The following is a 55,993-nucleotide window of genomic DNA, read 5'->3' as shown; positions in this document are numbered from 1 at the left end:
TTACGCCGCCGAGCGCGAGCGCATCGAGGCGGCGATCCAGTCCGGCGCAGGCAAACATCCTCGCATCGTCGTGCTCGACGAGCGGGGGACCCCACTGACGACCGTGGCACTCGCCGGCAAGCTCAAGGACTGGCAGCTCGGCGGGGACGATGTCGCCCTGGTCATCGGCGGTCCCGACGGGCTCGACCCGGCCTTCAAGGCGGCTGCCCACGAGCGCATCCGGCTCTCCGACCTGACGCTGCCCCATGCCATGGTGCGTGTGCTGCTGGTCGAGCAGCTCTACCGCGCCTGGTCGGTCAATGCCGGCCATCCCTACCACCGCGAGTGAGCGCGGCCCGGCGCAGCGCCGGCCGCCGCGCGAGGCGCGCACCAGCACCCTGAACACCATCGTGCACCACAACTACTGCGCCTACATCATCAACATGGACCGGTCGCCCGAGCGGCTGCAGGCCATGTCCACATGGCTGGAAGGCTACGGCATGCCCTGGGTGCGTGTGCCCGCCGTCGACGGCCGCGCGCTCGATCTCGACCGTCATCCCGACGTCTCGGTGCAGGGCTATCGCCGCCTGCACGGCAAGGACATCAACCCGGCCGAAGTCGGCTGTTATCTCTCGCACATCCGGGCTTTCGACCAGTTCCTGGCCTCCAGCCACGACTACGCGCTGATCCTGGAGGACGACGCCATGTTTTCCAGCGATCCCGGCGCCGTGCTGAAGGGGCTGATGGATGCGCCTACACGCTGGGACCTCGCCAAGCTCTCGGGTTATCACTCGGGGCGTCCGGTCGCCTTGTCCAGCCTGCCCGACGGCCATGCCCTGTGCGTGCCGCTGACCAAGTACTCGGGCTCCAACGCCTATCTCATCAACCGCCGGGCCGCCGCCATCTATCGCGAGCAACTGCTGCCGATGGACTTGCCCTACGACCATGCGTTCGACCGGGCCTGGCGCTACGGCATCAAGTACCGCATGGTCACGCCGGCGCTGTGTCTGCCGGACGAGTCGGGCACGCTGCCGTCCACCATCTCGGTCTCGGCCCAGCGCCGGCTGCCCTGGTACCGCCGCTTCAGCGTGGTGGCTTACCGCGCGGGCAACGAGCTCTCGCGTGTGCTGTGGGGCACCTGCACCGTGATTCGCCACAAGTTCGGCCTCGAGGCCTGAGCGCCGCCTGCCGACCCGTAGCGGGTCTCACCCAACGACTCCCGACCCCATGCCAGCCGAATTCATCTACCTTGCCTCCCAGAGCCCGCGCCGCCGCCAACTGCTCGAGCAGATGGGCATCGCACACCGCTTGCTGCTGCCCGACGAGAGCGAAGATGCCGAGGCGCTGGAAACCGTTCTGCCGGGAGAACCCCCCGAAGCCTATGTGCGCCGGGTGACCGGGCTCAAGCTCGAGGCCGCCGTGGCGCGGCTGGCGCGGCGCGGACTGCCCGTCGCACCGGTTCTTTGCTCGGACACCACCGTGGCGCTGGACGGCACGATCCATGGCAAACCTGCCGACGTCGACGACGCGGTCCGCATGCTTTCCGCGATGGCGGGGCAGCGCCATCAGGTGCTCACCGCCGTGTCGGTGGCGCCGGGCGGCGCGGCGCCTGCGCTCCAGGCGTTGTCGGTTTCAGACGTGACCTTTGCCGCGATGAGCCCCGCGCAGATCCAGGCCTATGTGGCCAGCGGCGAGCCCATGGGCAAGGCAGGCGCCTACGCCATCCAGGGCCGGGCCGCTGCCCACATCGCCCACATCAGCGGCAGCTACACCGGCATCATGGGCCTGCCTGTCTTCGAGACCGCGGGCCTCTTGCGGCAGATCGGGTTCGTCCTCTGATCCTGCCGCGTCGCGGGGCCGACGCCATCCGGGCCGATCGCCGGGACCGACTCGTGGCATGATCGCCCGACCTTCCCCGATCCCATACCCAGCATGCAGCAGGACATCCTCATCAACTGGTCTCCCCAGGAAACCCGCGTGGCCATCGTCGAAAACGGCGCGGTCCAGGAAATCCATGTCGAGCGCACGCTCGAGCGGGGACTGGTCGGCAACATCTACCTCGGCAAAGTGGTGCGTGTGCTGCCCGGCATGCAGTCGGCCTTCATCGACATCGGCCTCGAGCGTGCGGCATTCCTGCATGTGGGCGATGTCTGGCAACGCCAGCCCGACGGCGTGCACATGGGACTGGTTCGCCATCACCAGAACACCGGCCAGGCCTCGCCCTCGCTGCCGATCGAGAAGCAAGTGTTCGAAGGCCAGTCGCTGCTGGTCCAGGTCATCAAGGAACCCATCGGTACCAAGGGCGCCCGTCTTTCCACCCAGATCAGCCTGGCCGGCCGCCTGCTGGTCTTTCTGCCGCAGGACGACCACATCGGCGTGTCGCAGAAGATCCCGCAGGCGCAGCGCGACGAGTTGCGCCGCCGCCTGCAGGCGCTGGCGGCCGAGCATGTCGCACCGGGCCAGTCCGCAGGGCAGGGCAGCACCGGCGGCTTCATCCTGCGCACCAACGCCGAAGATTCCAGCGACGAAGAGCTCGGCGAGGACATGCGCTATCTGCGCAAGGCCTGGCAGCGCATCCGTGCGGCCGCGCTCAGCCGGCCTGCGGGCTCGCTGGTGCACCAGGACCTGAGCCTGCTGCAGCGGGTGCTGCGCGACCTGTCGGGCGAGGAAACGCAGACCATCCGCATCGACTCGCGCGAACAGTACGAGCTGCTCAAGGTGTTCGGCGAGGAGTTCACGCCCAAGGCCGTTTCCAGGCTTCAGCACTACAAGGGCGAGAGGCCCATCTTCGATCTGTATCGTGTGGACGAGGAGATCGCGCGTGCGCTGGGACGGCGCGTGGATCTCAAATCCGGCGGCTACCTCATCATCGACCAGACCGAGGCCCTCACCACTGTCGACGTCAACACCGGCGGCTACGTCGGTGCACGCAATTTCGACGACACCGTCTTCAAGACCAATCTCGAAGCCGCGCATGCCATCGCGCGCCAGCTGCGCATGCGCAACCTGGGCGGCATCATCATCATCGACTTCATCGACATGGTGCGCGACGACCATCGCACGGCGGTGCTGGCCGAACTGGGCAAGGAGCTCGCGCACGACCGGGTGAAGACCATGGCCGGCGGATTCTCGGCTTTGGGGTTGGTCGAGATGACCCGCAAACGGACACGCGATTCGCTGGCTCACATGCTGACCGAGACCTGCCCGGTCTGCGAAGGGCGCGGGCATGTCAAGACACCGCGCAGCGTGACCTACGACATCCTGCGCGAGATCCTGCGCGAGGCACGCCAGTTCAATCCACGCGAGTTCCGTGTCATCGGTGCACCCAAGGTCATCGAACTTTTCCTCGACGAGGAAAGCCAACATCTCGCAAGCCTGTCGGACTTCATCGGTAAGCCTATTTCTCTACAGAGCGAGACAGCCATGAGCCAGGAGCAGTACGATATCGTGCTGATGTAAATCGCTGCAGACAGGCACTTTTTGGACAAGTGCTTGATCGATAAGGAAGAAGAGACATTCTTTCGCGTGCGGCGACGGGTTGATCAGGAACCAAACTCAAAAATTCGGAACAGAAAATGGCTCACGCCATGATCAAAAGACCGCACAGGATGCGGGGTGTTGGATGTTGCGATGCGATGTGGATGTCTCCACGTTGCCGCCAAACAACAATTTGACCGTGGTAGTCTTTGCATCCTAGAACTGAACTCTGCGATTGCGTGCGCGCTTTGTGGACCACAGGCGATGCTGCGCGAGCATAGGACGGACCAGCCCGAGTTTGAGTTGTTAACGACTGACCCCCAAATATGCATCAGAACAAATTTCTCCAAGCCGGTGTGACGTCGCGCCGCACCGTCGTTTCCGGCCTGTTGGCTGCACCCGCTTTGCCGGCATTGGCGCAGTTCCGTGTCGAGGTCACCGGCGTCGGCATGACCCAGATGCCCATCGCGGTCGCCCCCTTCCGCGGCGAAGACACCAGCACCCAGAAAATCGCCGCCATCATCCAGGCCGACCTCGAACGCAGCGGCCTGTTCCGGGGCGTGAACGCCGCCGGCCAGCAGCTCGACGAGAACTCGCGTCCCGACCTGGCCCCGTGGCGCCAGCGCGGTGCCGACAACCTCGTCACCGGCAGCGTCACGGCTTTGCCCGGTGGCCGTTTCGACGTGCGATTCCGGCTTTGGGACGTGATCCGCGCGCAAGACATGGGTGGCCAGAGCTACTCCATCAGCGCCGCCGATCTGCGCCTGGCCGCTCACCGGGCCGCCGACTACATCTACGAAAAGATCACCGGTGAAAAAGGCGTGTTCGCCACGCGCCTGGCCTATGTCACGCGTGCCGGCCAGCGCTACAGCCTGTGGGTCGCCGACTCCGATGGCGAAAACGCCAAGGTCGCCCTGGCCAGCCCCGAACCCATCATTTCTCCCGACTGGTCGCCGGATGGCCGGCAACTGGCGTACGTGTCGTTCGAATCGCGCAAGCCCGTGGTCTACGTGCACAACGTGGCGACCGGCCAGCGCCGGCTGCTGGCCAACTTCCGTGGCTCCAACAGCGCGCCGGCCTGGTCGCCCGACGGCAACAGCATCGCCGTCACGCTCAGCCGCGACGGCGGCTCGCAACTGTACGTGCTTGCCGCGCAGGGTGGAGAGCCCCGCCGCCTGACCCAGTCGTCGAGCATCGACACCGAGCCCGTCTACTCGCCCGATGGCCAGGGCATCTACTTCGTGAGCGATCGCGGCGGCTCGCCGCAGATCTACCGCATGGGTGCCGGCGGCGGTGCGGCCCAGCGCATCACCTTCAACGGAAGCTACAACATTTCGCCGACGATCAGCGCCGATGGCCGGTCGATGGCGTTCATCTCCCGGGTAGGTGGCGGTTTTCGCCTACATGTGCAGGATTTGCAGAGTGGTACCGTCACGCCCATCACCGAAAGCAACGGCGATGAGAGCCCGAGTTTTGCCCCGAACGGCAAACTGCTGGTCTACGCGACCCGCCAGGGTCGCGAGTCGCTGATGACGACGACGCTCGACGGTCGCATCAAGACCCGCCTGGCGGGCCAGAGTGGCGAGATCCGCGAACCCGCCTGGGGGCCTTACATGAATTGGGGGGCATGACCGGGGGATTCGTCTGCGCCCTGTGCGCAAATGAACAGCGGGGGAGACCGACCACGGGATCATGACCAAAGTTTTTTTGACAAGTGATTGATTTGATTTTTTCAACAGGAGTATTCGCAAAATGATTAAACGTCTGTCCGTGATCAGTCTGGCCCTCGTTCTGGCCGCCTGCGGTTCGAGCACCAAGCTCGACGAAAACGCTGCCGGTGCAGGTATGGGAGCCGGTAGCGGCGCCGGTGCCGGCCAACAAGGTGCCAGCAATGTGCAGTCCGTCGACCTGGGTGCCTCGCAAGGCCGCGGTCGCGGTCCCGCCAATGTGGCCACCACCATCTTCTTCGACTTCGACAGCTTCACCATCCGCGCCGAAGCCCAGCCCATCCTCGAAGCCCATGCCCGTTTCCTGAACGCCAACCGTGGCCGCCAGGTTTCGCTCGAAGGCCACACCGATGACCGCGGTGGCCGCGAATACAACCTGGCCCTCGGCCAGAAGCGTGCAGAAGCCGTCCGCCGTGCGCTGACCCAACTGGGCGTGTCCGACGGCCAGCTCGAAGCCGTGAGCTTCGGCAAGGAAAAGCCCGCCGTGCAAGGTGCCGACGAGTCGGCCTACGCGCAGAATCGTCGCGTCGAACTGAACTACAAGTAATCCATCTATGAGCATCGTGACTGCAGGACGTTACATCCGCACCGCCGTGTTGACTGCAGGCTGTTTCACAGTCCTGCAGGCACATGCCCTTTTTGGCGACGACGAGGCCCGCAAGGCCATTCTCGAGCTGCGCGACCAGGTCACGCAGCTGCGCCAGGACAACACCAACCTGCGCCGCAGCCTGCTCGATCTGCAAAGCCAGATCGATCAGGTTCGGGGCGATGTGGCCAACGTCCGCGGCCAGAACGAGCAGGCCCAGCGCGGCGTGACCGATCTGCAGCGTGCTCAGAAGGAATGGAACGACCGCATCAAGCAGTTCGAGCCTGCGCCCATCAACCTCGATGGCCAGCAGTTCTCGGCCACCCCGGCCGAGCAGCGTGACTACGAATCGGCTTTTGCGACTTTCCGCTCGGGTGATTTCAATGCGGCGCAATCCGCCTTGACGGACTTCGTGCAGCAGAACCCGCGCAGCGGCTACCTGCCTTCGGCGCTGTTCTGGCTGGGCAACGCGCAGTACGCCACCAAGAACTACCAGGAAGCCATCAGCAACTTCCGCAAGCAGCTGACGCTGGCTCCCCAGCACGGCCGCGCTGCGGATGCGCTGCTGTCGATCGCCAACTGCCAGATCGAACTCAAGGACACCAAGGGTGCCCGGGCTTCGCTGGAAGAGCTTTCGCGCACCTACCCTGGAACCGAGGCTGAAAAGGCCGGCCGGGAACGCCTGGCACGCTTGAAGTAAACTCGCCTGCACCCGGCGTCGTTGGCATCCAGCGGCGCTCTGGGAACGGAGCCCGGTTGATCCGCTCAATCGGGCTTTGTCTTTTCTGCCCCGACATTCTGCCCCCGGGCCTTTATTCCTTTCTGCATGACATCCGAGCCGACTCCCGATCTGTCCCGCCGCTTTGGCGGGCTCGAGCGCCTGTATGGCGTTGAAGGCGCGGCGCGTCTGCGTGCCGCATCGGTGGCCGTGATCGGCATCGGCGGCGTGGGCTCGTGGACCGCCGAGGCCCTGGCCCGCAGCGGCGTGGGTGCCATCACGCTGGTCGACATGGACCATGTGGCCGAGTCCAACATCAACCGGCAGCTCCACGCGCTCGACACGACGGTGGGCCAGGCCAAGATCGAGGCCATGGCCGATCGCATACGCCACATCAACCCCGAGTGCCGGCTGACCCTGGTCGACGACTTCGCGAGTCCCGACAACTGGCCGCAGTTGTTGCCCGTGCCGGTCGATGCCGTCGTCGACGCATGCGATCAGGTGCGCACCAAAGTCGCCATGGCCGCCTGGGCACGGCGCCACAAACGACTCTTCATCTCCATCGGTGCAGCCGGCGGCAAACGGCTGGCGCATGCCGTCGATATCCTGGATCTTTCTGAAACCACTCACGATCCGCTGCTCGCCCAGTTGCGCTATCGCTTGCGGCGCGAGCATGCGGCTCCGCGCCAAGGGCGCATCGGCGTGACTTGTGTCTTCAGCCGCGAAGCCGTCGCACCGCCCGACGCCTCGTGCGCCGTGGACGGGGAGGGCGACGGCAGCCTCAACTGCAGCGGCTATGGCTCGTCGGTCGCCGTCACCGCCACCTTCGGGATGACCGCCGCCGGTTGGATTTTGGATGCCTTGAGCCGAAAGGCTCAAAAAATGACGCTATAATCTAAGTCTTCGCTGTATGCAGTGTCTGCACTGTATTCAGAGGTTGGGACGTTAGCTCAGTTGGTAGAGCAGCGGACTTTTAATCCGTAGGTCGCGCGTTCGAGTCGCGCACGTCCCACCACGAAAATTCAATAAGATCAAAGGCCTTTCGCGTGAGCGACGGGCCTTTTTTCTTTGCTCGCTCGCTTTTTGCGGAACAGTGTTCCGCAAATCTATCAGAGAGGCAGCACTTTTTTGCCCAACTTGTGACGGATGGAGTTTGCTGTCATGACCTGCCCCCTGACAGCCATACCATTTGAATGGAAGTGAGGTCCGTCAGAGCTGGAGTGACGGATATGAGGAAGAGTCGATTCACGGAACAGCAGATCATCGAATTCTTGAAGCAGGCCGAGTCAGGCCTGGCAGTCAAGGAGGTCTGCCGCCAAGGCGGGTTCAGCGAACCCACGTTTTACAAGTGGCGCTCGAAGTACGGTGGGATGGAGGCCGATGAAGCCCGCCGTCTGAAGAATTTGGAAGTCGAGAACGCCCGGCTCAAGAAGTTGTTGGCCGAGGCTCATCTTGACCTGGAAGCGCTCAAAGTCGTCTTCGGCGTAAAGCGCTAGCCCCGCAGGACAAGCGCAAGGCCATTGCCATGATGCTGGAGGACACCCAGATATCGGAGCGAAGGGCTTGGTCGTCTTGTGGAACTGTCCCGAGATGCCCGGCGCCAGTGGGTCACTTTTACTTCGGCGCTGTGGGTCAGTTTTACATCGGCGCTAACACCATAAGCCCGACCCACTAACTACCGACGCAGGATCAGTTAACCTGCAGACCCCTGGATCTCATCTTCAATGATTGGTATGCCTACACGGGGCAGGTCAAGCGCCGCCCGCTCAATGGTTAGACTATGCTTCACACGGCGTACATCGAGCGGCCGCGATACGCGCTTCATGTCGGCGTCCAACGGCTACGATGGGGTCAAAGGCGGTCGCGGATACACAAGAGATAATCCGAGGCCGTACTCGCCGCCTCCTTCGAGCGCTGTCTTAGGGGACAACCATTGGAATTACCATTTTTATTGGACAAGCATCTATTTTCATCAGCCCGATTGGATTGGAGCCCAGCTAATCATGTACAGATATATGCCTCCTAAGTCGTCAGTGTGGGGCCATCGACTCAGCCGAATGAATCTACAAACGGCACAAAAGCGTTGGCAGGACTTCCTCGTGCGCGCGGGTCAGGAAAATTCTGAGCCATTGATCTGGCTATCTAGCTGGACTGATGATGAAGGAAAACTCTCTGTCTATGAGAAGCTGATTGGAAGTGAGATCGACAGACGACGAAGCAATGGCATCACGAAGAATCAAGCGGAAGCATGCCTTTCTCAGTTGATAAGAGAAGAAATTTTTCCGCACCCCATGTCCAGTTCGACGATTCAAATTTCCTATGATTATGAGATCACCGAGTGGAAAGTTGAGGGAGTACAGCCTCATATACCTTCAAAGTTCCGCCTGCGATTGGGCTGGCATCCCAGCCTGGGCACCGAACTATACTTCAACTCCATTCAGCAATTCGAACAAATTAAGCGCTATCTTTTGGATGCCGGATTGTGCAAGCTAAATGAAAAGCATCTCTTGCTGATGAAGCGCATACCAAAATAATCCGCGCGGTCATTAACATGTTGACAACAGCATATTGTCTGCAGTCGGCGACCGCTGTGAGCGCTTCCCAAGACATGACCGAGGGGCCAAAAGCAGACACCCGAATGAGTAAAGATAGCCCACCAAAACTTGTACTATACCGTGCCGTAGGCGAAGTTTTGTACCAGCTGTGGGATCCCATCGGTCTTGCTCACGTCCCTGAAGCCCGCAGTGGGTGGCCGTAATTAAACAAGCGGCCGTAGAAGCTGCAAGCATTCACGGGATGCAGAAAGATAGTTTTCTGTCAAAAATAAGTGGTCGAGATGTTTATGAATCCGCCGTGGATGGGGAGCTATACGCTCTCGATACACAAAACGGACGATTTGAGCGGGTCAATCCAAAGACAGGTAGGCGTGAGGGAGAGTTTTGGATGTACGATCTTCGCGCTATTGAGGATTGTATTGATAAATCAGGTGGTCACGACCTGAGGATAAAATGATGTGGGTTAAATTGATAGATTTTGAGAGAAGATCCCTTCGCAGAGGATCTTTGATTAAATTCCACGCGGGCTATCCGTTTGAGGATGAGGTTGTCATGATGGTGTGCAGTTCTCCGGAGGGTTCGTTGAATCCGGCGCTAATTACCATAACAGGGCATAAGGCCGGTATAAATTGCTATGTTGCATTTCCTTCGGAAGCGCAGTGTGAAGGGGTTTTTCTGGATGTTAAATGGCTAATTGATAACTGGGCGAAATGGGTATGGCCAGAAGGGAGTGCTGAGGATGTATGGGCTTCCGGCCCCATGTCTGTAGACAGCATAGTTTTGGGCCCATCCAGTCAAGCGCCAACTAATTGATCGCAACTGCGAGCCGATGCTGAGGCAAGCGCTGACCGAGTAGGCGATGATGCGGCGTTGAGCTATGTGGACTACAGAGCGGGCAAGGTGGTCAGCAGGCTGCTGAACAATCTGAACAGAATATTCAAAATCTATATAGTAATTTGATCGAGGCAGAGTTGACGGTGGGAGCGCTGAACAAGATCAGGGAGCTCGACAGCATCAAGAATCTGCAGGGCAGCGAAAGCTGTGAGCGACAAGCTCACGCTCAACCTGAGCAATGCCGGAGGCCGGTCTCTGATAAACACGGCAATAACAGGCGGCAGCCTCGAAGGCGCGATCCAGGATGCGCTAATGGGGGCGTTGGTGGATACGGCTCATGGAGAAGTGGCCAGCCAGATCAAGGTGCTGGAGTCGGAGTACTTGGCGCACAAACTCGCCCATGCGCTGCACGGGCCGTGCGCCAGGCGCGGCTGCCCTGCTTGAAGGATGTGTAGGCAACATCGCACAGCTGCGGGCAAGGGGGACGAGGTGTCCCGACTGTCAATTGCCGAAGTGCGGAGGCGGCAGGGCGATGCCGATCAAGCGATGATCAGTTCGCAGCTCTGAGTGCGAATTGGCTGGCGCGGGACTGTCGTGCGCGCAACTGCGACTCATGGATGGCGCCTGGGCGCACCAAGTGCAGTTGGCCCGTGGAAAGGCTCTTGTACATACGCCTGCGGCTGAAAAGCAGCTTGGCCCAAAGAGGGCGGGCGACGCGTGCGTACTCTTCACCATCCATTTGCTGCAGTTTGAACGACACCATGTCAATCTCCTGAAGGCGAATAGTGTCGGATCAGTCCTACAGATGGTCAACGGCCCAAAAAATGATACTTAGGAATTAATAGGGCCTGTTCAGACCGCGAGTCGGCCGGAAAACAAAGTCGCATCCTGCCACCATGGAAGCGGGCTGTGGTTGTCGCTCTCCGCAATCGGTGAAGCACTTTTTGCCCGTGGCGGATCGCACTCGATCCAGTAGAACGTCATCGAGGCCTTGTTCTCGCGGTGGAACGCCTCGATCGACGCCGCGAGAATTCGTCTGTTCCTGTCCGTGTCAGGGATCCACTTCCCCTGTCTTTGGAGGGTCTCGGCTCCGTAGCCCGTGCCCCATGCAAGTCTGATCCTCGGCATTTTCGATTTTCACCCTCGTTAGGTCTGGCAATGGCAAGCAGCATTCATAAATGAAGCATGAGCCCTGCTCGAAGCCTTGCAAAGCGGTGTATCCCGTACCTATTTTTTCACTTCGGCACGCCACAGACGCACCCCCGTGCATGCCCGGCCTGAACGAGCCAAGTCCGTCGCGTAGGCCAATCTCCCTATCTTGAAAACTGCGGTACATGGACCTCATCATTGACCGCGCAACGGCTTACGCTATGGGCAGTGCTCGTCGCCCGCGACTCCGTGAGCCATGTTCAAGGGAAACAAAAAATGATGGAAATTCGAATGGCGTGGTCCGTCTTGCTGCGCAAGGACGCTGCTGGGAACACGATCTCGGCCAGCGCCTGGGAACCGGACGACGCCATCGCCCGTGCAGAGCTCGCGCGCATCATCGAAGTCGCCAACCAGAACTATGGCGCCCGCTCGCATTGGCTCGAGGAGCGTTCAAGCCGCCGCGGATTGTTTGTCTGACTTCCGCTCGTACGGCCGATGAGCCGTCTGAGTACCCTGATCAAGGTACGAACCATTTGCAAAGGTTGTGACAGTTCTCATTCCGAGCGTGAATTCTTGAGTCGTCCTCCTAAGATGAATTTTTTGGAGGCGTCATGTCACAGATCCGAATTCACTGGTCCACACCGGGACGCAAGAACGAGTACGGCGTTCCCGTGTATTCGGGAAGGTGGATGGATCGAACCAAGCGGTCGCAAGAGAATCTGGAGTTCATGGTCGAGGTCGCCTGCGAGATCCACGGTGCGGGCAGCCATTGGATCGAGAGGCGCAAGTCGCCGGGTACCGCGTCCCCGAACCCGAGCGTCACGGATATCGCCTTGACCACCCGCCATCTATTCAGGCGCTAGGGGCCTTCGAGCGCTGCTCGCGTCCTCCAGGCCGCATATACAGGTCCAGACAATCGGCATACCATCCGATCTTTGAGGTGGCCGCCATGAAGCAAATCCGCATTCGTTGGTCTATCGAAGGCCGTTCAGATGTTCGAGGTCACTCCCTGCATGTCACGCGTTGGATGGAGAGTACGGCATCCGCACGTGCCAATCTGGATGCGATGGCCCATGCGGCATGCGAAATCCATGGGCAGGGCACGCATTGGGTCGAAGTCAGGGATTCGTGTGAGTCGATCTTCCGCCCACCGATCCTCCATGCACGGGATCTGCACGCCAAAGTCGGCTTCGACAAGCCATCCTGAGCTTGGGCCATGCGACTCGGCATCGCGCCGGCGTTCACCGGCGAGGGTGGGGCGCCGACATCTCCTGCCTGCTGACGTTTTGTGCTGTACCGCCGGTCGACCGATGGATGAGCCGCATCGTCGGGACTGGATTTGATGCTGCCCGCGTTTTCAGCCATGGTCTGCGCAGCATGACCGATGGCATCACGGCGTGGACATGACGCTGGACGAGTCCGCACTCGGCCTGCAAGGAGAGACGGATGGCCTGCGGCCCATGCGTGCATTCGGTGTTTATTTGCTTCTAAAAATTAATCATTTTTCATCATTCGATGATATGTTGCATTGCAGCATAGAATGGGCGCTCTGCAGTCGTAGGAGAGATCGATGCACCCATTGCTGGTCGCTGGTGCCGACGCGCTGTTGTTTGTCCTGCTTCCCTGGATACTTTGGCGTATGGTCAGCCGTTCGATTCCGCTTGCCGTTCTACCGATCCTCATCGGGCTCGGGCTGGCCTGGGCAGACATACTGCCCGCTTCGTTGGGCGTTCCCTCCGAGATCGGAAGCACGGTCGGTTTTGTCGGTGTCCTCATCCTTGCTTTCTCTGCAGGCCTGGAAATGAGGCACAGCCCCGAGGATGCTTCAGGCAAGGTCGCCGAAGATCTGAATCCTTCGGTCGGGCGACTGCTGCTCAGCGCAGGCGTGGCACTGGCATTGCCCTTTGCGGTGGGCACGATGGCGGCGCAGTACTTCCTGCAAGAGATGCCCGAGTGGCTATCGCCCAAGGGCCATGGATGGTTGGGGGCGATGGCCATCGGGCTGTGCGTGGCGGTGAGTGCTCTTCCGGTTCTTGTCGGCGTGGTCAGAGAGCTCGGCCCCGCTCACCGATCGCTGGGCAAGGTCGCGCTGAGTGTTGCCGTGATCGACGACGCCGTTCTCTGGATCGGGCTGGCCGCTTTGATCTTTGTCGCCAACGGCGGCGTGGCGGCGGGTTCACTCGATGGCACGGCCGCACTGGCGCTCGTTGCGCTGGCGGCATTGCTGGGTCTTGGGTTTGCGGCGAAGCGTCTGCCGACCCCACCTGCGCGCGTGATCTGGCTGCTGTTGCCGGCGTATCTGGCTGTCGGCGCATGGTCCAGTGCGCAACTGGGCCTGCATGCATTGCTGGGTGCTTATTTCGCCGGTGCTGTCATACCCCCGGCGTGGGTACGCCGCATTCCCGTCGAACGGCTCGGCATGTTTGCGCTGCTCGGCCTTGCGCCTCTGTTCTTTGGCCACAGCGGGTTGCGGATCGATGGCAATGCGTTGAGCAGCACGGCTCTGGTGGCGTCCATCGGCCTGCTTGGTCTGTCTTTCGCCTCCAAGCTGGTCGCCGTACTTCTGTACCCGCCTGCCAAGTTCGAATCCTTGCGAGACACGCTGGCGGTCGGGTCGCTGCTTCAGTGCAAGGGCTTGATGGAGATCGTGGCCGCAACCATCCTTCTCGATCAGCAACTGATCTCGACGCATGCGTATGCCGCTCTGGTGACCCTGGCCGTGATGTCGACAGCCCTGACGGGGCCGGTTTTCCACTTGTTCCGGTCCAAGACTCGCCGTGCCGACAGCGCGTACGAGAGCCCTTAGGCCGCCGCTGACACCGAACGCGCCTGAACCTGCCGAGACCTTCCTGCGATCGGTACGGGCGGCCGATGGAAGGAGGCGCTAATGAGCAGCCGCCCACAGCGTTGCCGCAATACCGATCGAGGCTGCGGCGACCAGGACGAGCGCAGCCCGCCGACGGCGGCGTTTCTTGCCGTCTGATTCGATAGAGATGAGGAAGGTCAAGTGCTTCCCCGTGTAAGCCGGAAGTGTGGGGTCATCGCTCATGGCGCAGATGGTACCCGACCGGCTGCCGGCACCGACAGTCAGGGGGATTACCGGTGCGCCTCGGCGACAGGCCCGGGCACTGCCGAGATCCAGCTCGCGCTTGCGTGAGGCCCCGATGGCGTACAGCGGTCGAGCCCCTGCGCGGCCTGGGGCAAGGGTCAAGACCGGGCCGTGGGCGCAGGCAGGCGAGGTCCCTCAGGCCACTTCAGCGTGCTCCGCAAAAAGCCATCATCGATCGATGAAAAAATGAGTGGCCGGTTTTGTGAAAAATGGCATCATGCGAACGCAGCGCATGACTGCGTAGAGGAGGGGGGGGGGGAATGCCAATAGACAGCGCCATCAGATATTCGTTTGACGCGGGAGGCCAAGGTGCCTTTCTCGCAAACCTGGACCCATCGGTTCTTTTCAGCGTCAAACGACGCAAGGAATACATCCTTGGGCATTTGCAGGAGAAGCTGCTCGATCCCATGCTGACACTCGCGACCGAAGTGACCGCCACCAGCGACGACGAGTTGCATGTGAGGACCGCGATCGGCGAGTCCTACCTGCGATTTCGTTGGGGGTCCGACGACCACCGGCTCATCGGCTTGCTGGTTCTGGAGGCTCGGCATACCGGTCTGCGCGGTCAGCATCACTGCAAAAGGACTGGGAAGTTCGCATCTTTCCCGACAGGATTCCGACCTATGTCTTCGATGGGAATGAATTCGGTCTGCAAGGCGACTGGGCCGAGGACGCCTACGTCCTGGCGGCCAAGGTCATCGCCCATCACACCAATCTGGCTGCGCTCGCTTAGCCGGCTTTCCCGGCAGGTGCGGGTCTTGGCTGGCTCTTGGCCGGGGCCGATGGGGAGAGCGCGCGGCCGAGTACTTTGAACACGCGTTCATCGGCCGACTGCGCGACGTTGAAGCGCATGAAGTCGCCAGCGCTCAGGGATAGGCTGAATGCATTGCCCGGCGCAACGACGACACCGTCTTTCAGACAGGCCCTCGCAACCCCTGCGGCATCGATGCCTTTCGGCAGCCTGCACCACAGAAACATCCCGGCATTGGGCACGAGCCACGGCGTGATGTCCAATTTCTCGAGCCGTGCGGCCGTCCTGTCCATCTGTTCCGACAATCGAAGACGAACCGATTCCATGTGTTTGCGGTAACCGCTGTCGGTCAGCGTTCTCAAGACGATTTCGGCTGCCAGCCGGCCTCCGCCAAAGGTGGTTGCGATTTTCAGATCGGACAGGCCTTCGATCCATTCCGGTTTGGCCGCGATGTAGCCGCATCTCACCGATGCGGAGACCGACTTGGAGAAACTGCCGATGTGAATCACCCGCGTCAGTCCGTCGAAAGCGGCAAGTCGTGGGGCAGGGCTGTTTTCGAAATCGGCAAAGATGTCGTCCTCGACAATGACGAGCTCCGACGGGTCCACCAGTTTCAGCAGCCGATGGGCCACCAGCGAGGAAAGGGTTGCGCCGGTCGGGTTGTGGATGCCGGAGTTCGTGATGTACAGCCGCGGTGCATGTTCGCGCAGGGCCGATTCGAATTTCTGAAGGTCGGGTCCGTTCGGCGTGTACGGCACGCCGATCGCATGAACCTGATGTGCCTTCAACAAGGCGTGAAAGTTGAAGTAACAGGGATCGTCGACCAGGACCTTGTCGCCTGGTTTCAGCAGGAACCGGCAAATCAGGTCGATGGCGTGCGTACCGGATTCGGTGAGCACGATTTGTTCGGGTGACGCGTCGATTCCGGTCACGGCCATCCGTCGTGTCAGCAGCTGACGTAACCCGGGGTGCCCGAGTGGCGTGGCGTAATCGGTCAGCTCCAGCGATTCGGCGCGGGCCTGCGCACGCAATGCACGGCGTATGCCATCCTCGTACAGCCAAGAGGTGGGCAGCCAGCCGCAGCCGGGTTTGAGTACCGACCGATGGCTTTCCAACGACTGGCGAGATACCCAGAGTGGATCGACTTCTCGATCCAGCCTGGGGCCGATTTCCGTCAAGGCCAGCGGGGCCACAGAGCCCGCGACGTAGAAACCGGCGCCGGGGCGCGAAGTGATGACGCCCTCGGCTGCAAGCCGCTCGTAGGCCTCCACGATCGTGGACACGGATAGCTTCAGAGCCTGTGCTTGAGCCCTTACCGATGGCAGGCGTGCGCCAGGCAGGTCGGTTCGCGATGCGATCCTGGCCCGTATCTTGGCCATGACCTGCTCGATGAGCGTCCCGGTTCGTGTCATGCTTCTGCCCACTGTATTGGTTTTGTATGCATAACAGTATCGTAAAGGTGTACTGGATTGTGTCTGGACGCGCCGGCGCTGCCGCGCTGTACTCGAGTCTCGTATCAAGGAGACTCCCGTGCAAGACAAGACGAACGGCTGGTTGAACGGCTTCATCGGCGTCGCCATCTTTGCCGGCTCGCTGCCGGCCACCCGTGTCGCAGTCGCCGATCTGAACCCGATGTTCCTCACTTCGGCCCGGGCAACCCTTGCGGCCTTGCTGGGTCTGGCGTTTCTGCTCCTGTTGCGTCAGCCGCGCCCTTCGCTCGCCGATTCGCCGTCGCTTGCGCTCACCGCCGTGGGCGTGGTGGTCGGCTTTCCTCTGTTGACCGCACTGGCCTTGCAGCATGTTTCATCGGCGCATTCCATCGTCTTCCTGGGCCTGCTTCCCCTGAGCACCGCCGTATTTGCCGTCCTGCGCGGAGGCGAACGTCCTCGCCTGCCTTTCTGGGTGTTCTCGGTCGCCGGCGCGGCGTTCGTCGCCGGTTACGCTGCCCTGGGTGGGCTCGAGGCATCGCTGCAGGGCGACCTCTTGATGTTGGGCGCGATCGTCGTGTGTGGTCTGGGCTATGCCGAAGGCGCGCGGCTATCGCGCAAGCTGGGCGGATGGCAAGTGATCAGCTGGGCTCTGGTGCTTTCCTTGCCCGCCATGCTGCCCATCGCTTGGCTCTCGATGCCTGCATCGTTCGAGTCCGTGGGCACTCGGGCCTGGATCGGGTTCGGTTATGTGTCGATCTTCAGCATGCTGATCGGCTTTGTCTTCTGGTATCGCGGCCTGGCGCAAGGCGGAATTGCCGCCGTGGGGCAACTGCAGTTGCTTCAACCTTTCATGGGCCTGGGCTGGGCTGCCGTCCTGCTGCACGAAACAGTGAGTTGGACGATGCTCTGGGTCACGCTGGCCGCGGTCGCGTGCGTCGCTGGGGCCAAGAAATACGCCAGATGACTCTCGCGTCCGAGCAAGTGATCACCCCTGTCGTCAACGACAGCCTGTTCCGGGGGTGAGCGCGTCACGAGGGACGCGGCTCAGCTCCGTTCCTTGATCTCGAACTGGCTGGCCCGGGCCTGCCGATCGTTGGCCTCGGCCTGTTCGATCTCGAGCGACGGCACCAGGATCAGAGCGCCTGTCAGCAGGGACTTGAAAAGCCGGCGATTGCCGAAGAACAGCTTGGCCCATAGCGGGCGGGCGACACGCGTGTACTCGTCGCCGCGAGTGTGGCGAAGTTTGAAAGACACCATTCCCATCTCCTTGGAGTGCGGAATTGTGAGATTTGTCCTACACGCAGTCAAGTATTACTCGGGTCGATGCCAGGCTCCTGCCCATCGCCTCGGCACCGATCCTCGAACCGGGGTTCATCTCGCCCACGCCGGCCTCGCCGTTGCGCGACGGGCTGCGCCGCCTGCGATGCACCGGCGGATTTCCGTCGTCAATGACCGGAAGGCTTCAGGAGATCCCTTCGCTGAAGCAAGACTTCACAATTTGTAGGTAAAAATAGTTACTTTTGGGCTTAGATTTATGACTCGTATCTCATAGATTCTCAAATCCAGACAACAAGGCGAGTCATGAAACAAATCCCGATCGGGTGGCCGGTTGCCGTGAGGCAAGGCCGCTACGGCGACACCGTGTTCGGTTGCGGCCGGGAACCCGTGAGCCGAGCGCGTGCCACGCGTTTCGGCGGCGGGCGGGCACCCCTTCAACGATAGCCACTGGCTGGAAGAGTGTCCTGTCGGGCAGGGGACTGTCCGTCGGTGGGTCGGGTGCTCGGTGACGCCTTGGCGCCTTTGAAGCCCATAGGCCGTTGGCATTGAGCGTCGTCTGCTGCAGCGCCTGTTTCAAAATTTATGCAAAACAATGAAATCCGTTTTCCCATCACCGTTGCAGGTCTCGAAAACGAAATGGAACTCAAGGCGCTGCTTCAGCGGTCTTTCAAGAATCAGAAGGGCGAACTGCGAGGCCCGCTGCGCGCACTGCTGAACGTATCCACCGGCTACAACAAGGCCGTGCTGCAGCATCTGCAGATCCAGTGGGTCAAAGTCATCGGCAGGAAGGTCAGGGTGCGGTACTTTGCCGAGTTCATGTTCACGGCCGAAAAGGAAAACGAGGTCTACTTCGTCGAGTCCTCACACGAGGTCACGGGCCGCATCGAGGGCTTGTTTCTCGTCTTCGACCTGGCTGGCGAGACCGATCCGGAACCTGCGAGCAGCCCGCCTCGAGAGCCGGAATGACCCGCACGGCAGGAGCCGGAACACCCGAGCCTATGCCCAGTCAGAGAAACAATCAAACCCCGCGGCACGCGGTGCCCGCGTTTTTCCGGCGCCGATCGGATGGGATGACGTGGGAAACTCGTCGATGAGATGACGTGCGCGCCGCTCGGTTTTTTTGACGGCGTCGGACCAATCCAGCCATTCCGCCGTATGTTCTTCGAGGAAGGTCATCGCGCCGCTGTCGGTATCGGGTGCCAGGTAGATCCGTACACCCTGCGGAGCAGGTATGCCATTGAGCCAGCGTCCGATGAGGACCATGGTCGCATTTTTGTATTTGAGGTATTGCGGGCTGGAGCGATCATATGAATCGAACATCTAACTCCTGTCTTTGTTGTTGGAATACCTCATTTGTAACATTTGAAGTCGATGGGCCGCGTAGTCGTCTGCCGCATGGAAATGTGCGGCGGTGTCTGAAATCGCTGACGCGGGGGATGGCGGTTGCCGGTGGGCCTGGAGCGAGCAAGACGAGCACGGCAGGCGCTGCACGATACCCGTTTCCTACTGTATGGATACCCCTGAGTTTTCGTTCAAACTCGGCTGGGGGCGAGAGGCCTGTCGGGATGCCTCTGCAGTCGTTCGGCATGCGACGAGCATGGGCTGCTTCGTCGATGTTCACAAGCGCGGGCGAGAGAAAGCGGCGGCGAGCTCAGGGCTGCGAACCGCCGTGTCGTCGAAGTCGGCATGGTGGCGAAGCAGAGATCTCCGCGACGGCGCCAAGTGGCGTGGGCTTCAATCCAACCAGTTGACCTGAACGTTTGTATATCCCGCCTCGGCCAATTGGTCTTCTGCATTCTTCTCGGGAGCATGCGCTTCGATCTCTTTGATCGCATCGTGATGCGGCTTGTGTTCCAGCCTGAACAGCATGATCTCGGCTGCCGAATCCGTGCGGTTGGGATGCTCGCCGACGGCGTTGCGTGCACTGCCGTTGAAGTCGTAGAAGATTTCGTATTTGTGCATGGCTAGTCTCCTTTGTTGAGATTCCATGCTAATCCGGGCAAGGCACTGGACTTCGAACATTCAGTTCTCGCCCTACATCGAGGGGGCAGAAAAGGGGGAGCGCTGTGACGGGCGCGCTGTCGTGGTGAAAAAAAAGCAGGGTATGGTTGACCGGTCGAACCCCTTTCGTGCCCTGCGGAAACGGGCTTTCGCTGCATGGGCGATCAGGTGACGACCTCTTTCGCGGACACGGATCGCTGCTTGCCGTGCCATCGGATGGTGAACGCAGAAAGCGTGCTCGACCGAGGCGAAAGAGACCGCGCGAAATCCTGCAGAGGTGTTCGTTGCGGGTTGATTGACCCGTATCGAAGCTCCGATCGCACTAGACTGCCTCGATCTCGAAAGAGGTCTGGGCTTGGTCGCCCTGTGCAAGGCGCGCCGCCGTTCGCCTCATTCTGTGGGTCGCGAAGGCGGCAGGTTTCAACCTGTCTGCAAGGAGCCGACCATGGCCGATACTCTCGCTGCTGTCTGCGCACGCCGCTGCGCCGTCAATCCCCGTACGCAAACGCTCGCCTGTCTTTTTTGGACGATGTACCGGACGCCCGGTGACGCCCAGAAGGTTCAAGCCACCCCCGCTGCATGCGCCATCAAGCTCCCCGTGCTCGATGCCGTTCCCCTTCCATCGCACACAGCCGCGCCATGAACGGAAGGAGCCCAACCATGCAGCAACAACAAGACCCGCTCCACGCCGCAGCCATGAGGGGCGCATCGGTGTTCGCCAGCCTGCTCGGCGAACGCGAAGAGCAACTGGATCGCCTGCGAACGACCGTCGCGGCTTTACGCTGGGCCGCCGCAGAAAACCCGGTGTTCGATACCCCGGTCTTGCTGGAGGTGATCGGCGAACTGGTGCCCGCACCGGCCAATGACGAGGATGCAGAACAACGGTGCTGCCAGGCCCTGATCGAGGCGCTCCGGCATGATCGATCCGTTGCCGTATGCGAGCCCATGCCGGTGTCTGTTCCGTCCACGATGAGCATTCCGATGGTGCTGAGCCTGATGTACGCCATGGAAGAGTCAGGCGGCAAGGAGCAGCGGGTGGCGACGCTGCACAAGCTGCTGGTCCAGATCGATGCGGTTGCGGATCCGTTGGCCGAGCCCCTGGCGGACCTGTCTGCTGGCGAGGCCACGGGCTACCGGCAGGTGCTGGCCGAGTATGTGGACTTCCTGCGCAAGCAGGGCTGGGAAGCGCAAGCCGAGCGGGTGGACGACGGGATTCGCAGTTGGCTGGTTCCCGTCGAGCCGATCCGCAAGGCTCGCAAGACGCGTGAGACGCGTGAGAGGTCGCTGGGCGCACGGCCGGTTCGTCGACGGAAGCCCGCCGCGGGCGCGAACTGAGGTTTCATCGCCTCATGCCGGTTGAGGCGGCCCGGCATCGCAGCGCTGCAGGGCTTGCCTGACGCCCTCCACCAATTGACCCACCAGCGGCGAGGCGGCGAACTGCAGGTTGACGACGAGTTCGACCTGCAGGCGCGGTGCGCTGTCGATGGGCCGATGCTCCAATCCCTGGTGGCTGAAGGCACGGGCCGTGAAGTCGTCGACGACGGCCACGCCGGCGCCCTGGGCCGCGAGCGCGCAGGCCATGAGACCCGAACGGACCTCGATTGCCGATTGCACGGGCAGGCCCGCAGCCTGGCTGCACTGCTCGACAAAACGGGCCTGCGGCGTCTGTGCACCGAAGGTGATGAGGCGGTGTTGCAGCAATTGTGTGGCCGTGACCTGCGCGAGGCCGGCCAGCACGTGGCCGGCGGGGAAGATGCAGGCGAGTGTCCAGTGGCCCAGCGGCGTGCGCTGCAGCACCGGGTGTTCGATGGGCACGGTCGAGATGGCCAGGTCGGCTTCGCGGTTGACGAGGCGGGTCTCGATTTCCCGGGCGGGCAGGGTTTCGATCTGAAACCGCGCCTCGGGCTGGCGCCGGCTCAGCGCGGCCAGGGCGGCGGGCACCAGGGCCAGCCCGGTGCTGGGGCTGCAGAGCACACGCAAGGTCTGGTGGCCGCCGTGCTTGAGCGCGCGCACGCAGTCGTCGATGCGCTGCACCCCCCGGTACACCTGCCTCACCTCGGCATAGAGGGCATCGGCCTGCGGCGTCGGCAGCAGCTTGCCCTTGCGCCGTTCGAACAGCGTCAGGCCCAACTGCAGTTCGATGTGGGCCAGCATGCGGCTGATGCCGGGCTGCGAGACGTGCAGCAGCCGGGCCGCCTCGACGGTGGAGCCGGTCTGCATGACGGCCTGGAAGACTTCGATTTGCCTGAGATTCATGGGATGGGGCTGCCGTAGACCGTGCGAAAGCAGGGCGTCTTCACTATAACGTCAAGGTATAGGGTGCGGCCATCAATGTATTGGATAGGCATGGGAAGGCTGCCTATCATCGGACGACAAACACAACAGACCGTGGAGTAGACAACATGCATGACGCCGCTGCAGCATCGCCTGCCGTTTCGATTTCGCGCCGCCGGGCGCTGGGCCTGCTGGCCTCGGGCTTTGCCGGGGCTGCGGGCCTGGGCGGCCTGCCGGCTTACGCCGCGCAGGCGTGGCCCAGCAAGCCGGTTCGCATCATCGTGCCGTTTGCGCCGGGTGGCGGTGCCGACGGTTCGGCCCGTGTTCTGGGCGAAGTCATGTCGCCCGATCTGGGCCAGTCCATCATCGTCGACAACCGGCCAGGTGCCGGCGGCTCGATCGGCGTGATGGCGGCTGTGCAGGCCAAGGACCAGCATACGCTGCTGATGGGCAGCAACAGCATGGTGATCGGGCCGCTGCTCAATGCCTACAACTACGATGTGGCGCGGGATCTCGACCCGATCGGCATGGTGTCTTCGCAGCCGCTGGTGCTGGTGGTGCCGGCCTCGTCGAGCATCACGAGCCTGCAGCAGCTGATCGCGCAGGCCAAGGCCAAGCCCGGCGAACTGAGCGCGGGCAACAGCGGCAACGGCACGCTGGCCCACCTGACGGCCGAGCTGTTTGCGCTGCAGACCTCGGTGTCGCTGATCAGCGTGCCTTACCGCGGCGAAAGCGCGTTGATGCCCGATCTGATGTCTGGGCTGGTGTCGATGGGTTTCCTCAATCTGCCGAGCGTGCTGCCTCACATCCGCTCGCAGCGCCTGCGTGCGTTGGCGGTGTCGTCGCCGCAACGGGTGGCCGAACTGCCCGACGTGCCCACTCTGTCGGCGCTGGGCCACCCCGAGCTCGAGGTGCGTGGCTGGGCCGCGCTGATGGCGCCCAAGGGCCTATCCGAAGCCGAACTGGGCCGCCTGGAGAAATCGCTGGCGCAGTGCCTGGCCTCCGAGCACGTCAAGTCGCGCTTCACGACCTTCGGTGTGACGCCCTATGTGCAGGGCCGCGGCCAGACCCGCGAACTGCTGGCCCAGGAAACCGCGCGCTGGCAAGAGGTCATCAAGACCCGCAACATCCAGGCGAATGCCTGACGCCTGACGGCCGTGATTTCGCCGACTCTCGCCCCTGATCCGTTTGTCTTCTCCCGATCGCCATGTCCACTTTGACTTCTTCTCCTGACGCCTTGCGTGCCGGCACCCAGGTAGCCGTGAAACAGATCCTCCCCATCGACGTGCTGGTATGCGGCGGCGGTGTGGCAGGCACGGTGGCCGCGGTGGCTGCTGCGCGTGCAGGGGCTTCGGTGTTGCTCGTCGAGCGGTATGGCTTTCTGGGTGGCAATGCCACGGCGGGAGCGGTCGCGCAGTTCAACAGCTGGACCACGGCCAGTGGGCGCAAGGTGGTCGGCGGCCTGGCCGACGAAGTGGTCGCACGGCTGGCTGCCTATGGCGGCGCGGCCCCTCACGAGTCGTTCGTGATGTCGACCGGGCATCACATGGATCGCGTGCCCTACGCCCCCGAATTGCTCAAACTCGTGCTCGACGACATGGTCCGCGAGGCCGGCGTGCAGCCGTTGCTGCATGCGCAGATGCTGGACGTGCGCCGTGCGGGCCGCCAGGTGCAGGCGGTGTTTGTGCTGACCAAGAGCGGCGTGATGCAGATCGAGCCGCGGGTGCTCATCGACACTTCGGGAGACATCGACGCGCTGCATCGCGCCGGCGCCCGTTTCCTCGAGCTGGACGAGCAGGACAGCCTGCAGCCTGCCACCATGATGTTCCGCTTCGGGCCCATCGATTTCGCGCAGTTCTCGGCCATGCCGCTGGCGCAGATGCAGGCCCTGTCGCAGCAGGGTTATGCCTCGGGTGCGCTGGCCCGCGCCGCGTTGCATGCCAGCCGGGATCCGGATTCGAACGACGGCTGGTTCAACATCAGCCGTCTGGCACTCGACGCCACCGACGCACTGGCGCTGGGGCAGGCCGAGATGGAAGGCCGACAGCAGGCCTGGCGCGCAGCCGAGTTCCTGCGTCAGCACGTGCCGGGCTGCGCCGATGGCCGCCTGCGCGCGTTCGCGACGCAGGTCGGCATCCGGGAGACCCGCCGGGTGGCCGGCGATCACGTGTTGACCGCGCCGGAGCTGCTGGCGCCGCAACACTTCGACGATCACATTGCCCTCGGCGCCTATCCCATCGACATCCACGCCGCGCAGGGCAGCGGTCTGGTCTACGAGGCTTTGGGAGACGACCATTTCTACCAGATACCCTACCGCAGCATCGTGCCCGAGTCGTTGGACAACACGCTGGTCGCGGGCCGGGGTATCTCGGCCACCCATGCGGCGCTGGCGGCGATCCGGGTCATGACGATCTCGATGGCGGTTGGCCATGCCAGCGGCCTCGCTGCGGCCTTGGCGGTGCAGGGGACGCCCTGCGGAACGCCCGTGGATGTGCGCAGCGTCGCTGTCGGAAGCCTGCAGCAGCGGCTGCGTGAACAGGGCGCTTGCCTCGTCTGAACGGCCTGTCGTCAGGCTCGGGAGAGCGGGGTGACCCAGGTTCATGTTTCGGTTTCGTGTTATTTTTATTACTTATGAATTAGCGCGGAAATTCCGCCAGCCATCAGCCGAAAAACATGAGGCAGGGCTTGGGGTGAATGCCTCCGACATTCCACTCTGACCGGGTCACCTCGCTGCGCCAAAACAAACACCCCAGAACGGGATGTTTATCCTCGCTCCGGGGTGCTGTGATCGGGCGGATTTTGCGAGCAGGAGCCGCGACCCCGAAACGCCCTGCGTGTGATCGATAAATTACCAGGATGGGTGAGTATTGCCCATCGGCACCTGGGGTGCGTCGCCGCGTATTGGCTTGCGCGTGGCAAGATGCTTTCGAACGAACCGTGTGGCCTTGCGCTTCATGATCCGGCTGCGCCGAATGGCGCCCAATTGCTGGTCGGCCTTGTGACTGACGGAAATCAGGCTGTAGAAGAAGAGGCCGCCAAGGATCTCGAACAAGATGACGCCGCCGATTATGTACATCCACATGGTAGATCTCCTTTGCTTGTCGTTTATCGCTGATGGTTCCAGCTTACGCTGATTGGCGGGTTTGGATGTCCTCCAAAACGTAGTGTAAGGGTAGAGGTTTCCCCACATCTGGGGCACTCCCCTTTCTGACAGGGAAAACCCCAGCCATCTTGCAAGGCGCTCGAGACCCTATTTTTTGCCTGATCGCTTTGGCCTGTTTTGGGTAAAGGCACGCTATTTGACGTTGCCTGACCCCGTCCGAATGGCCAGGCTCGGAGAGCCGCCGCGAAGTATAGGTACTCACAATGAGGTATTGAGCATTTGCAAGGGTTGTGACAAATATCTTTTCAAACGCGAAATGAAAGGGCGTGCATCTAAGATCGTCGTCTTTCCAAGGAGCTGCCATGAACCCGATTTGCATTCGTTGGCTGGTCACGGAGCGTGCCAATAGATACGGCTATCCAGCGAGCTGCATGCGATGGCTGGAGGTCGCCGATAGGTCGAGAAAAAATCGGGAGGGGGTGACCGATTCGGCTTTCCCGCCCGATGGCCGAGGCCGCCATGGGGTCGAAACCCGAGAATCATCGCAGACCCTGTCCAGCCAGACATTGCCAGCCCAAGCGCCGTGGACGTTGAGACTGATCTTTGGCCGATGACCGGGCCATGGGCCTGCCTGGATGGCTGGGCTCGACCGGCGCATGGCCTGAAGTCGATGGTTTTCAGGGTTTTCCTTCGAGAAAGGGATAAATACTACCTACTTCTAGGTATTGAGACGGCTAGGGTGAAAACATAAACTGAGTTGAATCATTTTTGAAGAAAAGAGGGCGCCATGGTCCAACTGGGTGCTGGACAATCAGATGCGATTCACCTGTATCGCGTCCGCAGGCCGTTATGGTTGAGGTTGCTCTACAGAAGCCGTCACCTCTATCAACACCGGTTGACGGGACAGTTGATGCTGCTGACCGCCGCCGAAGAACGTGACATCAAAAGGGTACGCACGGAAAGTACCGCTTTGTTCGACCGGACCGTCAGGTAGCGATTCCCGTCCCAGGGTCGGTCCCCCCGATGTCCGGCTTCGGTTTCGCAGCACCGCATGCCGGGCACCGTGCCTGTATCGCTGCGCCGTGTTCTGTCGATCCACTGGCTTGCCGGCAATTTGCGGCTTGCTGCGCCAGGGGCGCTCCCGCCCTCGAGCCGGGCTGCTCCAGGGCCCGAGCCACCCGGCAGAGCGCCCGCTGTCGTTCGTTACCCCGCCACGCCCCCATCTTCCCGTAGCCCCGCTGTGAGCCACCGGGAACACGCGCCTGTCGGCCCGGCTGCGCCGAGGTCCCGATCCTGCGCCGCGCGATGCCGCCGAGCCGATGATGCACAGGCCGATGTCTCGGTCGCCAAAAATACCCGAAGAACCGCTGAGTCGACGCCTTTTTTGCGGGTGGGTCTAAAGGGGGGGCCTTGCCTTGGTTTGATCGACTGCGTGATGGAACAGCTGTCGAAAAGGGGAATTTGGCAAGCACTACTCCTGAAACAAACAGGTGATCATTCTTCTTTTAGACTTGATACTCTAGAAGTAACGAATTTTTATCAAAGTACATTTCAAAATGTATCGAAGTTTTTCGAAGAAGTGATTGAGGTCTGTCTTTCCAGTGGTCTCTGTGCCTTTGAATACGGCCCCATCTTCGCGATGAGCCGCTGTGTCGACCGCGGCCGATGGCCGGGAAAAAATGCGTGAAAAACGTTTTCTTGAGTCATCGAATCGGGGCAAGCTCTTGAATTTGCTCGAATTGGCGAAAATTCGGATGCCTGCGCCAATGACCGCTTTTCATTGAATCCTACGGTCTGCCATCCAAAAGAAGCGAGGATGCCGTGAGCGGAAATACATTCTTGAGGTCGCGGTTGGATGTGAGAATCCAATGAATGTTTGATGCGTTTTGATACAGGTGTGCGTTTGCGTGACCCTACAAAGTCGGGCGTACTGAAGGCACCCGTTCCTCAGGGCCGCCATTCAGCGTGTTCCTGAGGTTATGTCTATATGACGCCTTACGTTCGCCCCTCAGATGATTAGTCGTACAAAAAGTCGGTCAACGGAAATCGCTGATGGCGCGGTGTGTCCTCAGCACAAGCCTTTGTCGTATCCGTCCACTCGCCGGAGTGAAAACCCGCCACGGTTCCGCCCGGCCTGCTATGCCGTCTTCTCGGCATGCGTTCTGGTCTGCACGCCGGGCTGGGCGCAATTGAACACGGGGGATACCGGCTCGACGCCGACTTCTGCTGCCGCGGCAGAGCCCGATGCGACCGAGGTTCGCACGGTGGAGATCAGCGCGAGCGAGGCCGTGCCGGATGGGCTTGGACCGGTGTCTTCGGACGCACCGACGGCGCCACCCACCCCTGCGCAGAGCGCACCGTATTCCGAGGCATCGCATGACGAGCTGGTGCGACGCGTGAGGTTGGGAACGCTCGAGCCGATCGCCGCCATCGAGCAGGTCGATGTCTGGTTGGCGGAGCCGCTGCCCGGCGCAGTCATCTCGAGGTTGGTCTCCGATCGTCTGGTGTGGCTGGCCCAGGCCTTTGCCCCGGAGGCCGCGCTCGAAAGCCAAAGCACGCTTTCACTCGAGCTGTTGCACGACTACGCACTCTATGTGCAGATCGGATTGGCGCGGCAGGCTCGGCGTATCGACAAGCAGGGCGACGCGGTGCAGGAGTTGCTGCGCAGGGACCGCGACGATTGGCAAGCCCGGGTTCAGGAAGTGATCTGGCTCAACGACCAAGGCGACACGGACCGGGCAGAGGCTGCGCTCGACCGGCTCAGCTCGGATCTGATCGACCCCGGCGCGCAGGAACAGGCCGCGCTGCTCGAGCTCGAGGGCCTGTTGGCCGAGGCCCGGCAGCAACCGACGCCCGCCCTTCGCGCCTACAGCGCCTTGCTGCAATTGCAGCCGCAGCATCGGTATGGTCAGCGCACGACCTCGTTGATGATCGCGACCACCGGCGGTGCTTCCGTGGCGTGGCAGCAGGCCCAGGCGCTGGAGGCCAGTCAGCCCGGCAGCTACAGCTTGCTCGAGCTTGCGCGGCTGCGCCAGCAGGCGACGGGGCAGGAATTGGGCTGGAATCTCAGCACCCGAAGCGAGCAGCGTGGCCCGCAGCGTCAGGCACTGATCGACCCCGTTGTCGCCGATCTCGAGGAACAACTGTCCAGCCCGGCGCTTCAGGAGGGACTGCGCGGTCCCCAGGCACCGGCCTGGTACGAGGTACAGAAGGCCCTTGTTTTCGACTGGTACATCGCGATGGAGGAGTCGGGCCAGTGCAGGCGAGTGCTGCGCCATTACGAAAGCTGGTCGCCTGCACTGCGGGACGTGACGCTCTCCGCACGCCGGGTGGTCGGGGACTGCTACAGCCAGTCTCGTCAGCCGCTCAAGGCGATTCCACTTTACGAGGCGGCGCTCGGTCCTGCGGGTCAGTGGATGGACCGGGGTCTGCTGTCGGTGCATTACAGCCTGACGTATGCCTATGTCGATGTGGGCGCTTTCGAGCAATCGCAGGCGTTTCTCGACACGCTTCTGGCCAGCACCTCGCCCACCATCCGGCAGGGGCCGGCGGCCGGCCAGGCCAATCCGGACTACAGCGAACTGCTGAATCTGCAGGCCATGAGTTGGCTGTACATGGGGCAGGTCGCGCGTGCGGACGATCGTGTCACGCAGCTTGCCGATCTGGCACCCCGCAGTGCATCGTTTCAGCTCGGTGCCGCCGAGACCAGCCGGGCCCGGCAACGGCCCGAGGCTTCGATGGAACGCCTGCAGGCCTTTCGCACCGACCAGCCCGACAATCTGGCGCTGATCGGCGCGCTGGCCGATACCCATCGCGAGTTGCATCAATGGGGACCGGCCCGGCTGCAACTCGATCGCATGATCAGGGACTGGCCCGACGAGTATGGAACCCAGGCCGCAGCGCGGCGCGATCGGGTGGCGCGGGCCGCTCAGCTCGAGGTCGAGGGCGAAACGGGTTTCGGTGGCAACTCGGGCAGCAACTCGGTCACCGCCGATCGGGACTACCGCCTGCGCGCCCGCCTGAGCAGCGCGCTGGCTCGGGATGCCTGGCGGGTGTTTGCCGAGCAGAGCTACACCCGCAGCAGCCTCGACGACGGGTCGTCGCAACAGCTGGCCCGGACGGGCATCGGCCTGGTGTGGGATGTCGACCGCTGGCGGGGCGAGGCTCAGGTCCACCAGGCCACCCGCGACCCGTATCGCACAGGCGGGGCCGGCCGGCTCGACTTGAGAGCCAGCGACCAATGGGACTTCACGGCACGGGTGGACAGCAACAGCACCGACATTCCGTGGCGTGCCCGTGAGGCGAACATCGGTGCACGCGAGGCCGCCCTGGGGGCGAGCTACACCGTCCACGAATCTCGCCGCTTCATCGCATCGGGCCAGTTCCAACGGTTCAGCGACAGCAACCGCCGCACCTCGTGGCTGCTGGGTTGGGAGGAGGGCTGGATCCAGCGGCCTCGCTGGCAGTTCGCGACGCGCCTGGACCTGGGCTTCGGGCACAACAGCGCCGACGACGCGGCCTACTTCAATCCGTCGCACGACAGCTCGCTGAACCTCGCCAACAGCTTGCGCATCCTGCAGTGGCGAGATGCCGACCGGCAGATGAACCACCTGGTGCAGATCGATGTCGGCGGCTACCGGCAGTCCGGCTACGACAGCAAACCGGCGGGCGCGCTGAGTTACGGGCACGAATGGAACCTGGGGCAGAGCCGGACCTTCAGCTACGGCGCCCTCGTCTCCACCCACCCTTACGACGGACGCAGTGAACGCAACTTCAGTCTGTTCTTCAAACTGAGTATGGCGTTGCCATGAAAAATTCTTCATTCCACACAGACCGTCGACCTGCGGCAAACGCTGCACACGTCGAACAGGGACGAGGCAGGCTGGGGTCGCTCCGGCGTCGAGTCCTGTCGGCAATGGGGGTATGGCTGGCGACACTGGCATGCGCTCTGAGTCCCGGCCATGCGCAGCAGTTGCCGCAGCCCGACGTCAACGATGGCCAGACCTTCCGTGTCATTGCATTGCACGACGTCGTGGACAACCTCAAGGCGCCGTCCACGATGCCTGCCGACGCGACGCGGACCTCGGCGCGGGATCTGCTGGATTTCTTGAGCTGGCTGAAGACGCACGACTACCACCCGGTCAGTCTGCAGCGCATTGCGGAGTCGCGGCAAGGCGGGCAGCCCTTGCCCGACCGTTCCGTGCTGCTGACCTTCGACGACGGCTACACCAGTTTCTACAGCCATGTCTTCCCGCTCCTGCAGCAGTTCGGATACCCGGCGGTGCTGGCGCTGGTGACTCAATGGCTCGAAGTCCCGAGCGGGCAGCAGGTGGAGTTCGGCAACACCCTGCAGCCGCGCGATGCCTTTCTGAGCTGGGCGCGAATCAAGGAGATGGCCGATTCCGGCCTGGTCGAACTGGCCAGCCACAGCCATGCCATGCACACCGGCATCCAGGCCAACCCGCAAGGCAACCTGATCCCGGCCGCCGTCACCCACGCGTACGATCCTTCGACGGGCTCCTACGAGACCGATGCGCAGTATGTCGCGCGCATCGAAGGCGATCTCAGGCACAGTCGCGCGCTCATCGAGCAGCACACCGGCCATGTGGTGCGCACGATGGTGTGGCCTTACGGCGCCTACAACCAACTGGCTCTCGACGCCGCCGGCCGGGCCGGTATGCCGATCACCATGACCCTGACACCGGGAGCGAACAACGCCGGCACCTCGCTGTCCGTCGTCCGGCGTGCTCTGGCCTCGTACAGCAACAATGCGGCGAACTACCAGTCCGCGATGCTCAGCCAGCCGGAAGGGGAGGGCATCCGTCCCATCCATCGGGCCATGCACGTGGACCTGGACTACGTCTACGACAGCGATCCCGTGCAGCAGGATGCCAATCTCTCGGCCTTGCTCGAACGGATCAAGAGCGTCGGCGTGTCCAGCGTGTTCCTGCAAGCCTATGCCGATCCCGACGGCAATGGCGAGGCCGATGCACTGTACTTCCCCAATCGGCACCTGCCCATGCGATCCGACTTGTTCGGGCGCGTGGCCTGGCAGATCAAGACCCGGACGCCGGCGCGTGTGTATGCCTGGATGCCCGTCATGGCCTTCAATCTGCCGGCGGACCACGCGCAGGCCCGCACGCTGGTCCAGACCTTGCCGGACGTGAACACGGACGGCCGTTACCAGCGTCTGTCTCCGTATGCGGAAGACACCCGGCGCGTGATCACCGAAATCTACGACGACCTGGGGCGCTACACGCAGGCGGACGGCATCCTGTTCCATGACGACGCGACCTTGGGCGACGACGAGGACGTGAGCCCGGAAGCCCTGCAGGCCTATGCCGGCTGGGGGCTGCCCGCGGACATCCAGGCTCTGCGCAGCGACCCGGTTCTGGCCGCGGCCTGGGCACAGGCCAAGACCCGGCACCTGACCGATTTCACGCTGAGCCTTGCGCAAACGCTCAGGCGCTGGCGCCCGGAGTTGCTGACGGCCAGAAACCTCTACGCGCCGCCCTTGCTCGACAAGGCCGCGGCCCAATGGATGTCGCAGGATTACGAAAGCGCATTGGCCGCCTACAACTACGTCGCCGTGATGGCCATGCCCTACATGGAAAAGCAGCGGGATGCCGACGGCTGGCTGCAGGCGCTTGCACGCCGGGCGCTCAGGACGCCGGGGGGTGTACAGAAGACGATTTTCGAATTGCAGGCACGCGACTGGCGGCACGCAGACCGGCCGATCCCCGACGACGTGCTCGAGCATCAGTTCATGTTGCTCAAGCGCATGGGCATCCGGCATTTCGCCTACTACCCGGACGACTTCCTCGCCAATCAGCCGGGCTCGGACATGTTGCGCCGCGTGCTCTCCACCTACGACAGCCTCCAGGGTCTGGCGCCGGGTCGCAGTGCACCGACCGCCGAGCCGCAGCCGCCGGCCGTGGCCGCTCCGGCGGCGCCCCGCAACGGGCGTGCGCTTTCTGCCGCCGCCGCAGCCAGGCCCCTCGCGGGGCTGGGCGGCACGGTCCGATCCATTCAACAAACCCGCTAGGCCATGGACTTCCTCAACAACCTGAGCGGATTCAGCGCTTCCGTCTTGCAGCCGCTGTACTGGTATGCGTTCTACTACCCCTTTGTCATGGCCTGGGTATGGATGTTCGGCGGTGCCGTGCATGCCTGGATCTTCGAGAAATCCGACACGCTGGATTTCGATCCTCTGAGTGCCTACAAGACTTGGCCGATGGTCTCCATCGTGGTGCCGTGTTTCAACGAGGCACGGCATATCCGGGAAGTGGTCTCCCGGCTGCAGCAGACCTTCTATCCGAACTTCGAAGTCATCCTGGTCAACGACGGCAGCACCGATGCCACTGCGGAGATCCTCGACGAGCTGTGCCGGCAGGACTCGCGCCTGCGCGCCGTGCACCACGAAACCAACCAGGGCAAGGCGGTCGGCCTCAACACCGCCGCGTTGCTGGCGCGTGGCGAGTACATCCTCGGAATCGACGGCGATGCACTGACCGACTCCGACGCCGTCGCCTGGATGGTGCTGCGCATGCGCCAGTCGCCGCACGTCGGTGCCATCACCGGCAACCCTCGTATCCGCAATCGCACCACGTTGCTGGGGCGCATGCAGGTGGGCGAGTTCTCCTCGACCATCGGCCTGATCAAGCGCTCGCAGCAGATGTGGGGCCGGCTGTTTACCGTATCCGGCGTGATCGCGATGTTCAGGCGCAAGGCGCTGCTGGAAGTCGGATGCTGGAACCCCGAGGCGCTGACCGAGGACATCGACATCACCTGGCGCCTGCAACTCAAGGGCTGGCGGGTGGAGTTCGAAGCGCGAGCGCTGTGCTGGATCCTGATGCCGGAAACCTTGCGTGGATTGTTCAAGCAACGCCTGCGCTGGGCGATCGGCGGGCTGCAGACCCTGACGCGCTACAGCGGCGCTGTGGCTTCTCCCAGGCAATGGCGCATGTGGCCGATCTTCATCGAATACTTTGCCAGCGTGCTGTGGGCCTTCGTCATGTTTGTGCTGATGCTGCTGGCGATCGTGCTGCTCGGGTTGCCCGGGGCGACCCAGCCCACTTTCATTCCGGCCTGGCACGGCGGGCTGCTCGCGGCCACCTGTCTGCTGCAGATTCTGGTGAGCCTGGTGATCGACCGCCACTACGACCGTGATCTCCTGCGTTATTACGCCTGGACGGTCTGGTATCCGATTGCCTTTTGGTTGATCAGCATGTTTTGCACCGTGGTGGCTCTGCCCATCATGGTCATGCGCCGCAGAGGCCGGCGCGCCATCTGGACCAGTCCCGACCGAGGAGTTCACCATGCCTAATGCACGTACCCGTATTCAGACACTCAGCAACGCAAGTCACACCTCGGGCCAGCCGGCGCGCTACCGCCGGTTCCGCACCAAACGAGAGGTCGCGTTTCGCGATGTCCCGTGGTCTGTGCCTGGAGAGTCGCCTCTGATCATCGATCTCGCGCTGCTGAGCTACCGCGAACTCCGCGAGCAGCACAGGGCGCTTGGCAACCCGCTGTTCTACTTCTGGTTGCACTGGGTCCGGCCGGCTCTGGTGGGAATCGCATGGCTACTCATCGGTCTTCACCTGTGGCGGCACTTTGTCCCCCAGGCTCCCGAGCACCGTGTCCTGGCGATGGTCGTGCTGGGCGCCATCGTGGTCACCTCGCTGTTCATGCTCATGCGCCATCGCATCCATCGTCAGCCGGACGACGAGCATGGACATTCGCATCACGAAAGCCCGGCATACGATGGGCATGCAGCATCGCCGATGCGTGCAGGAAAAGCCTGGACACCGCGTTTTGCGACCCTTGCAGAAATCGCAAAATATGCGGCGCTCCACCGGCACGACCTGTTCGTCTGGCAACAGTCGCGCCAGCTTCGCGTGCAGCACAACGACGAAGGACGCCTGATCCATGCGATCGACATGCCCTTGCCTCCGCTCGCTGCGCCGCATCCCACCGGCCTGGCAAACTTTTCCGGTGCCCATGCAGCGCCTCCCGTCACGGCAGCGTCCGAGCCTTGGCACCTGACACCCGTGTACCCCTCGCAAGGACGTCCTTGAGGCCAGGCGGCAGGCGGTAACTGAACGTACTAGTTGCCTGAATTGGACAATTTGGGCAAAGGCGCTAAGAATGGGGTCGAATGGCCCCAAGGTTCGATCGCCGACGATCGGACATTCAAGGAACACGGCGTGTACGAACGTGTTGTTACATGTGGGGTTGCCTGGCCGGATCGGCCACTGCGAAACGGTTCGTATCGATCGACCGATCGTGTCCACTCCTTGCTGCCGGCATCGTGTCCGCCTGCCTTCAATGGAAGGTCGGCACGGGCTCGATCTCCGTTTGGGCCCCCGGTCCAAGACGGAAGACCGGCCTGCCTGCACATCCGCGCCGACGGCCCTCCCCATCGCCCTGAACCCTGGCCCCATCGGACTTTTTTACGGAGTAGGTATGAGCGAAGAAAACAAGTCGAACGTCGTTGCACAGCAGACAGAGACACTACTGGCGCTCGCTCGACTGGCGCGTGAAGGCCTGCTCGACCAACGCAAGGCCAGGGACGGTCTTGCCGCGATTCAAGCGCTGATCGATGCGCTGGTGCAACCGGCAGTCGATTCGGCACGGGGGGCGGCACCGCCGCTCGAGGCGCTGGTGACCTATACGAAATCGGACACCGGCCGTGCCGCACAGGCTGCATGGGAGGCCATATCGGCGCGACTCGATCGAGGGCAACGTGGTTCTGCCGCTTCATATGTCGCCCATGGCATGACGGCCACGCTGATCGCGGAAGGTGTGGTGTTCGAGCGGTCCAATCAGGGATTGGGCCTCTTCATGCGGGCGCGACGTCCTGCCGTCCTGCCGGAGCCAGAGGCGTTGGCGGCCTTGTCGGAGCCCTCTGCCGAAGAGGTCTTCCGTCCGACATTGCGCAAGCCCGCAGGGACTCGCAGCGACTGGCGAGGATGATGCGGCCGGCCCGACCCCCCCCGTCGCCGGTTCGCCTGCCTGCGCGGGCTTGGGGCTCGATCCGGCTGAGCTCAGGTTCGAGCTCCAACGACACCGTTCAGGATAACCGGCACATCAGCGAACCTTGGGCTGACGGAACTGCAGCACCGCATCGCGCCAGTCGGCCGGCAGCAGATGGAACAGAGGCGTCGGCTCTTGCTGCAACTGGGGCGTGACCACCGGCGAGCCGAAGCTGGATTGCGGTCGCGTGGTATCCACATACGCCAGTTGCTGCATCCAGTTCACATCCAACTGACCGTTCGGGGTGACGCGCGAAAAAATCAATGCCAGCATGCGCTGGGCCTCGGCATGGCCCTGCTGTGCCGCGAGACGATAGAGACGTATCGCCTCGCTGAAGTTGACCGGCGTCCCCTGGCCTCGGTGAAACCGCTGGGCCTGTGCAAACACCTCGTGCATCGGCTCGACACGCGGCGGCGCCGGACCGGAGCCGCTCGGCCCACCCGCCGAAGCGCTTGCAGGCGTGTCTCCCAAGCGCTCGTTCATGATGCGCACGTTGCTGGCCGCTGCGGCAGAGCGAGATGCGGCTTGTCGAAAACGCATGCGCGCTTCGGCGAATTGGCCGGCTTCGGCTTCCCTCATGCCCAGCGCGATGAGCGCATTGATGTCGCCCTGGCGCGCGGCCCGCAGCAGATGCGCACGCGCCTCCGGGTCGGTGTTGTCCGGTGTCGACGTGCTGGCCGACGCACCGGTTTCGGATGCGGCGTGGGTGCGTGTGATCATCAGCCATCGAAGGTATTGCGCCAAGGCGGGCGAACTGCCGTCGAGGCGCGTCAGCCACCTTTCGGCCTCCGTTCTTGACGGCGGCTGTCCGCAGCCGTCGATGGCGCACCAGGCAAGCCCGGCCTCCGCGATCCGTGAACCGGATGCCTGGGCGCGCTCGAACCATTGGTGTGCCTCGCCCGCATCGCCGCCGTTCGGCAGTCCATGGAGGCGCAGCAAACCCATCAGCCATGCCGCTTCCGCACGCTGGGCGGGAAAGCTCATGTGCCGGCTGCCCGGCGGTTCCTTCAGAATCTGGCCACCGGCGGCGAACGTGCTCAGGCGTTCGAGGTCCTTCTGCCAGCGCGGGTCTTCTGCAGGGGCGATGCGGATGGCATTGCGGCGAGGCTGGCGCTCGAGCGGGTCGGGGCCTGGTGGCACGATCGGAAAGAGCGGATCCTGCGATGGCATCGCTTCGGCCGGTACCGCGACGAGCTGCGCATATGTCGTCAAGGCCGGCAGCGCACTCAACACCAGCGCCAGGACAACGGCGGCGCACCATCTCAGCACGATGTCGGCATGAAGCCGCTGGCGGCGCCGTTGCCGCGAGCAGGCGTCTTCCGTACCTGATTCCGAGCGCTGGCCGGCCAGTCTCCGGGCATCGGTCACGCCGCCGGTCTTGGAGGGGCGGCACGAGAGGGGGGCATTCCGAGAAGTCGTCATGGTCACCTCGCGGTGGCAGAAGCCGAAGCGGTGGGTGCCGCAGGGACGGCAGATGCCGTGCCGCGGGGCGACTCCAGCACCCGCCATTCGGCTCGGGCTTGCGTGAAGGTGTTGCTGTCGGCGAGTCCGTCGTGGGCCTGCAGCAGTTCGGCGACATTGCGGATGCCAGGGATGGGCCGAATGGGTTCGCCGCGGAAGACTTCGGGCAGCTCGGCCAGAATCGGGCGGTCCGTCGCAAGGCAGGTGACCGACTCGATACCCGGACGATCGGCCTGCAGGATGAAGCCCGGTGTGGGGCTCATCCAGTCCGGAATGCGGATGGCATGGTTGGCGGCGACAAGCGATTGGGAGTTCGTTTCGTTGGGCAGCAGCCGCATGACGCCGGAAGCATTGGCGAGATAGCAATACAGATGCGAGTTGCGCGAGACCCGTGCCGTCAGGAACACCTGTTCGGCGGGTGCAAAACCCGCGCGGCCTGCAAAGAGGTTTTCCACGCGCAGTTCAACCGTACGCCGGACCCCCTCGGAGCCGCCGGCCGCGCCTGGCTGAAGATTCGCCACGGGCAGGCCGCCGCCCGAGGGCACCCAGCCCACCCGCGCCAGGCCGCCATTGCGGTCCAGCGACACGAAATCCCGCAGCGCACGCTCGTAGGTGCTGAAATCGAGCACACCCGTTGCCACGATACCGCTGTCGGCTTGGAACTGGCCCAGCACGTTGACGAGCACCGGATCGTTGCCGGGCAGGATTTCGGCCTGAGGCCGCAGGTAACCTTTCTGGCCCAACGCGCGCTGGACCAGACTCTGCCGGGCTCCCGGCGAACCCTCTTCGTACCAATCCAGCAACTGGCGCTGAAAGTCGGGATGGGTCTGGTCCAGGGTCAGGCATTGCCAGTAGGGCAGCCGGGCCCATTTGCCGACCAGCTCGATCGTCGCCAGCTCCACCAGGGTGCGCATGGCCGGGCCGGTGCCTTGCGTGTAGTCGCGTCCCACGTTGAACTGCACGCCATAGCTGTTGATGCGTCCTGCCAGATCCAGCCCCCTGCCGCCATTACCGATGACGATCTCGTTGGCCGAATCCAGTCCGGGAATGAGTGTGCGTGTGCGGAAATCGCCGAGGTGCAAGTCCAATCCCATAAGCGACACACCTCGCGTCCGGCTGTAGCCTGCCTCGGCATCGGTACCCGAGACGCCGATATCCATTTGTTTGCTGATCACGCTGCGGTCCAGAAAAGCCACCGCACCCGAGACATACAGCGCAGGGCGCTGCAACTGCAACTGGTTGTTGTTGAGCAGGATCGTGGTCAGGTTCTGCACCGTGTCCTGGCGCACGATGTCCACTTCGTAGTCCACGAACCGGAAGGCATTGCTCATGCGCGACATCTGCGACAGCGCCGTGATGATCATGTCCTTGGTCGCCACGGCCACGTTGCCCGAGTAGTCGGGGATGTTCTTGCTGGTGATCAGCGTCGTCGATGCCCGCGCTTCCCGCAGCAGACGGTCCATGCACATCAACGAATCCGAGAAACTCGAGATCGAGCGCGTCGGCCGCAGGGCCGGGCGATCCTGGGTGTGACCATGCAACTGGAAGTCGGCATCCTTGCGGACATCCATGTTGCCGCAGGCCGAGAGCAGCAGCGAGGCCATCGCCGCCGCCATGCCGCGCATGAAGCGCCGGGCGCCGCTGGGCCGCCGGATGTCGGAGCAGCGTGACGACCACGCGCCAGCCTGCATCGTCTTGCGTGCATTCATATCGGAATCTCCCTCTTTCAGGCCGGAGGATGTCGTGTCGACCCCTGCCTGCCTATTTTTCTAACGGATCGACGGCTTTGCGCCGCAAGGAATGGCTTCTCGCGCGGCCGTCCGTCTCAGCAGACGTTGATCAGGTCGCCGCGCAACACCACGATCTGATCGCCGCCGCGTCCCGGGCCGTATCGCCCGCCTGCTCCGGCGGCCACCGTGTTGCTGCCGACTTCCTGGACACAGGTGCGCCGCCCGTTCTGAATCGAGGTGTAGCTGTTTACATCGGTGTCCGTCGAAATCGAGCCCCGGTCGGCACTGCCGGCTTTGGCTTCGTAGCGCACCACCTTGGCGTTGAGCCACGACGGCATCTCGCCGCTGCCCTCGATCCCCTTGGACTTGCTCTCGGCCAGCGGCATCATTTCCACGCTGACGGCCGAGTTCAGCACCACGGGATCGGTGCCGGGCACAAACTGCGCCTGCGCCGCGGTCTGCACCAGCAGCCCCAGAGCGGCGGCCCAACCCCATCGGCGGGCGGCGACCCGCCTGGGGGGTGGCGATGGCCGGTTGCGAGATGTTTTCTGAAAAGTCATGGCAAGCTCCTTCGTATCACGATCAACCGGTGGGTGAAACCGGTGCGGTTCAGGCCGCGAGAACGCCATGCGCATCGGGCATGGAAAACCATCGCCTGCGGAAAGCAGGCGATGGCGATGCTCAGCCCAGACGGATGCCGGGCGTCAGGACGAGTTACTCGCCGTTGTTGGACGCGACGTTCTGGATCGCGTTGCCATGGCGCTTGGCCGTGTTGTAGACACCCGAGTTCTTGACCAGCGCCACTTGCAACGAACCGCTGTTGATGCGCACGTTGTTGGCATTCGAGGCCAGGCTCTGGCTTGCGTAGCTGTCCGATTGCGCATAGTTGTTGACGCTGGACTGCTTGATCAGGGCGGCCTGCACCGAGGTGCTGTCGATCCGCACGTCGTCTGCATTGGACGCGATGTTCTGCAGCGCCACGGCGTCGCTGCCATCGGCGTGATTGGTCACGCTGCTGTCCTTGGTCGACACCAGCTGCACCGACAGGGCATTGATCTGGACCTTGCCGCTGTTGGACGCCAGGTTCTGGGTCGCGTCCGTGCCATTGCCTTCAGCCTGGTTGTTCACCAGCGTGGATTTGATGGACGCGATCTGGATGGACGGGGCGTTGATTTCCAGGGCTTGAGCGCCACCGTGATGGCCACCGCCGGGCGGGGCGGCCATCACGGACGAGGTACCGAGCATGGCCACGATGGCCAGGGTCAGCGTAGATACAGTCTTCATGGTCATTCCTTCAATCGACATTAAAAATTACAAAGGCCCATGGACAGGCTCGCCATTTACCTTTGCATGTGAGGACATCACCGGCCCACCCTCCTGTGGCTGTGCTTGGGTTCCGTCCGCTAGCCAGTCTCCAGTTGTGGGACAACGACGCCAATCCCATTTAGCAGGTACCTAGGAATTTGCCGGCCGTTTGATGGGAGGCCGAAACGACGTCGAATGTAGGATTTTGTTAATCGGTAATATTTAACTATCTTATTTGTAGCATCGATATGATGCCGACCGGCCACTCTTCTACTGGATGGCCAAAATGTATATAGACTGAAAGTTCTTCATTTTCTTGTTTGCGTGAAATTACGGAGTCGGTCCTTGCTGGGTGGAAACCGGGAAAAATGGATTTTCAAATTGAACGATGGGCTAACTACTGACTAGTTACAAGTTGTAATAAATGTATCATAATGATTATTTGAAAATATTTGATTTAAATGCTTGCAAATTGGCGGGAGCCCCTTAAAAATCGTTCCGCCGCCCTGTGCTGCGCTCCCGTGTGACTTGCTGTTTCGAATCAAGTCGACGCAGAGCCAAGACTGGGTTTTGCTGGTTAGGTTATCGATAGGAGTTGTTCGAGGACTGGGTCTTGTTCCGTTTGAGTTCTTTTTTGATTGGTTCTAATCGGGTTTTGCGAATGGTGGCAGTGCTGGCTTGGGGTCTTTTCAGGGACGCCGGGGCCGGCTTGGACGTGAAGTTAATTGAATCTAGGGGAAGACAAAAATGAGTCATTATGTAAAAAGCCTGAAAGGTGAAGAGCCGCGTGTGGACCGAACCGGAAGCCCGGGGTTCAAAGCCCCGTTCGGGACGTCTCCCGGCCATGGCATGACTGCATGGCATGTGCGCTCCAACTCCGGTAGCGGCGAAGGCGGTGGGATATCGTCAGCCCCCACCATCCCGCTCAAGACCCGTTCCGATTGGCCCTATCACCTGGTCGGCCAGGCCGAGCGTCCGGTGCGTGTCCTGCTCGTCGACGACGACCAAAACATGCGCCATGTCATTTCCCAAGAGCTGCTCGCCGATCAGCGGCTGCTGCTGGTCGCTCAAGCGGATAGTTTTCGGAGTGGGCGACGGGCGCTGATGGCGCATGACTTCGATGTCCTCATGGTCGATATCAACCTCGGCGACGGCACGGGTTACGAATTGATTTCCCACATGAAGCGCATACGGCCTTCTTCCGAGGCCGTTGTCATTTCCGTCATGGACGGCGAGGAATCGGCTCTTCGAGCGTTCGAATCCGGTGCCACGGGTTATCTGGTGAAGTACTCGTGGTTCGATCGTTTTGCCGATGCGATTTTGGAGGTCGCCAATGGCGGTGCCGCGATCACTCCTCAGTTGGCCAAACGTCTGCTGCTACGCCTCGAAGGAGAGCCTGGCCGCACCCGCAAGGCAGACGGCTCCTTCATGGATCAATTGTCCGAGCGCGAGAAGGAAGTCCTCAAGATGATCGCCGGCGGTTACACCAGCACGGCGATCGGCGCACGCCTGCTCATCAGCAGCCAGACCGTGAACGTGCATGTGCGGAACATCTATCGCAAACTGCGGGTCCGCACCCGTGCCCAGGCGGTCAACTACGCGATCAGCTTCGGCATGCTCTGAGCGAACCGCGTTTCGGAGCTTTGCCGCGGCGACGCAGGCAGAAGACCGCTGCCGCTGCCACTGGCAGAGGTCCTGCCAGCGCTTGCGGCAGGCCGAGCCAGGCTGCCTATTCCGTCGGTTGGCCTGTGGGAATGTAGCTGAATGTTTATCGATGGGGTCATGGACTACCCTTTGACAGCACAAGCTGGACATTACCGGTGAAGGTATTGAGCCTAGATTCGGGAATGAGGCAAATTCGCTTCATACCAGGAGAAAACACCATGACCAAGAGCCCGGGACAGAACGAAAAGAAAACAGGCTCGAGCTCGGCGGAGAAGCCGAGTAAAAACCCGAAGGAAGAAACGGGTAGCAATAAGAAATCAGATCAGCCGTCGCAGCCGAGTAGCCATCGCGCATCGAAAAAGCCCGGATGATGTTGTTGGAAATGCAGTCCCGTATCTTACGGAACAAGTAGCCTCGGGTCTGACGGCGGCCCTGATCAATGAGGATCGGGGTTTTTTTATGTCCAATGCACCGGGGACATTTACATGAAACGATCGAGCTGGGGTGTCCTGTGCTCTTGTTTGTGATCAAAAATGACAGTTGAATTGATTTTGATGGGATGATCCATCCAGGATGGGGTACCGATTAATGGGTATTGAATGCAGCCGAATGCGACACTAGAATTTCCCAGCTCCGCTGAGCGAAACGAGGAGTCCATGAGTCAACTTTCTGTGCAACGTGTCGACGGCGAATTCCTGGTTCGTGTCGACCGTCCGTTATGGGTCAAGCTGTTTTATAGAAACTGCCATCTCTATCGTCATCGCTTGACCGGTCAACTCGTACTCCTGACCGCGCAAGAAGAGCAGGATCTCATCGTCAAATTTCGCCGGCACAACGCCAAGTTGATTGACAGCTCGGTGCCTTGACCAGGGGCTGGATTCGACGTCTTGTGGTGTGCGGTTTTTGATTCAAAAAGCAGACCTGCTCGAATTCTCATTGAACTCAGAAAAGACCCGCATCGAAGCGGGTCCGGTCGGGGTCACAGCGGCAGGCCGGCATCCGGCCTGCTTTCGATCAGTGACCGCTGGTGTGAGAGCCAGCCGGCATCCACTTGACCCGCGCAGGTTCGCAAGGGCGGTACGTCCCAGTCGTTCGGGTGACTGCACGTGGGCAGGGCCATCGGACAGGCCCCCGGGGGACGAGGTTTTTCCCACGCGGTGGTGCAAATTGTAGGAGGCGGCTACGCCAGAGCGTACGCCCACATGGCGCTCACTTTCCGAAAGCACCTGCGCCTACAACGATGCGACTGGGGTGGGGTTACAAACAGGGCTCGGTCACGCAACCGGCCAACGTCACAAAGGAGAGAGCCATGTTGAGCATGACAGCCATGTTGAACCGGCTCACCGGCTTTGACGATGCATACGGTTCGACGGATCGCACCATGGGCCAAGGCAACTCAAGTTCCATTCCTAAACGTCAAATCCCTTCAGGAGATCCACCATGCTTCACTACGCCGTCGTCTTTCTTGTCATCGCACTCATCGCTGCCGTTTTCGGATTCGGTGGCATTGCATCCAGTGCGGTAGGAATCGCACAGATTCTGTTCTTTGTTTTCATCATCCTGGCTGTTGCAAGCTTTATCTTCGGACGCGGTCGAAAGTAGACCCCACCTGAACACCGACCGAGACGCCGGCGACATGCCGGCGTTTTTTCATCTTTTGGGTTTGGCGCGCACGGCAGGCACTGCGGGCCACCAGGGCAAGCGCTGCATCGAGCCGCTCGGCGATTGCGACGCGGACAGCTTGCGCTGTTGAGACGATCGGTATTCCAGCCAGAAGCACTTGATTTCGCCGGATTCAGGTGGGGCGATCGCTTCGATGGACTTCATCAGGATCCCCCGATTCTGCAGGGTGTCGGGAACCCACTTTCCGACACCTTCAGGATGCTTGGAGCCGGATTCTGCTCCCCACGCGACTCGGATTGTTGGCATTGCTGTGACTCCATTCACTGAAACGGAGTCACTGAGCATAGGTAGCGAATCGGCAATCCCAGTAGATTATTGCGATTCTTTGAGAATTATTGACAATCTGGAGGCGTCGTCACATGGGCTGCAACGGGCCCATGTCGTTCCTGCGCGATGCCCTGTGGCAGCTGCCATTCAGGGCGAGCCGACGTCAGCCGGATCAGACGGCCGTGCGCCGCAACCGCTTGTTTTCGTACATGCGCTGATCGGCTTTGCGCAGCAGTGCGGCGATGTCTTCCGAGCCCGCTTCTGAAGTCACAGCGCCGGCGCTGAAACGAAGATGCAGGCCCGGAACCACGTTTGCATTGGATGCGTCGATGGCGTGCTGCAACCGCTCGAGCGCGGCGTGGATCTCGGGCTCGGAGGTATTGCTCAGCAGCACCACGAACTCGTCGCCCCCCAGCCGGGCATAGACGTCGGAAGTCCGGAAAGTCAGGCTCATGGCCTCGGCGAATCGCTGCAGCGCCCGGTCGCCCTCGGAATGGCCGTGCTGGTCGTTGATCTGCTTGAAGCCGTCGAGATCGAAGAAGAGCAGCGTGGCGGGCAATGACAGCCGCGCGCACGTGGCCAGCACGTGGTTGCCCAGTACTTCGAAGCCTCGGCGATTGCTCATCTGCGTCAGGTGATCGATGGTGGCGCTCTGGATGGCGGCGATCTCGTCTTCGGCCATGGCGGCCAGATCCTGGAGCAGCTCGCGGTCCTTGGGGCTCAGCGAACGAGGCTCGCGGTCGACCAGGCACAGCGTGCCGACGGCATGGCCGCCGCTGATCTTGATGGGACAACCTGCATAGAAGCGCACGTGCGGATCGCCCGTGACCACCGGATTGTCGAAAAAGCGGATGTCTTCCCGGGCATCCGGGATCTCCATGATGTGGTCTTCGACGATGGCATGACTGCAGAACGAAATACTGCGCGGCGTCTCGCTTGCATCGATGCCTTGCTTGGATTTGAACCATTGGCGATCGACGTCCACCAGCGAAACCAGGGCGATCGGCACATCGAACATTCGCCGTGCCATGCGCGTCAGGCGGTCGAAACGTTCCTCGGGCTCGCTGTCAAGTATCTTGAGAGCGTGGAGCGCAAGGATGCGGCTGGCTTCGTTGGCGGGAATCGGCGGAACGTGCATGGGTGTGCAGAAATAGGGTGGCTGACATCAGGTCGCCACGCAGTCGTCAGGGTTAACGATAGTGCCAGACTCGCACGATGACCGAGAAAAAATTGTAAACGAATACTTTTTACCACGAGGTCATGTTCATTGCATGTCCTCGGGGGTGAGCGCAATTTTATCGTTCCTGGCATACCCCGCACCTGCGGGGTAGACGGAAGGTTCGATGCGCGGGGTCACACCGGATGAGCGGCGCGACGACAGGACAGGCCATCGGCTCGATGGTTCGTCGAGTTTCGGCAACTCTGTCGGGAGAGAGGCCTTCGACAGGCTGGCGCCGTGGCTGACAAACCCCTGTTTGAAACGTCGCCACACTGGCCCTCACCCTAGCAGTCACGTATTTGGAGGACAGTCATGAATGGAACACGTATCGCCGGGTTGATTCTGGTCATCGCGGGCATCGCCGCTTCGGCCATCGGCAGCTTCAGTTTCACCAAGGAAACGCATGAGGCGCAGGTGGGTCCGCTGTCGCTGTCCGTCAAGGAAAAAGAAACCGTGAACATTCCAATGTGGGCAGGCATTGCTGCCGTGGTGATCGGCGGAGGCCTGTTGCTGGTGGGTGGCCGCCGCGCCTGACACGAGCCGGCCTTTGGCCGGCGGCGGCCCGCCTGTCGCACGGCCTGTCGAGCCGCACGCGGATCAGGTGTCGCCCTATTCAATGCGGTTTGCTGCGTCGCAATCGCTTGTTTTCGTACATCCGCTGGTCAGCCTTGCGGAGCAGCGAGGTGATGTCGTCCGAGTCCGATTCATAGGTGACTGCACCGGCGCTGAAGTGTAGCGCCAGGCCCGGCTCGACGTCCGCATTCGACGCATCCACGGCGTCTTGCAAGCGGTTTAGCGCCACCGAAATGTCGGATTCGGGCGCGTTGCTCAGCAACACCACGAACTCGTCGCCGCCCAGACGCGCATACACGTCGGAGTGCCTGAATGTCGTGCCCAGAATCCGCGCGAAGCGTTGCAGCGCGCGATCGCCTTCGGCGTGACCATGACGATCGTTGATCTGCTTGAAGCCGTCGAGGTCGAAGAACAGCAAGGTCGCCGGCACGGACAGCCGGCGACAGGTGGCGAGCACGTGGTTGCCCAGTGCTTCGAAGCCACGGCGGTTGCTCAATTGCGTCAAATGATCGAGGGTCGCCACCTGAATGCCGGCAATCTCTTCCTCGGCCAGCGTCGCCAGGTCCTTGAGCAATCCACGGTCCTCCTGGCTCAAGGTGCGTGGCTTGCTGTCGATCAGGCACAGCGTGCCCACGGCATGGTGACTGTCGATCCTGATGGGGCAGCCGGCATAAAAGCGGACATGCGGATCGCCCGTCACCATGGGGTTGTCGAAAAATCGGTCGTCTTTCGAAGCGTCCTGAATTTCCAGGATGCCGTCGTCGAGCAGTGCGTGGCTGCAGAACGAGATGTCGCGCGAGGTTTCACAGATGTCGATGCCCTGCTTGGACTTGAACCACTGGCGGTCCGTGTCGACCAGCGACACGACGGCGATGGGCACGCCGAACATGCGCCGGGCCATGCGGGTCAGGCGATCGAATCGTTCTTCGGGCTGGCTGTCGAGGATCTTGAGCGCGTGCAGCGCAAGGATTCGGCTGGCTTCGTTGACTGGAATCGGAGAAATCTGCATAGGCTTCGGGCAGTCGAGTCGGATCGACCTGCAATCGGTCTGGGCGGCGACGCAAGCGCCGTCGTTTTCCAAGGGTTCGCTCCCATGGGTCGAGTGTCCTCGCGTTGCGAAGGCGTTGCTGTAGGCCGAGAGCGGCCAGCCCTGTGCGGTTTTCAGGCATGAGGAGAACGATCTGCAGTCGATTCTCTGCATCGGTTTCACCCCGGCGTCCTACAGCGAGGCGGCGCGTGACCAGACTTCTTGAACAGTGCCTCGGCATGCAACATGGGTGACCTGCAGCCCAAGGACAAAGCCATGTCGAATACCGATTGTCGTGCGCGAAACGCTGCCGCTGCCGTCGCGCCCATGGAGCACGGTCATGCCGCGCGATAAGAGCCAAGCCCCCACCTCGACGCGGACGATGTGGAAAGGCGCCATCAGTTTTGGCCTTCTGCATGTGCCCGTCGGTCTGTACTCGGCGACCGTGAGCAGCGGCATCGACTTCGACTGGCTCGACAAACGATCGATGGAGCCCGTGGGCTACAAACGCATCAACAAGGTCACGGGCAAGGAGATCCGTGCGGCCGATATCGTCAAAGGGGTCGAGTACGAGGATGGCCGCTATGTCGTTCTGACGCCCGAGGAAATCGCGGCCGCCTTTCCCAAGGTGACGCAGACCATCGAGATCGAATCCTTTCTCGACGCCGACGAGATTCCATTCGTTTACCTCGAACGCCCCTATTACACGGCGCCGCTCAAACGCGGCGAGAGGGTGTATGCCCTGCTCAGAGAGGCCCTCAGGACGAGCAACAAGGTCGGTGTGGCCAAGGTGGTGATCCAGTCGAAGCAGCATCTGGCCGTGCTCATCCCCTGCGGCCGCGCACTGGTGCTCAATCTGCTGCGATGGGGTGGCGAGATCCGGTCTTTCGAGGCCTTGGATCTGCCGCCCATGGACGTCAAGTCGCTCGGCATCAAGGAGGCCGAACTGAAGATGGCACGGCAGCTGATCGATGGCATGACGCAGACGTGGGATGCCGACCAGTTCCGCAATTCGTTTGCCGAGGAAATACACCAACTGATCGAAATCAAGGCCAAGGCCGGCCAGATCGAGGATGTGCCGCAGGCCGACGCACCCGCTGCAGCGCCCGGCGGAGCCGACGTACTCGACCTGACCGCCTTGCTCAAGCGCAGCCTGGAAGGCCGCTCCAGCCGCGGGGAAGGCAAGGCGCCTGCAAGACAAGGCAGCAGCGGTGCGAAGGTGAGTGCTCTCCAGCCGGACAAGAAGCCGGCGCGCAAGTCCGCTCGTTCGGTTCCTGCCAAGAAAGCCGCCGCTTCGCCGCCTCGCAAGGCCGCGGCGAAAAAAAGCGCGAGCGCGAGGAAGGCCGCCTGATCGCTGCGCCCCAGGGCTGAAAGATGGCCGCTGACTGTGGCGACGACGCGTGGGCGCGGCACGGCGTGCAGCCCCCGCGGCCGTGCTTATCGCAAATTCGTCCGTGCGAGTTCCATGACCTCGTCGCCGCGGCCGTTGATCACCGCCTTGAGCATGTACAGACTCATGCCCTTGGCCTGTGCGAGCTGTATCTTGGGGGGAATCACCAGTTCCTGCCGGGCGACACGCACGTCGATGAGCGCCGGGCCCGGGCGGGCGAGGGCAGCGGCCAGCGTCGGCTCGAGCTGCGAGGCGTCGTCGATCCTGAAACCCTCCAATCCGGCCGCAGTTGCGATGGCTGCGAAATCGGGGTTCTGCAGGTCGGTGCTGTTGTCCAGATAACCGGCGGCCTTCAACTCCATGGCGACGAATCCCAGAGAACTGTTGTTGAAGATCACCACCTTCACGGGCAGCTTCAGCTGTGCCAACGTCAGGAAGTCGCCCATCATCATCGTGAAGCCGCCGTCGCCCGACAAGGCGATGACCTGACGTCCCGGTTCGGCGGCCTGCGCCCCGATGGCTTGCAGCATGGCGTTGGCCATCGAACCATGGTTGAACGAGCCCAGCAGTCGACGCCGGCCGTTCATGCGCAGGTAACGCGCGGCCCAGACCGCGGGCGTGCCGACATCGGCCGTGAAGATCGCATCGTCGGCAGCCAGCTGACTCACAAGCTGGGTCAGGTGCTGGGGGTGGACGGCCTCGCCTGGCGGTGCCGGCACCGCCAGTTCATCGAGGCCCTGCCGGGCATGGCGATAGTGGTCGAGCGCCTTGTCCAGAAAACGACGGGAACGCCGTTCTTTCAGGCGCGGCAGCAACTGGCCGAGCGTCTCCTTCACCCCACCGCACACCCCCAGCGACAGAGGCGCCCGGCGCCCCAGTGCCGTGGGGTCGCGGTCGACCTGGATGATGGCGGCATCCTGGGGATAGAACTCGCGGTACGGGAAATCCGTACCCAGCATCAGCACCGTGTCTGCATTCATCAGGGCGTGATAGCCCGATGAAAAACCGATCAGCCCGGTCATGCCCACATCGAAAGGGTTGTCCCATTCCACATGTTCCTTGCCGCGCAGCGTGTGGACGATCGGCGCTTTCAGCTTGTCCGCCAGCGCCACCAGTTCCGCATGGGCGCCTGCGCAGCCGGCACCCGCAAGAATCGTGATCGCCTTCGAATCCTGGAGGACTCCGGCGAGCCGTTCGACCTCTTTCGGCGACGGCACGGATGACGGCGCGGCATCCAGGATCCAGGGTGGTGCGCCGCTGTCCGGTGCGTCGGCGAGCGCGACATCGCCGGGGATCACCAGCACCGCCACGCCTTGGCGACCGATCGCAGTGTGCAGTGCACGGCTGAGAATCTGCGGCAACTGCGCAGGATTCGTCACCAACTCGACAAAATCGCTGCATTCGCGAAACAGATCCTGCGGGTGGGTTTCCTGGAAATACCCCAGCCCGATCTCGGACGAAGGGATGTGCGCGGCAATCGCCAAAACGGGTACCCGATTGCGGTGACAGTCGTACAGCCCATTGATCAGGTGCAGATTGCCGGGTCCGCAACTGCCCGCGCAGACGGCCAGTTGGCCGCTGACAGCGGCTTCCGCACCTGCTGCGAAGGCGGCTGTTTCCTCGTGGCGCACGGACATCCAGTCGATGGTGCCGGCACGCCGCAGGCTGTCGTTGAGTCCGTTCAAACTGTCGCCCGTGACCCCCCAGATGCGCTTGACGCCCGCCGCAGCAAGCGTCTGGACCAGGAGATCTGCGATATTCTTTTTTGCCACCTTGGAGTCACCTTTTCGGATAGAGATGGGGCAGGGCAAGTGCCCTGCAGATAGAGGCCTGTCCTTGTCCGCGCCGTGTGTCGACGGGCGAGGGCCATGCCGGGTCGGGATGCGTCCAGACGACAGGCGTGGGAATGACGAATGCGGGGGGATCCCAGCTTTCGAGCACCTCGTTCAGGCTAGGCACTTGCGAAGCGGTTGGACGTAGGAGCGTGTCGGGAATCCCCCGTGAATTTCTCCCACCCCGACAGCAAGCCGCGGCTTGTTTGCGCTGCGTCAATGCATCCGGGCCTGGGCTCGACACAATGCGGTCCTCCAGACATCCCTACAACACGCGTTCTCCGACAGAGGGGCGCACGGCTGTGGACACCGTCGCCGTCGGCATCGGTCCGGAGTGGTGCGTTCCCGGTCGCGTAGCCACTTCCATGCAGTCGACCCTCGAACTTCTTTTCCAGCGCCTTCGCACGCACCATCCCTCGAGCGCAGACCACTGCCTGCGCGTCGCGGGCCTGTCCAGAGCCATTGCCAGGCGGCTGAGCCTGACCACGCAAGACCGATCCACCCTGTTCCGGGCAGCTTTGCTGCACGACATCGGGAAGATCTTTGTGCCCATCGAGATCCTGGACTTCCCCGGCCCGCTGGATGCCGGGCAACGACGCATCGTGAGCCGGCATTCGGAGCTCGGGCAGAACCTGCTGCTCGACGAAGCCCCGGCGCTTGCCCAGGCGATCGCACCGATCGTCCGTGCCCACCACGAATGGTTCGACGGCTCGGGCTACCCCGACGGGCTGGCGCAAGACCGCATCCCCTGGCTTGCACGCATCCTTTGCGTCGTCGATTACTACGACGCAGTGACCAGCACAAGGGGGTACCGCGCCGGTCTTTCCGATGGCGAAGCGATGGGCCTCATCCGATCCGAGTGCGGAAAAAAGCTCGACCCTCACGCGGTTTCCGCGCTGCAAGCGATGCCCCGGTCTTGCGGTTGCCGATTTCGACTCGGCCTGTCGTGAGGCGGTGCCAGGCGTCACATGGCACGATTCTTGTATACAAAAAATCGTCTAAAACTGTATACACATTGGATTGGAGATGAACATGACGACTACCGGTATGCCGCTTTCCCGCCGAGCGGCGTTGATGTCGATCGCCGCCGTCGGCTTGACGGGATGTGCCAGTCGCGCGGGCCAGGGCGGCCGTCACCTGGGCGCGCTTTTCGCGGGCAACGTCGCGGATCACGGCTTCATGCAATCGGGTTTCGAGGGCTACCAGCGAGCCTTGGCCGATTTCCCCTTCACCGGCCGCTACATCGATCAGATCGCGCCCAAACCCGAGCTGTTGGCGGAAGCGCTGACGCGTCTTGCGCAAGGCGAGTCCGGTCTGGTCGTCGCACACGGTGGCCAGAACAACGGTGCTGCCATGGAAGTCGCCCAGCGCTTTCCCGAGGTGCAGTTCGTCGTCACGCAGGGCAACGTCAAAGGCGCCAATCTCTCCAGCTACGAGGTGCTGCAGGAGCAGTCGGCCTGGCTGGCCGGCGCCCTGGCTGCGCTGACCACCCGCACCGGCGTGGTCGGCCACATGTCCGGGATTCGTGTCGTGCCGGGGCTCAAGGGGCGTGCGGCGTTTGTCGATGGCGTGAAGGCCGTGAATCCTCAGATCAGGGTGCTGACGAATTTCTCCGGCAACCAGGACGACAACGCGTTGTCCAAGCGCGTTGCCGCCGCTCAGATCAAGGCCGGGGCCGATGTCATTTTCACGATGCTCAACGCGGGGCGGCAGGGCGCCATCGACGCCTGCCGCGAAGCGGGGGTCAGGCAGATCGGCAACGTCGTCGACTGGACCCGGCGAGACCCGGACGTGTTCATCGCCTCGGCCATCGCCGATGTCAGTCAGGCGGTGTACCAGGCCGCAAGCGATTACGCCAAAGGAAGCTGGAAGCCTGGAGTCGTCAAACAGATCGGCCTGGAAAACGAAAGTGCCGTGCGCCTCGCGCTGGGGCAGGGCGTGCCCGAGTCGGTCGCGGCGAAGGTCCGTCAACTGGCGGCCGAGATCGTTTCCGGCCAACGCCATGTGGCGATCGAGTACACCGGGCCCGAATTCTCTCTTTGAGAGGCGGCTGATTCCGGAGGACCGCTGGAGCGGGCGGCCAAGGCTGCGCGATCGGAGGGGCTGACCGATCTCGTGACGGACGCGGCTCGTGCGGCGTACCGGGGGCGCTGATGACAACGCGCATGCCGAGTCATGGGCGGCCTTACAGGGAGGGGCGCCTCGGACTACCGGGGCTGGCCCCCTGCACCGGCTTCGGAGACGGGGAGATGTCTTTAGATTCGGTTCTGAGGCAACATCGCCTCGCTCACTGGAGACGCAACATGGCTCAGAACCAGAATCAGCAGCAAAACCAGAATCCGCAGAACAAACCCGGTCAGCAAGACCAGCAAGTTCCCGGTCGTCAGCAACAGCCCGCACAGCAGCCTGGGCAGAACCAACCCCAGTCCCCCCGTCAGCCCGATCAGCAACGCTGACACCGCGGCTTGGCAGGCCCGAGGGGGCCTGTTGAAGCGGCCCCTCAGGCCTCGCCCTGACGTGCAGACGTCAGGGTTTTTTTTTGCGTTTGGCGTGGTGCCGGCCGTTTTGACTGCCCAGTTACATCCAGAGCGCATGCCGGAAAGCATTTTCCTGCCGCGGCGCAAGCGGATTGTGAGAGGGGCGATTGTTCGCGGGCTTTTCGATCTCGATCGTCGAACCGTCTTCGAAGGTCCAGCGCGTGACGTCCGCTGTTTCGACCTTGTTGTTCATGCGTGAAAGCGCAGAAGCCAAATCTGAGACGCTGGTGCCTGTGCGTGCAATGAAATCGGAAGCCATGCTCATGGATACGCCCTCGGTCGGTTCGTTGAAAGTCGAGCATATAAAGCAGTTTGTCGTCAGCGTGTCAGTCTTTACCCCGAGCGGGGGTCCGGGATGACACCCTCACCCCGACTTTTCGCGAATATGAGGGGTAAACCATGATGGCAGCCGAACAGGGATCATCGGACTTCCATGCCCCGGGTTCGGTCTGCAGCCGCGATTCAGACCGTTCCTTCACCCCGGTGCAACACGCGCGATTTGTGCTCGGTCTGAAGGCCGTTCATGGGGCGCCGACGCTGGAGGCGCGGTCAGAGGGTGGAGAGGCTAGCCGGTACAAATGAATACAAATGGATTCATCCGTTTACACTGTGCCGTTTTTTGTTCGTCGAACATGGGCCAGCCACCGTGGAATCCAGTCCTGTGCATTACCTGCTTTTGATCATTCCGGTCACGCTGTTGATCCTGGGACTGGGACTGATTCGGTACAAAGGCATTGCGCAGAGGCATCCATATCTGGATTGGCTCGGGGCCGGTTATGTCCTGCTGGCTATTCCTCTGAGCCTGCAGAGCTTCATGGGCAATCATCTGCTGTCGAATCTGGCCGCATTGTTTGCGTTCTTCTATCTGGCCGGGTTTTATTGCGTGGCTCGGGGTGTCGGCGTGCGATACGGCGGCAGTCTGCCCGTCTGGTGGGTGTTGCCCATTTTCTGCGTCGTGCTGGCCTTGATGGTTTTCTACTCGGTGATCCGGGACGACCTGGCATGGCGGCTGCTGATCCTGAATGTCGCCATCGCCCTCATTCTCTCCTTGTCGTCTCGTCATGTGGTTGCACCTGGCGGACGCTTCGACAGGCTCGACAGTCTGATCCGTGGTTCTTACATGGTGCTGGTGGGCTATGCCTGGGTACGCGCGGGCATGGTGCTGTTTTTCATGCAGTCGCTGCCGGTGGAGAATTTCACACGCTCGGGCTATTGGGTATTCATCCTGGGTATCGGCATGCTCGTTGCGCTGTGGTTTGCCTTGCTGATGCTGTTCACCGTCTCGACCGAGGTGGTCCGAGAAATGAAAAGCGAACTCGATCGCGACCCTTTGACCGGGCTGCTGAACCGGCGTGCTTTTTTCGAACTGGCGAGAATACGCCTGCAACAGAGTGTGCACGGCCTGTGGGTGCTGATGGTGTGCGATCTGGATCACTTCAAGAAGGTCAACGATACCTGGGGACATGCCGTAGGCGATCGCACCTTGCAGACCGTGAGCCAGGTTCTACGCGAACACCTGCGTGGCGACGATCTCGCGGCGCGGTTCGGGGGCGAAGAGTTTCTGGGGCTGTTCCATTGTGCAGAGTTGACCGATGCCAAGCTGCGGGTTGACCACATCCGGCGCCAGATCGGGGCGGCGCAGTTCACGCCGGATGGCGCAGGTGTCACCGCCAGCTTCGGCGCCGTCTGTGTGTTCTCGAGCGAGGATCTGGGCATGGCCATCGAATGTGCGGATGCCTTGCTCTACGAAGCCAAACGTTCCGGTCGCAATCAGGTGAAGTGGCATCACGAAACCATGGTTCGGTTCACCGGCCGCCGCGCGTTGCTGTAGGCCGTGTGTATCGCAAAGCGTGCCGTGCCGGAAAGCCGGGTCGACTCGCTGCAATGATTCCGGGTGCCGTACAGCGGGTGCGGCAGGTCAGGGAAGGTCGGGCGGCGAGCCTGGATGCGTCCGTTGTCGAGGGGGCAGTCAACTGAGTCGCCCGGATGGGCCTCCCGCCGTCACGCAGCGCGCCAGACTGCAAGACCGGGATTCAGTCGCGGGTCGAGGGAATGGGAAAAGAGCGGGCAGCGCGCTGTTTCTGCAGCGCGTCTTCGACTTCGTCGGGTGGCACGAGCAAGTGCGATTCGCATGTCGAGCAGCGGAACAGCCGACGTTTGGCGAACAAGGCCTTGGCCCACATCGGGCGCTTCAAGCGGTCGTACTCCGCGTCGGTGCACCCACACATCTTCATCTGCATCATCCCATGGCTCCCTTTCTACAAGGCCTGTCGCGACGGACAGCCCTTTGGTGGACCGCAGTTTCATAACTCTAGACTGTAGAGTCAAATGCCAATCCGATGTAGCGATTTCTGGTTACAGAAGATTTCAGTGCCGGTGCAGAGCAGATCCTGTTCATGCCTGGGCGAGTGTGCGGACTAACCTGCCAGGATGAAGCGAGGCTGAAGCGCCGATGCAACCCCCCGATGACCTGGGACGGCGGGGTGACAGCCGGGAGGGCTGGGCCTAATATGTCCTGGTGATGACTGGGCAGCTTGTATCCGACCGGGACATTTCAGGCTGCTCTTTCGCGTCCGGGCTCGCGCCGACCTGCGCGGAGCGTCCATTTTTCCTGGAGACCCATGCCGCGAACGACCCGATCCGCTTTTGTCACCCAGCCCGTTGTTGCGGCATTGAGGCTGTTCGACTCGGCCCACGCGGCGTGCCAGCACAGATTGGAGCAGGCCCGTTCGCGTGTTGCCGAAACCGTTCGATTCTGGGACGCCTGGCGAGGAAATCCGCGTGCCGTGGGGGCGATCGTGCCCTCCGGTCAGGGGCTGGCACGTGCCATGACGGCCCAGATCCCGATCGGCAAAGGATCGATTCTCGAGTTGGGGGCAGGAACGGGCGCCTTTACGCGCGCGCTGCTGGCTCGGGGCATACACGAAAGAGATCTGGTTCTGATCGAACGTGAACCGGTTTTCCTGGAAGCGCTCCGATACGAGTTTCCGTCGGCACGTGTTCAGTCGCTCGACGCTGCTCGGCTGCCGGCGACCTGCATGGGGCAGGGCGGCCCGGCCGCTGCAACGGTGTGCGGACTGCCGTTGCTCAATATGGGAACCCGAACCCAGATGCGCATTCTGGCCGGTGCATTTGCGCAAATGGCGCCCAATGCGCCGTTGTTCCTGTTCACCTATGGGCCTTATTGTCCTGTTCGGCGGCAAGTACTGCATCGCCTCGGCCTGAAGGCCGTACGTGCTGGCGCCGTGCTGGCCAATCTTCCGCCGGCCGGGGTCTGGAAGATCACACGACGTGGTTTCAAACCGATATCACGGTCGGCGGTGGCCGGCACCCCGGGTTCCGGGCATTGATCATCGCCCGGCAGTGGACGAGGGCCCAAAAAAAGAGCCCTCGCAAGGAGGGCTCTGAAACTGAGTTTTCAAAGGAGCGGCTCGCTTGCCGCAGTTCCTACTCTAACCGAGGCGCCCCGGACTCTTCACCTAGCGTAATCCCGGGTGGCGGCGCACAAAACCGTGCCTGTACGGCCGTCGACAGGAGCTTCCAGATCGCGTACAAATGAGTACTTCCTGTTAATCCCGAAGAGGATGCAGGAAGGAATGGTATCAAGGGGAGGCGTGGACGAGGATCCGAGATCCCGTTCATCGCCAGCGACAGCAAAAATAATGAATGGAGTATCCATCATGCGATACGTCGTTGGAAGCCTGGCTGCTGCATTGGCAGTCAGTGGTGGGTTGTGGCTCAAGGACCGGAGTGAAGTGGGAAATCTGCGCGACGAAATGGCGAGATCCCAGGTCCAGCGGCAGTTTCTCGAGAGTGCCTTGGCCGCCGAGCGTGCCGAAAGGGACCGAGAGGCGCAGCGGGTGGCGTCGCTCACGCGTGCCTTGAAAGACGTCAGACTCGAAGTCGAGCAGAATCTCTCGGACCGGGCCGAAGCCGCACGGGGCATTCAGCCCCGCGCGGTCACGGTCGTCCGGTGATCCTGACATTTCCGGGCACGGGCCTCGGCGTCGTCAGGTATTCGCTGCGCCGATGCGGGCGACGGGTTCGGCCAAAAAGAAGATCGCCACGACAACGACGGCGGCGATGACGCCGACGTACAGCTTCCAGCGTGGAACAGGGCCTCGGGTTGGTGGTTTCATGTCAGTTCTCCTTTCGATGACATGATTCATCCTAGGGGCTGGCAGCTGCCTGCAGGCGTAGGACGCGGGGCTGTGGCTCGGGCATCAAGCAGGCCGGTCCGGGATCGGCGGGTGGAGAACGTCTGTGTTCGAACCTGCGCGCCGCACGCTGTGCGCGTT

General features: G+C 62.1%; 56 protein-coding genes, 1 tRNA gene and 1 pseudogene (1 of these 58 cut by a window edge). 40 read left to right on the top strand and 18 right to left on the bottom strand.

The window, feature by feature from the left end; translation table 11 throughout:
• From rlmH to EC845_RS04765, 13 genes and pseudogenes are all read left to right on the top strand, one after another.
• Window positions 1–328, top strand: the 3' portion of a protein-coding gene (gene rlmH / locus EC845_RS04825; RefSeq protein WP_123296043.1) for a 23S rRNA (pseudouridine(1915)-N(3))-methyltransferase RlmH. It extends 152 nt beyond the left edge of the window; only the last 328 of its 480 coding nucleotides appear in the window; the start codon falls outside the window, past its left edge; it ends in the stop codon at window positions 326–328.
• On the top strand, window positions 300–1,157 hold the full coding sequence (locus tag EC845_RS04820; RefSeq protein ID WP_158615622.1) for a glycosyltransferase family 25 protein: 858 nt from the start codon (window positions 300–302) through the stop codon (window positions 1,155–1,157). Before rlmH ends, EC845_RS04820 begins: the two co-directional genes overlap by 29 nt.
• Window positions 1,158–1,206: 49 nt before the next feature.
• The gene (locus tag EC845_RS04815) at window positions 1,207–1,818 is read left to right on the top strand and encodes a nucleoside triphosphate pyrophosphatase (RefSeq protein WP_123296041.1); all 612 of its coding nucleotides are present in this window, start codon (window positions 1,207–1,209) and stop codon (window positions 1,816–1,818) included.
• A 93-nt stretch (window positions 1,819–1,911) separates the two neighbouring features.
• Window positions 1,912–3,438 carry a ribonuclease G gene (rng, locus tag EC845_RS04810; RefSeq protein WP_123296040.1) on the top strand — a complete coding sequence of 509 codons (1,527 nt, stop codon included), beginning with the start codon at window positions 1,912–1,914 and terminating at the stop codon, window positions 3,436–3,438.
• Between the two features lie 344 nt (window positions 3,439–3,782).
• Complete coding sequence (tolB, locus tag EC845_RS04805) at window positions 3,783–5,087, top strand: Tol-Pal system beta propeller repeat protein TolB (RefSeq protein WP_123296039.1); 1,305 nt, start codon at window positions 3,783–3,785, stop codon at window positions 5,085–5,087.
• A gap of 121 nt (window positions 5,088–5,208) precedes the next feature.
• Complete coding sequence (pal, locus tag EC845_RS04800) at window positions 5,209–5,730, top strand: peptidoglycan-associated lipoprotein Pal (RefSeq protein WP_123296038.1); 522 nt, start codon at window positions 5,209–5,211, stop codon at window positions 5,728–5,730.
• Window positions 5,731–5,737: 7 nt separating this feature from the next.
• Complete coding sequence (ybgF, locus tag EC845_RS04795) at window positions 5,738–6,469, top strand: tol-pal system protein YbgF (RefSeq protein ID WP_123296037.1); 732 nt, start codon at window positions 5,738–5,740, stop codon at window positions 6,467–6,469.
• A 126-nt stretch (window positions 6,470–6,595) separates the two neighbouring features.
• Window positions 6,596–7,381, top strand: a complete 786-nt coding sequence (locus tag EC845_RS04790; protein ID WP_123296036.1) for a ThiF family adenylyltransferase — start codon at window positions 6,596–6,598, stop codon at window positions 7,379–7,381.
• Window positions 7,382–7,426: 45 nt separating this feature from the next.
• Window positions 7,427–7,502, top strand: a tRNA-Lys gene (locus tag EC845_RS04785).
• 214 nt (window positions 7,503–7,716) lie between these two features.
• Window positions 7,717–8,051, top strand: a pseudogene (locus tag EC845_RS04780) (transposase); the annotation flags it as partial.
• 493 nt (window positions 8,052–8,544) lie between these two features.
• Window positions 8,545–9,021 carry a hypothetical protein gene (locus EC845_RS22070; RefSeq protein WP_148077248.1) on the top strand — a complete coding sequence of 159 codons (477 nt, stop codon included), beginning with the start codon at window positions 8,545–8,547 and terminating at the stop codon, window positions 9,019–9,021.
• A 474-nt stretch (window positions 9,022–9,495) separates the two neighbouring features.
• Window positions 9,496–9,855, top strand: a complete 360-nt coding sequence (imm45, locus tag EC845_RS22800; RefSeq protein ID WP_123296034.1) for an Imm45 family immunity protein — start codon at window positions 9,496–9,498, stop codon at window positions 9,853–9,855.
• 228 nt (window positions 9,856–10,083) lie between these two features.
• Window positions 10,084–10,320, top strand: coding sequence for a DUF637 domain-containing protein (locus EC845_RS04765; protein WP_158615620.1), 237 nt, complete (start codon window positions 10,084–10,086; stop codon window positions 10,318–10,320).
• A 106-nt stretch (window positions 10,321–10,426) separates the two neighbouring features.
• On the opposite strand, the gene EC845_RS04760 is transcribed toward EC845_RS04765, so the two are convergent.
• On the bottom strand, window positions 10,427–10,639 hold the full coding sequence (locus EC845_RS04760) for a hypothetical protein (RefSeq protein WP_123296032.1): 213 nt from the start codon (window positions 10,637–10,639) through the stop codon (window positions 10,427–10,429).
• 677 nt (window positions 10,640–11,316) lie between these two features.
• On the opposite strand from EC845_RS04760, the gene EC845_RS04750 reads away from it, so the two are divergent.
• From EC845_RS04750 to EC845_RS04740, 4 genes are all read left to right on the top strand, one after another.
• Entirely contained in the window at window positions 11,317–11,502 is a 186-nt protein-coding gene (locus tag EC845_RS04750) for a hypothetical protein (protein WP_123296030.1), read from the top strand.
• Window positions 11,503–11,636: 134 nt separating this feature from the next.
• Window positions 11,637–11,888, top strand: a complete 252-nt coding sequence (locus tag EC845_RS04745) for a hypothetical protein (protein WP_123296029.1) — start codon at window positions 11,637–11,639, stop codon at window positions 11,886–11,888.
• A gap of 86 nt (window positions 11,889–11,974) precedes the next feature.
• The gene (locus EC845_RS22065; RefSeq protein ID WP_148077247.1) at window positions 11,975–12,232 is read left to right on the top strand and encodes a hypothetical protein; all 258 of its coding nucleotides are present in this window, start codon (window positions 11,975–11,977) and stop codon (window positions 12,230–12,232) included.
• A 363-nt stretch (window positions 12,233–12,595) separates the two neighbouring features.
• On the top strand, window positions 12,596–13,831 hold the full coding sequence (locus tag EC845_RS04740; RefSeq protein ID WP_199739723.1) for a cation:proton antiporter: 1,236 nt from the start codon (window positions 12,596–12,598) through the stop codon (window positions 13,829–13,831).
• Between the two features lie 1,032 nt (window positions 13,832–14,863).
• Here EC845_RS04740 and EC845_RS04730 read toward each other — a convergent pair.
• On the bottom strand, window positions 14,864–16,297 hold the full coding sequence (locus tag EC845_RS04730) for a PLP-dependent aminotransferase family protein (RefSeq protein ID WP_123296027.1): 1,434 nt from the start codon (window positions 16,295–16,297) through the stop codon (window positions 14,864–14,866).
• 118 nt (window positions 16,298–16,415) lie between these two features.
• Between EC845_RS04730 and EC845_RS04725 the strand changes: the two genes are divergently transcribed.
• The gene (locus EC845_RS04725) at window positions 16,416–17,279 is read left to right on the top strand and encodes a DMT family transporter (protein WP_123296026.1); all 864 of its coding nucleotides are present in this window, start codon (window positions 16,416–16,418) and stop codon (window positions 17,277–17,279) included.
• An 80-nt stretch (window positions 17,280–17,359) separates the two neighbouring features.
• Here the strand turns inward: EC845_RS04725 and EC845_RS04720 are convergent, their stop codons facing one another.
• Window positions 17,360–17,572, bottom strand: coding sequence for a hypothetical protein (locus tag EC845_RS04720; protein WP_123296025.1), 213 nt, complete (start codon window positions 17,570–17,572; stop codon window positions 17,360–17,362).
• 603 nt (window positions 17,573–18,175) lie between these two features.
• Here EC845_RS04720 and EC845_RS04715 point away from each other — a divergent pair.
• Window positions 18,176–18,559 (top strand): hypothetical protein, encoded by a 384-nt coding sequence (locus tag EC845_RS04715; protein WP_123296024.1) that lies wholly within the window; start codon window positions 18,176–18,178, stop codon window positions 18,557–18,559.
• Between the two features lie 30 nt (window positions 18,560–18,589).
• On the opposite strand, the gene EC845_RS04710 is transcribed toward EC845_RS04715, so the two are convergent.
• Both EC845_RS04710 and EC845_RS04705 read right to left on the bottom strand, forming a co-directional pair.
• Entirely contained in the window at window positions 18,590–18,913 is a 324-nt protein-coding gene (locus EC845_RS04710; RefSeq protein WP_123296023.1) for a hypothetical protein, read from the bottom strand.
• 414 nt (window positions 18,914–19,327) lie between these two features.
• A complete protein-coding gene (locus EC845_RS04705; protein WP_123296022.1) occupies window positions 19,328–19,555 on the bottom strand; it encodes a hypothetical protein in 228 nt (75 codons plus the stop codon).
• A gap of 699 nt (window positions 19,556–20,254) precedes the next feature.
• On the opposite strand from EC845_RS04705, the gene EC845_RS04690 reads away from it, so the two are divergent.
• Window positions 20,255–20,929, top strand: coding sequence for a hypothetical protein (locus tag EC845_RS04690; RefSeq protein WP_123296019.1), 675 nt, complete (start codon window positions 20,255–20,257; stop codon window positions 20,927–20,929).
• A 12-nt stretch (window positions 20,930–20,941) separates the two neighbouring features.
• Here EC845_RS04690 and EC845_RS04685 read toward each other — a convergent pair whose 3' ends face one another.
• Window positions 20,942–21,850: a LysR family transcriptional regulator gene (locus tag EC845_RS04685; RefSeq protein ID WP_123296018.1), complete on the bottom strand. Its 909-nt coding sequence runs from the start codon at window positions 21,848–21,850 to the stop codon at window positions 20,942–20,944.
• Between the two features lie 146 nt (window positions 21,851–21,996).
• Here EC845_RS04685 and EC845_RS04680 point away from each other — a divergent pair, with 146 nt between their 5' ends.
• Both EC845_RS04680 and EC845_RS04675 read left to right on the top strand, forming a co-directional pair.
• Window positions 21,997–23,013 carry a tripartite tricarboxylate transporter substrate binding protein gene (locus EC845_RS04680; RefSeq protein WP_123296017.1) on the top strand — a complete coding sequence of 339 codons (1,017 nt, stop codon included), beginning with the start codon at window positions 21,997–21,999 and terminating at the stop codon, window positions 23,011–23,013.
• Window positions 23,014–23,075: 62 nt separating this feature from the next.
• Window positions 23,076–24,425: an FAD-dependent oxidoreductase gene (locus EC845_RS04675; RefSeq protein ID WP_123296016.1), complete on the top strand. Its 1,350-nt coding sequence runs from the start codon at window positions 23,076–23,078 to the stop codon at window positions 24,423–24,425.
• Between the two features lie 291 nt (window positions 24,426–24,716).
• On the opposite strand, the gene EC845_RS04670 is transcribed toward EC845_RS04675, so the two are convergent.
• Window positions 24,717–24,950: a hypothetical protein gene (locus tag EC845_RS04670; RefSeq protein WP_123296015.1), complete on the bottom strand. Its 234-nt coding sequence runs from the start codon at window positions 24,948–24,950 to the stop codon at window positions 24,717–24,719.
• 1,456 nt (window positions 24,951–26,406) lie between these two features.
• Between EC845_RS04670 and EC845_RS22060 the strand changes: the two genes are divergently transcribed.
• The 6 genes from EC845_RS22060 to EC845_RS04640 all read left to right on the top strand — a co-directional run bounded on the left by EC845_RS22060 (window position 26,407) and on the right by EC845_RS04640 (window position 34,946).
• A complete protein-coding gene (locus EC845_RS22060; RefSeq protein WP_148077246.1) occupies window positions 26,407–26,658 on the top strand; it encodes a hypothetical protein in 252 nt (83 codons plus the stop codon).
• Between the two features lie 502 nt (window positions 26,659–27,160).
• Window positions 27,161–29,782 (top strand): hypothetical protein, encoded by a 2,622-nt coding sequence (locus EC845_RS04660; protein WP_148077245.1) that lies wholly within the window; start codon window positions 27,161–27,163, stop codon window positions 29,780–29,782.
• A gap of 104 nt (window positions 29,783–29,886) precedes the next feature.
• The gene (gene pgaB, locus EC845_RS04655; protein WP_158615619.1) at window positions 29,887–32,016 is read left to right on the top strand and encodes a poly-beta-1,6-N-acetyl-D-glucosamine N-deacetylase PgaB; all 2,130 of its coding nucleotides are present in this window, start codon (window positions 29,887–29,889) and stop codon (window positions 32,014–32,016) included.
• Window positions 32,017–32,019: 3 nt separating this feature from the next.
• On the top strand, window positions 32,020–33,297 hold the full coding sequence (gene pgaC, locus EC845_RS04650) for a poly-beta-1,6-N-acetyl-D-glucosamine synthase (protein ID WP_123296011.1): 1,278 nt from the start codon (window positions 32,020–32,022) through the stop codon (window positions 33,295–33,297).
• Window positions 33,290–34,048, top strand: coding sequence for a hypothetical protein (locus tag EC845_RS04645; protein ID WP_148077244.1), 759 nt, complete (start codon window positions 33,290–33,292; stop codon window positions 34,046–34,048). Before pgaC ends, EC845_RS04645 begins: the two co-directional genes overlap by 8 nt.
• 388 nt (window positions 34,049–34,436) lie before the next feature.
• The gene (locus tag EC845_RS04640; RefSeq protein WP_123296009.1) at window positions 34,437–34,946 is read left to right on the top strand and encodes a hypothetical protein; all 510 of its coding nucleotides are present in this window, start codon (window positions 34,437–34,439) and stop codon (window positions 34,944–34,946) included.
• A gap of 114 nt (window positions 34,947–35,060) precedes the next feature.
• On the opposite strand, the gene EC845_RS04635 is transcribed toward EC845_RS04640, so the two are convergent.
• From EC845_RS04635 to EC845_RS04620, 4 genes are all read right to left on the bottom strand, one after another.
• On the bottom strand, window positions 35,061–36,428 hold the full coding sequence (locus EC845_RS04635) for a tetratricopeptide repeat protein (RefSeq protein ID WP_158615618.1): 1,368 nt from the start codon (window positions 36,426–36,428) through the stop codon (window positions 35,061–35,063).
• A gap of 2 nt (window positions 36,429–36,430) precedes the next feature.
• A complete protein-coding gene (locus EC845_RS04630) occupies window positions 36,431–38,176 on the bottom strand; it encodes a DUF4384 domain-containing protein (RefSeq protein WP_233597928.1) in 1,746 nt (581 codons plus the stop codon).
• A gap of 116 nt (window positions 38,177–38,292) precedes the next feature.
• Window positions 38,293–38,757 (bottom strand): hypothetical protein, encoded by a 465-nt coding sequence (locus EC845_RS04625; protein ID WP_123296007.1) that lies wholly within the window; start codon window positions 38,755–38,757, stop codon window positions 38,293–38,295.
• A 154-nt stretch (window positions 38,758–38,911) separates the two neighbouring features.
• Window positions 38,912–39,481: a hypothetical protein gene (locus tag EC845_RS04620; protein ID WP_123296006.1), complete on the bottom strand. Its 570-nt coding sequence runs from the start codon at window positions 39,479–39,481 to the stop codon at window positions 38,912–38,914.
• 768 nt (window positions 39,482–40,249) lie between these two features.
• Here EC845_RS04620 and EC845_RS04615 point away from each other — a divergent pair.
• From EC845_RS04615 to EC845_RS04610, 4 genes are all read left to right on the top strand, one after another.
• Window positions 40,250–41,125, top strand: a complete 876-nt coding sequence (locus EC845_RS04615; RefSeq protein WP_233597927.1) for a response regulator transcription factor — start codon at window positions 40,250–40,252, stop codon at window positions 41,123–41,125.
• Between the two features lie 260 nt (window positions 41,126–41,385).
• The gene (locus EC845_RS22305) at window positions 41,386–41,538 is read left to right on the top strand and encodes a hypothetical protein (RefSeq protein WP_158615617.1); all 153 of its coding nucleotides are present in this window, start codon (window positions 41,386–41,388) and stop codon (window positions 41,536–41,538) included.
• A 285-nt stretch (window positions 41,539–41,823) separates the two neighbouring features.
• Window positions 41,824–42,033 (top strand): hypothetical protein, encoded by a 210-nt coding sequence (locus tag EC845_RS22055; RefSeq protein WP_148077243.1) that lies wholly within the window; start codon window positions 41,824–41,826, stop codon window positions 42,031–42,033.
• Window positions 42,034–42,607: 574 nt separating this feature from the next.
• Window positions 42,608–42,769 carry a DUF1328 domain-containing protein gene (locus EC845_RS04610; RefSeq protein ID WP_123296004.1) on the top strand — a complete coding sequence of 54 codons (162 nt, stop codon included), beginning with the start codon at window positions 42,608–42,610 and terminating at the stop codon, window positions 42,767–42,769.
• Window positions 42,770–42,817: 48 nt separating this feature from the next.
• On the opposite strand, the gene EC845_RS22050 is transcribed toward EC845_RS04610, so the two are convergent.
• Entirely contained in the window at window positions 42,818–43,135 is a 318-nt protein-coding gene (locus tag EC845_RS22050; protein ID WP_148077242.1) for a hypothetical protein, read from the bottom strand.
• 154 nt (window positions 43,136–43,289) lie between these two features.
• Entirely contained in the window at window positions 43,290–44,255 is a 966-nt protein-coding gene (locus EC845_RS04605; RefSeq protein WP_123296003.1) for a sensor domain-containing diguanylate cyclase, read from the bottom strand.
• Window positions 44,256–44,648: 393 nt separating this feature from the next.
• Between EC845_RS04605 and EC845_RS04600 the strand changes: the two genes are divergently transcribed.
• A complete protein-coding gene (locus EC845_RS04600; RefSeq protein ID WP_123296002.1) occupies window positions 44,649–44,870 on the top strand; it encodes a hypothetical protein in 222 nt (73 codons plus the stop codon).
• Between the two features lie 79 nt (window positions 44,871–44,949).
• Here the strand turns inward: EC845_RS04600 and EC845_RS04595 are convergent, their stop codons facing one another.
• A complete protein-coding gene (locus EC845_RS04595) occupies window positions 44,950–46,110 on the bottom strand; it encodes a diguanylate cyclase (protein ID WP_370451253.1) in 1,161 nt (386 codons plus the stop codon).
• A gap of 166 nt (window positions 46,111–46,276) precedes the next feature.
• Here EC845_RS04595 and EC845_RS04590 point away from each other — a divergent pair, with 166 nt between their 5' ends.
• Entirely contained in the window at window positions 46,277–47,287 is a 1,011-nt protein-coding gene (locus EC845_RS04590; protein WP_123296362.1) for a Ku protein, read from the top strand.
• Window positions 47,288–47,373: 86 nt separating this feature from the next.
• Here EC845_RS04590 and poxB read toward each other — a convergent pair whose 3' ends face one another.
• Entirely contained in the window at window positions 47,374–49,098 is a 1,725-nt protein-coding gene (gene poxB / locus EC845_RS04585; RefSeq protein ID WP_123296000.1) for a ubiquinone-dependent pyruvate dehydrogenase, read from the bottom strand.
• 425 nt (window positions 49,099–49,523) lie between these two features.
• Between poxB and EC845_RS04580 the strand changes: the two genes are divergently transcribed.
• The 3 genes from EC845_RS04580 (at window position 49,524) to EC845_RS22455 (ending at window position 51,614) form a co-directional block, all read left to right on the top strand.
• The gene (locus EC845_RS04580; RefSeq protein ID WP_158615616.1) at window positions 49,524–50,108 is read left to right on the top strand and encodes an HD-GYP domain-containing protein; all 585 of its coding nucleotides are present in this window, start codon (window positions 49,524–49,526) and stop codon (window positions 50,106–50,108) included.
• 82 nt (window positions 50,109–50,190) lie between these two features.
• Entirely contained in the window at window positions 50,191–51,201 is a 1,011-nt protein-coding gene (locus EC845_RS04575; protein ID WP_158615615.1) for a BMP family protein, read from the top strand.
• A 260-nt stretch (window positions 51,202–51,461) separates the two neighbouring features.
• The gene (locus EC845_RS22455; protein ID WP_199739722.1) at window positions 51,462–51,614 is read left to right on the top strand and encodes a hypothetical protein; all 153 of its coding nucleotides are present in this window, start codon (window positions 51,462–51,464) and stop codon (window positions 51,612–51,614) included.
• Window positions 51,615–51,735: 121 nt separating this feature from the next.
• Here EC845_RS22455 and EC845_RS04570 read toward each other — a convergent pair whose 3' ends face one another.
• A complete protein-coding gene (locus EC845_RS04570) occupies window positions 51,736–51,960 on the bottom strand; it encodes a hypothetical protein (protein ID WP_123295997.1) in 225 nt (74 codons plus the stop codon).
• 396 nt (window positions 51,961–52,356) lie between these two features.
• On the opposite strand from EC845_RS04570, the gene EC845_RS04565 reads away from it, so the two are divergent.
• Window positions 52,357–53,526 carry a diguanylate cyclase gene (locus EC845_RS04565; RefSeq protein ID WP_158615614.1) on the top strand — a complete coding sequence of 390 codons (1,170 nt, stop codon included), beginning with the start codon at window positions 52,357–52,359 and terminating at the stop codon, window positions 53,524–53,526.
• Window positions 53,527–53,728: 202 nt separating this feature from the next.
• Here the strand turns inward: EC845_RS04565 and EC845_RS22300 are convergent, their stop codons facing one another.
• On the bottom strand, window positions 53,729–53,890 hold the full coding sequence (locus EC845_RS22300; RefSeq protein ID WP_158615613.1) for a hypothetical protein: 162 nt from the start codon (window positions 53,888–53,890) through the stop codon (window positions 53,729–53,731).
• Between the two features lie 426 nt (window positions 53,891–54,316).
• On the opposite strand from EC845_RS22300, the gene EC845_RS04555 reads away from it, so the two are divergent.
• Both EC845_RS04555 and EC845_RS04550 read left to right on the top strand, forming a co-directional pair.
• A complete protein-coding gene (locus EC845_RS04555; RefSeq protein WP_199739721.1) occupies window positions 54,317–55,045 on the top strand; it encodes a class I SAM-dependent methyltransferase in 729 nt (242 codons plus the stop codon).
• A 330-nt stretch (window positions 55,046–55,375) separates the two neighbouring features.
• A complete protein-coding gene (locus EC845_RS04550; RefSeq protein ID WP_123295993.1) occupies window positions 55,376–55,672 on the top strand; it encodes a hypothetical protein in 297 nt (98 codons plus the stop codon).
• A 33-nt stretch (window positions 55,673–55,705) separates the two neighbouring features.
• On the opposite strand, the gene EC845_RS22745 is transcribed toward EC845_RS04550, so the two are convergent.
• On the bottom strand, window positions 55,706–55,834 hold the full coding sequence (locus tag EC845_RS22745) for a hypothetical protein (protein WP_255416893.1): 129 nt from the start codon (window positions 55,832–55,834) through the stop codon (window positions 55,706–55,708).
• Window positions 55,835–55,993: the final 159 nt, after the last annotated feature.

This window comes from Comamonas sp. BIGb0124, assembly GCF_003752175.1.
Taxonomy (GTDB): Bacteria; Pseudomonadota; Gammaproteobacteria; order Burkholderiales; family Burkholderiaceae_C; genus Comamonas_F.
The sequence above is the reverse complement of the archived record's forward strand: the minus strand, read 5'-3'. Positions and strand labels throughout refer to the sequence as shown.

Bases quoted from the DNA above. Each gene is read 5' to 3' on its own strand.
- ybgF (WP_123296037.1), top strand. From the start codon at position 5,738: ATGAGCATCGTGACTGCAGGACGTTACATCCGCACCGCCGTGTTGACT.
- EC845_RS04600 (WP_123296002.1), top strand. From the start codon at position 44,649: ATGAATGGAACACGTATCGCCGGGTTGATTCTGGTCATCGCGGGCATC.
- EC845_RS04620 (WP_123296006.1), bottom strand. From the start codon at position 39,481: ATGAAGACTGTATCTACGCTGACCCTGGCCATCGTGGCCATGCTCGGT.
- tolB (WP_123296039.1), top strand. From the start codon at position 3,783: ATGCATCAGAACAAATTTCTCCAAGCCGGTGTGACGTCGCGCCGCACC.
- EC845_RS04675 (WP_123296016.1), top strand. From the start codon at position 23,076: ATGTCCACTTTGACTTCTTCTCCTGACGCCTTGCGTGCCGGCACCCAG.
- rng (WP_123296040.1), top strand. From the start codon at position 1,912: ATGCAGCAGGACATCCTCATCAACTGGTCTCCCCAGGAAACCCGCGTG.
- EC845_RS04645 (WP_148077244.1), top strand. From the start codon at position 33,290: ATGCCTAATGCACGTACCCGTATTCAGACACTCAGCAACGCAAGTCAC.
- EC845_RS04640 (WP_123296009.1), top strand. From the start codon at position 34,437: ATGAGCGAAGAAAACAAGTCGAACGTCGTTGCACAGCAGACAGAGACA.
- EC845_RS04670 (WP_123296015.1), bottom strand. From the start codon at position 24,950: ATGTGGATGTACATAATCGGCGGCGTCATCTTGTTCGAGATCCTTGGC.
- EC845_RS04730 (WP_123296027.1), bottom strand. From the start codon at position 16,297: ATGACACGAACCGGGACGCTCATCGAGCAGGTCATGGCCAAGATACGG.
- EC845_RS04820 (WP_158615622.1), top strand. From the start codon at position 300: ATGCCGGCCATCCCTACCACCGCGAGTGAGCGCGGCCCGGCGCAGCGC.
- EC845_RS22305 (WP_158615617.1), top strand. From the start codon at position 41,386: ATGACCAAGAGCCCGGGACAGAACGAAAAGAAAACAGGCTCGAGCTCG.
- EC845_RS22065 (WP_148077247.1), top strand. From the start codon at position 11,975: ATGAAGCAAATCCGCATTCGTTGGTCTATCGAAGGCCGTTCAGATGTT.
- EC845_RS04685 (WP_123296018.1), bottom strand. From the start codon at position 21,850: ATGAATCTCAGGCAAATCGAAGTCTTCCAGGCCGTCATGCAGACCGGC.
- EC845_RS22055 (WP_148077243.1), top strand. From the start codon at position 41,824: ATGAGTCAACTTTCTGTGCAACGTGTCGACGGCGAATTCCTGGTTCGT.
- EC845_RS04610 (WP_123296004.1), top strand. From the start codon at position 42,608: ATGCTTCACTACGCCGTCGTCTTTCTTGTCATCGCACTCATCGCTGCC.
- EC845_RS04635 (WP_158615618.1), bottom strand. From the start codon at position 36,428: ATGACGACTTCTCGGAATGCCCCCCTCTCGTGCCGCCCCTCCAAGACC.
- EC845_RS04740 (WP_199739723.1), top strand. From the start codon at position 12,596: ATGCACCCATTGCTGGTCGCTGGTGCCGACGCGCTGTTGTTTGTCCTG.
- EC845_RS04570 (WP_123295997.1), bottom strand. From the start codon at position 51,960: ATGAGCATGGCTTCCGATTTCATTGCACGCACAGGCACCAGCGTCTCA.
- EC845_RS04750 (WP_123296030.1), top strand. From the start codon at position 11,317: ATGGCGTGGTCCGTCTTGCTGCGCAAGGACGCTGCTGGGAACACGATC.
- EC845_RS22745 (WP_255416893.1), bottom strand. From the start codon at position 55,834: ATGAAACCACCAACCCGAGGCCCTGTTCCACGCTGGAAGCTGTACGTC.
- pgaC (WP_123296011.1), top strand. From the start codon at position 32,020: ATGGACTTCCTCAACAACCTGAGCGGATTCAGCGCTTCCGTCTTGCAG.
- EC845_RS22060 (WP_148077246.1), top strand. From the start codon at position 26,407: ATGGAACAGCTGTCGAAAAGGGGAATTTGGCAAGCACTACTCCTGAAA.
- EC845_RS22050 (WP_148077242.1), bottom strand. From the start codon at position 43,135: ATGCTCAGTGACTCCGTTTCAGTGAATGGAGTCACAGCAATGCCAACA.
- EC845_RS04575 (WP_158615615.1), top strand. From the start codon at position 50,191: ATGACGACTACCGGTATGCCGCTTTCCCGCCGAGCGGCGTTGATGTCG.
- EC845_RS04595 (WP_370451253.1), bottom strand. From the start codon at position 46,110: ATGCAGAGAATCGACTGCAGATCGTTCTCCTCATGCCTGAAAACCGCA.
- EC845_RS04715 (WP_123296024.1), top strand. From the start codon at position 18,176: ATGCAAAACAATGAAATCCGTTTTCCCATCACCGTTGCAGGTCTCGAA.
- EC845_RS22070 (WP_148077248.1), top strand. From the start codon at position 8,545: ATGAATCTACAAACGGCACAAAAGCGTTGGCAGGACTTCCTCGTGCGC.
- EC845_RS04605 (WP_123296003.1), bottom strand. From the start codon at position 44,255: ATGCACGTTCCGCCGATTCCCGCCAACGAAGCCAGCCGCATCCTTGCG.
- EC845_RS04625 (WP_123296007.1), bottom strand. From the start codon at position 38,757: ATGACTTTTCAGAAAACATCTCGCAACCGGCCATCGCCACCCCCCAGG.
- EC845_RS04580 (WP_158615616.1), top strand. From the start codon at position 49,524: ATGCAGTCGACCCTCGAACTTCTTTTCCAGCGCCTTCGCACGCACCAT.
- EC845_RS04590 (WP_123296362.1), top strand. From the start codon at position 46,277: ATGCCGCGCGATAAGAGCCAAGCCCCCACCTCGACGCGGACGATGTGG.
- EC845_RS22455 (WP_199739722.1), top strand. From the start codon at position 51,462: ATGGCTCAGAACCAGAATCAGCAGCAAAACCAGAATCCGCAGAACAAA.
- EC845_RS04555 (WP_199739721.1), top strand. From the start codon at position 54,317: ATGCCGCGAACGACCCGATCCGCTTTTGTCACCCAGCCCGTTGTTGCG.
- EC845_RS04680 (WP_123296017.1), top strand. From the start codon at position 21,997: ATGCATGACGCCGCTGCAGCATCGCCTGCCGTTTCGATTTCGCGCCGC.
- EC845_RS04745 (WP_123296029.1), top strand. From the start codon at position 11,637: ATGTCACAGATCCGAATTCACTGGTCCACACCGGGACGCAAGAACGAG.
- pal (WP_123296038.1), top strand. From the start codon at position 5,209: ATGATTAAACGTCTGTCCGTGATCAGTCTGGCCCTCGTTCTGGCCGCC.
- EC845_RS04630 (WP_233597928.1), bottom strand. From the start codon at position 38,176: ATGAATGCACGCAAGACGATGCAGGCTGGCGCGTGGTCGTCACGCTGC.
- EC845_RS04550 (WP_123295993.1), top strand. From the start codon at position 55,376: ATGCGATACGTCGTTGGAAGCCTGGCTGCTGCATTGGCAGTCAGTGGT.
- EC845_RS04815 (WP_123296041.1), top strand. From the start codon at position 1,207: ATGCCAGCCGAATTCATCTACCTTGCCTCCCAGAGCCCGCGCCGCCGC.
- EC845_RS04615 (WP_233597927.1), top strand. From the start codon at position 40,250: ATGAGTCATTATGTAAAAAGCCTGAAAGGTGAAGAGCCGCGTGTGGAC.
- EC845_RS04690 (WP_123296019.1), top strand. From the start codon at position 20,255: ATGCAGCAACAACAAGACCCGCTCCACGCCGCAGCCATGAGGGGCGCA.
- EC845_RS04720 (WP_123296025.1), bottom strand. From the start codon at position 17,572: ATGGTGTCTTTCAAACTTCGCCACACTCGCGGCGACGAGTACACGCGT.
- EC845_RS04705 (WP_123296022.1), bottom strand. From the start codon at position 19,555: ATGCACAAATACGAAATCTTCTACGACTTCAACGGCAGTGCACGCAAC.
- EC845_RS04710 (WP_123296023.1), bottom strand. From the start codon at position 18,913: ATGTTCGATTCATATGATCGCTCCAGCCCGCAATACCTCAAATACAAA.
- EC845_RS04760 (WP_123296032.1), bottom strand. From the start codon at position 10,639: ATGGTGTCGTTCAAACTGCAGCAAATGGATGGTGAAGAGTACGCACGC.
- pgaB (WP_158615619.1), top strand. From the start codon at position 29,887: ATGGGGGTATGGCTGGCGACACTGGCATGCGCTCTGAGTCCCGGCCAT.
- EC845_RS04790 (WP_123296036.1), top strand. From the start codon at position 6,596: ATGACATCCGAGCCGACTCCCGATCTGTCCCGCCGCTTTGGCGGGCTC.
- imm45 (WP_123296034.1), top strand. From the start codon at position 9,496: ATGATGTGGGTTAAATTGATAGATTTTGAGAGAAGATCCCTTCGCAGA.